Source organism: Chryseobacterium sp. KMC2 (assembly GCF_016756935.1).
Taxonomy (GTDB): Bacteria; Bacteroidota; Bacteroidia; order Flavobacteriales; family Weeksellaceae; genus Chryseobacterium; species Chryseobacterium rhizosphaerae.
In genome coordinates this window covers 1-57,671 of record NZ_JAESIT010000014.1, presented here as the reverse complement: position 1 = coordinate 57,671, position 57,671 = coordinate 1, and the positions used below count along the sequence as shown (strand labels likewise).

General features: G+C 37.2%; 49 protein-coding genes (1 of these 49 running past the window's edge). 38 read left to right on the top strand and 11 right to left on the bottom strand.

Annotation, left to right across the window (positions count from 1 at the left end):
• The 10 genes from JML65_RS16425 to JML65_RS16380 all read left to right on the top strand — a co-directional run.
• On the top strand, positions 1-62 hold the end of the coding sequence (locus tag JML65_RS16425; RefSeq protein WP_202271452.1) for a hypothetical protein. Its footprint begins 583 nt before the window's first position; 62 of the gene's 645 nt are visible here — the last part of the coding sequence; the start codon falls outside the window, past its left edge; it ends in the stop codon at positions 60-62.
• Positions 63-769: 707 nt separating this feature from the next.
• Positions 770-1,189, top strand: a complete 420-nt coding sequence (locus JML65_RS16420; protein WP_202271451.1) for a hypothetical protein — start codon at positions 770-772, stop codon at positions 1,187-1,189.
• A 307-nt stretch (positions 1,190-1,496) separates the two neighbouring features.
• Positions 1,497-2,120 carry a hypothetical protein gene (locus JML65_RS16415; RefSeq protein ID WP_202271450.1) on the top strand — a complete coding sequence of 208 codons (624 nt, stop codon included), beginning with the start codon at positions 1,497-1,499 and terminating at the stop codon, positions 2,118-2,120.
• An 89-nt stretch (positions 2,121-2,209) separates the two neighbouring features.
• Complete coding sequence (locus JML65_RS16410; protein WP_202271449.1) at positions 2,210-3,181, top strand: hypothetical protein; 972 nt, start codon at positions 2,210-2,212, stop codon at positions 3,179-3,181.
• Positions 3,182-3,531: 350 nt separating this feature from the next.
• Positions 3,532-4,161, top strand: coding sequence for a hypothetical protein (locus JML65_RS16405; RefSeq protein WP_202271448.1), 630 nt, complete (start codon positions 3,532-3,534; stop codon positions 4,159-4,161).
• Positions 4,162-4,267: 106 nt separating this feature from the next.
• Positions 4,268-4,435 (top strand): hypothetical protein, encoded by a 168-nt coding sequence (locus JML65_RS16400; RefSeq protein WP_202271447.1) that lies wholly within the window; start codon positions 4,268-4,270, stop codon positions 4,433-4,435.
• A gap of 97 nt (positions 4,436-4,532) precedes the next feature.
• The gene (locus JML65_RS16395) at positions 4,533-5,333 is read left to right on the top strand and encodes a trypsin-like peptidase domain-containing protein (protein WP_202271446.1); all 801 of its coding nucleotides are present in this window, start codon (positions 4,533-4,535) and stop codon (positions 5,331-5,333) included.
• Between the two features lie 69 nt (positions 5,334-5,402).
• Positions 5,403-6,203 carry a hypothetical protein gene (locus JML65_RS16390; RefSeq protein WP_202271445.1) on the top strand — a complete coding sequence of 267 codons (801 nt, stop codon included), beginning with the start codon at positions 5,403-5,405 and terminating at the stop codon, positions 6,201-6,203.
• A gap of 336 nt (positions 6,204-6,539) precedes the next feature.
• Positions 6,540-8,900, top strand: coding sequence for a TonB-dependent receptor (locus tag JML65_RS16385; RefSeq protein ID WP_202271444.1), 2,361 nt, complete (start codon positions 6,540-6,542; stop codon positions 8,898-8,900).
• A 6-nt stretch (positions 8,901-8,906) separates the two neighbouring features.
• Positions 8,907-10,109: a hypothetical protein gene (locus tag JML65_RS16380; RefSeq protein ID WP_202271443.1), complete on the top strand. Its 1,203-nt coding sequence runs from the start codon at positions 8,907-8,909 to the stop codon at positions 10,107-10,109.
• Positions 10,110-10,309: 200 nt separating this feature from the next.
• Here the strand turns inward: JML65_RS16380 and JML65_RS16375 are convergent, their stop codons facing one another.
• The 6 genes from JML65_RS16375 to gcvH all read right to left on the bottom strand — a co-directional run bounded on the left by JML65_RS16375 (position 10,310) and on the right by gcvH (position 16,550).
• Positions 10,310-12,433 carry an outer membrane beta-barrel family protein gene (locus tag JML65_RS16375; RefSeq protein WP_202271442.1) on the bottom strand — a complete coding sequence of 708 codons (2,124 nt, stop codon included), beginning with the start codon at positions 12,431-12,433 and terminating at the stop codon, positions 10,310-10,312.
• A 10-nt stretch (positions 12,434-12,443) separates the two neighbouring features.
• On the bottom strand, positions 12,444-13,652 hold the full coding sequence (locus JML65_RS16370) for a PepSY-associated TM helix domain-containing protein (RefSeq protein WP_202271441.1): 1,209 nt from the start codon (positions 13,650-13,652) through the stop codon (positions 12,444-12,446).
• A gap of 491 nt (positions 13,653-14,143) precedes the next feature.
• Complete coding sequence (locus JML65_RS16365; protein WP_047492933.1) at positions 14,144-14,869, bottom strand: YoaK family protein; 726 nt, start codon at positions 14,867-14,869, stop codon at positions 14,144-14,146.
• A 282-nt stretch (positions 14,870-15,151) separates the two neighbouring features.
• Complete coding sequence (locus JML65_RS16360) at positions 15,152-15,748, bottom strand: class I SAM-dependent methyltransferase (RefSeq protein ID WP_047492931.1); 597 nt, start codon at positions 15,746-15,748, stop codon at positions 15,152-15,154.
• Positions 15,745-16,116, bottom strand: coding sequence for a glycine cleavage system protein H (locus tag JML65_RS16355; RefSeq protein ID WP_115919052.1), 372 nt, complete (start codon positions 16,114-16,116; stop codon positions 15,745-15,747). Before JML65_RS16355 ends, JML65_RS16360 begins: the two co-directional genes overlap by 4 nt.
• Before the next feature lie 53 nt (positions 16,117-16,169).
• Positions 16,170-16,550 (bottom strand): glycine cleavage system protein GcvH, encoded by a 381-nt coding sequence (gcvH, locus tag JML65_RS16350; RefSeq protein ID WP_084084355.1) that lies wholly within the window; start codon positions 16,548-16,550, stop codon positions 16,170-16,172.
• 231 nt (positions 16,551-16,781) lie between these two features.
• Between gcvH and JML65_RS16345 the strand changes: the two genes are divergently transcribed.
• Positions 16,782-17,465 (top strand): Crp/Fnr family transcriptional regulator, encoded by a 684-nt coding sequence (locus JML65_RS16345; protein ID WP_115919050.1) that lies wholly within the window; start codon positions 16,782-16,784, stop codon positions 17,463-17,465.
• A gap of 581 nt (positions 17,466-18,046) precedes the next feature.
• On the top strand, positions 18,047-19,531 hold the full coding sequence (locus JML65_RS16340) for a DUF11 domain-containing protein (protein WP_202271440.1): 1,485 nt from the start codon (positions 18,047-18,049) through the stop codon (positions 19,529-19,531).
• A gap of 135 nt (positions 19,532-19,666) precedes the next feature.
• On the opposite strand, the gene JML65_RS16335 is transcribed toward JML65_RS16340, so the two are convergent.
• Positions 19,667-20,797, bottom strand: a complete 1,131-nt coding sequence (locus JML65_RS16335) for a hypothetical protein (RefSeq protein ID WP_202271439.1) — start codon at positions 20,795-20,797, stop codon at positions 19,667-19,669.
• Positions 20,794-22,434 (bottom strand): helix-turn-helix domain-containing protein, encoded by a 1,641-nt coding sequence (locus JML65_RS16330; protein ID WP_202271438.1) that lies wholly within the window; start codon positions 22,432-22,434, stop codon positions 20,794-20,796. Before JML65_RS16330 ends, JML65_RS16335 begins: the two co-directional genes overlap by 4 nt.
• Positions 22,435-22,815: 381 nt before the next feature.
• Here JML65_RS16330 and JML65_RS16325 point away from each other — a divergent pair, with 381 nt between their 5' ends.
• From JML65_RS16325 to JML65_RS16310, 4 genes are all read left to right on the top strand, one after another.
• On the top strand, positions 22,816-25,101 hold the full coding sequence (locus JML65_RS16325) for a fibronectin type III domain-containing protein (RefSeq protein ID WP_202271437.1): 2,286 nt from the start codon (positions 22,816-22,818) through the stop codon (positions 25,099-25,101).
• 378 nt (positions 25,102-25,479) lie between these two features.
• Positions 25,480-27,828, top strand: a complete 2,349-nt coding sequence (locus JML65_RS16320) for a T9SS type B sorting domain-containing protein (protein WP_202271436.1) — start codon at positions 25,480-25,482, stop codon at positions 27,826-27,828.
• Between the two features lie 101 nt (positions 27,829-27,929).
• A complete protein-coding gene (locus JML65_RS16315) occupies positions 27,930-31,013 on the top strand; it encodes a T9SS type B sorting domain-containing protein (RefSeq protein ID WP_202271435.1) in 3,084 nt (1,027 codons plus the stop codon).
• Positions 31,014-31,427: 414 nt separating this feature from the next.
• Positions 31,428-31,799, top strand: a complete 372-nt coding sequence (locus JML65_RS16310) for a DoxX family protein (RefSeq protein ID WP_115919048.1) — start codon at positions 31,428-31,430, stop codon at positions 31,797-31,799.
• Between the two features lie 102 nt (positions 31,800-31,901).
• Here JML65_RS16310 and JML65_RS16305 read toward each other — a convergent pair whose 3' ends face one another.
• Both JML65_RS16305 and JML65_RS16300 read right to left on the bottom strand, forming a co-directional pair.
• Positions 31,902-32,267 carry a winged helix-turn-helix transcriptional regulator gene (locus JML65_RS16305; protein ID WP_115919046.1) on the bottom strand — a complete coding sequence of 122 codons (366 nt, stop codon included), beginning with the start codon at positions 32,265-32,267 and terminating at the stop codon, positions 31,902-31,904.
• 260 nt (positions 32,268-32,527) lie between these two features.
• A complete protein-coding gene (locus JML65_RS16300; RefSeq protein ID WP_084084337.1) occupies positions 32,528-33,211 on the bottom strand; it encodes a hypothetical protein in 684 nt (227 codons plus the stop codon).
• Positions 33,212-33,598: 387 nt separating this feature from the next.
• On the opposite strand from JML65_RS16300, the gene JML65_RS16295 reads away from it, so the two are divergent.
• Positions 33,599-33,967 carry a hypothetical protein gene (locus tag JML65_RS16295; protein WP_202271434.1) on the top strand — a complete coding sequence of 123 codons (369 nt, stop codon included), beginning with the start codon at positions 33,599-33,601 and terminating at the stop codon, positions 33,965-33,967.
• A 36-nt stretch (positions 33,968-34,003) separates the two neighbouring features.
• Here the strand turns inward: JML65_RS16295 and JML65_RS16290 are convergent, their stop codons facing one another.
• A complete protein-coding gene (locus tag JML65_RS16290; protein ID WP_237390914.1) occupies positions 34,004-34,705 on the bottom strand; it encodes a hypothetical protein in 702 nt (233 codons plus the stop codon).
• Positions 34,706-34,801: 96 nt separating this feature from the next.
• On the opposite strand from JML65_RS16290, the gene JML65_RS16285 reads away from it, so the two are divergent.
• The 21 genes from JML65_RS16285 to JML65_RS23885 form a co-directional block, all read left to right on the top strand.
• Positions 34,802-35,374, top strand: a complete 573-nt coding sequence (locus JML65_RS16285) for a C40 family peptidase (protein WP_202271433.1) — start codon at positions 34,802-34,804, stop codon at positions 35,372-35,374.
• A gap of 16 nt (positions 35,375-35,390) precedes the next feature.
• Entirely contained in the window at positions 35,391-35,717 is a 327-nt protein-coding gene (locus JML65_RS16280; protein ID WP_202271432.1) for a LytR/AlgR family response regulator transcription factor, read from the top strand.
• 108 nt (positions 35,718-35,825) lie between these two features.
• Positions 35,826-36,221, top strand: a complete 396-nt coding sequence (locus tag JML65_RS16275) for a DUF2255 family protein (protein WP_202271431.1) — start codon at positions 35,826-35,828, stop codon at positions 36,219-36,221.
• Between the two features lie 94 nt (positions 36,222-36,315).
• Positions 36,316-36,924 (top strand): methyltransferase family protein, encoded by a 609-nt coding sequence (locus JML65_RS16270; RefSeq protein WP_202271430.1) that lies wholly within the window; start codon positions 36,316-36,318, stop codon positions 36,922-36,924.
• An 85-nt stretch (positions 36,925-37,009) separates the two neighbouring features.
• Positions 37,010-37,822: a 2,3,4,5-tetrahydropyridine-2,6-dicarboxylate N-succinyltransferase gene (locus JML65_RS16265; RefSeq protein WP_047492905.1), complete on the top strand. Its 813-nt coding sequence runs from the start codon at positions 37,010-37,012 to the stop codon at positions 37,820-37,822.
• A 24-nt stretch (positions 37,823-37,846) separates the two neighbouring features.
• On the top strand, positions 37,847-39,010 hold the full coding sequence (locus tag JML65_RS16260) for a glycosyltransferase family 87 protein (protein ID WP_047492900.1): 1,164 nt from the start codon (positions 37,847-37,849) through the stop codon (positions 39,008-39,010).
• 3 nt (positions 39,011-39,013) lie between these two features.
• Positions 39,014-39,943, top strand: coding sequence for a glycosyltransferase family 2 protein (locus JML65_RS16255; protein WP_202271429.1), 930 nt, complete (start codon positions 39,014-39,016; stop codon positions 39,941-39,943).
• Position 39,944: 1 nt separating this feature from the next.
• The gene (locus JML65_RS16250; RefSeq protein ID WP_202271428.1) at positions 39,945-40,721 is read left to right on the top strand and encodes a polysaccharide deacetylase family protein; all 777 of its coding nucleotides are present in this window, start codon (positions 39,945-39,947) and stop codon (positions 40,719-40,721) included.
• Between the two features lie 88 nt (positions 40,722-40,809).
• A complete protein-coding gene (locus tag JML65_RS16245) occupies positions 40,810-41,907 on the top strand; it encodes a glycosyltransferase family 4 protein (protein ID WP_202271427.1) in 1,098 nt (365 codons plus the stop codon).
• A 248-nt stretch (positions 41,908-42,155) separates the two neighbouring features.
• Positions 42,156-43,013 carry an ATP phosphoribosyltransferase gene (hisG, locus tag JML65_RS16240; RefSeq protein ID WP_202271426.1) on the top strand — a complete coding sequence of 286 codons (858 nt, stop codon included), beginning with the start codon at positions 42,156-42,158 and terminating at the stop codon, positions 43,011-43,013.
• 11 nt (positions 43,014-43,024) lie between these two features.
• On the top strand, positions 43,025-44,302 hold the full coding sequence (gene hisD, locus JML65_RS16235) for a histidinol dehydrogenase (RefSeq protein ID WP_202271425.1): 1,278 nt from the start codon (positions 43,025-43,027) through the stop codon (positions 44,300-44,302).
• 1 nt (position 44,303) lies between these two features.
• Entirely contained in the window at positions 44,304-45,335 is a 1,032-nt protein-coding gene (gene hisC, locus JML65_RS16230; RefSeq protein ID WP_202271424.1) for a histidinol-phosphate transaminase, read from the top strand.
• A complete protein-coding gene (hisB, locus tag JML65_RS16225) occupies positions 45,332-46,426 on the top strand; it encodes a bifunctional histidinol-phosphatase/imidazoleglycerol-phosphate dehydratase HisB (protein ID WP_202271423.1) in 1,095 nt (364 codons plus the stop codon). Before hisC ends, hisB begins: the two co-directional genes overlap by 4 nt.
• A gap of 2 nt (positions 46,427-46,428) precedes the next feature.
• Positions 46,429-47,007 (top strand): imidazole glycerol phosphate synthase subunit HisH, encoded by a 579-nt coding sequence (gene hisH, locus JML65_RS16220; protein WP_202271422.1) that lies wholly within the window; start codon positions 46,429-46,431, stop codon positions 47,005-47,007.
• A 1-nt stretch (position 47,008) separates the two neighbouring features.
• The gene (hisA, locus tag JML65_RS16215) at positions 47,009-47,731 is read left to right on the top strand and encodes a 1-(5-phosphoribosyl)-5-[(5-phosphoribosylamino)methylideneamino]imidazole-4-carboxamide isomerase (RefSeq protein WP_202271421.1); all 723 of its coding nucleotides are present in this window, start codon (positions 47,009-47,011) and stop codon (positions 47,729-47,731) included.
• Positions 47,724-48,476, top strand: a complete 753-nt coding sequence (gene hisF / locus JML65_RS16210; protein WP_202271420.1) for an imidazole glycerol phosphate synthase subunit HisF — start codon at positions 47,724-47,726, stop codon at positions 48,474-48,476. The genes hisA and hisF overlap by 8 nt, the downstream gene beginning before the upstream one ends.
• A complete protein-coding gene (hisIE, locus tag JML65_RS16205; protein WP_202271419.1) occupies positions 48,473-49,060 on the top strand; it encodes a bifunctional phosphoribosyl-AMP cyclohydrolase/phosphoribosyl-ATP diphosphatase HisIE in 588 nt (195 codons plus the stop codon). The genes hisF and hisIE overlap by 4 nt, the downstream gene beginning before the upstream one ends.
• A 220-nt stretch (positions 49,061-49,280) precedes the next feature.
• The gene (locus JML65_RS16200) at positions 49,281-50,927 is read left to right on the top strand and encodes a T9SS type A sorting domain-containing protein (protein WP_202271418.1); all 1,647 of its coding nucleotides are present in this window, start codon (positions 49,281-49,283) and stop codon (positions 50,925-50,927) included.
• Positions 50,928-50,931: 4 nt separating this feature from the next.
• Positions 50,932-53,784, top strand: a complete 2,853-nt coding sequence (locus JML65_RS16195; RefSeq protein WP_202271417.1) for a hypothetical protein — start codon at positions 50,932-50,934, stop codon at positions 53,782-53,784.
• A 7-nt stretch (positions 53,785-53,791) separates the two neighbouring features.
• The gene (locus JML65_RS16190; RefSeq protein ID WP_237390913.1) at positions 53,792-57,430 is read left to right on the top strand and encodes a DUF6443 domain-containing protein; all 3,639 of its coding nucleotides are present in this window, start codon (positions 53,792-53,794) and stop codon (positions 57,428-57,430) included.
• Between the two features lie 9 nt (positions 57,431-57,439).
• A partial coding sequence (locus JML65_RS23885) for a hypothetical protein (protein WP_237390912.1) occupies positions 57,440-57,671 on the top strand: 232 nt, incomplete at its 3' end.

Below are 57,671 nucleotides of genomic sequence, written 5' to 3'. Positions count from 1 at the left end.
GTGCGTTATCAAAGCTGGCTAAAAGTTCAATGAGTGGCAAATATGCTGATATAGACTACTAGATCTTTGGATATTATATTTTTTTGATATACCCTCTTGCGTTTTAATAAGGTTATGGAGAATATATTACTATGAATTTATATGAAGACTATAAAAGCCTGACGCAATCCTTTATGGGGAAAATAGTTTTTCAAAAAATTCCTTTATTTAGGAACTTGTAGACCTTGAAATAATTGTAAGCCAAAGATAAATGTATCAATACAGAATTTTATATTTATAAGCAAATGCTACAGATGTACATAATGTTTTTTTAAGTATTCGGGGTCAATGTCTTTTACATAACTGTGCTAGCATTAATAATAAAGTCCTTCCCAAAAAAGTTACAAACTTTTTTGGGAAGGACTTTATTATGATCATATAGGTTTCTACGTCAATTTTTCCAGATCAAAACTGCATATCCTAAATAGTACTTGTTCATTAATTCAAGGAACGCTAAACAGTAGAAACAAGAAAACAATGATTTTACCCAAGTCAAGTTATAATTGCCGAGGCAAATATTTTTCTAGGGAAGTTTAGAGACAAAAGGCTTATGTCTATTTTGACTTAGATTATGGTACACAAACAGAAGTCGTAGATAAAATAGGGTAAGAAGAGCTAAAACGAATTGAAGGATTAATTTTAGCAGAAGTAAAGTAACTGCGGATCCGAAAAATTGCTATCTTGCTCATTGAGAATCAGATAAATCTGGGCACGGCAAGGAAATAACAATATGGAAGTAAAAAATCGGAAATTAGCTGCAAAATTAGAGGATTTAATAGAAGAGTCAGAAAGATATTATGAAGAGTCAGATTATGAGGGATTTGTTGAAGTCTCCTTAAAAGCCTGGAATGTATTGCCAATACCTAGAGAAATCTATGATGAAAGTTATCACATTGCAGAAGGTTTAGCGGAGGGATACCTGTTAATCGGTAATCATGAAGAAGCCATCAAATGGGCAGAAATTATGGGGAATTGCGATATGGAAAGAGCAGATGATGGTGCGCGTGAATTTGTTTTGGGTAAGATGTTGTTTGAAAGTGGAGATATGGAAAATTCTAGAGAAAAATTTGTATTGGCTATGACAAAATCTGAAGGAAGGGTATTTGTTAATGAACCGAAAAAATATATAGAATTTTTAAAGAAAACGTAACTATTCATATCTTTAGGTAAAGAATCATATATGAGGAGAGCTGAACGAAGAACTGGCGGAAGATGCCAGTAGATGTATCAGTTTCTGGGAAATTATAAGGTTTTATAAGAAACTTTTGATACTGCGCTAAATTATACTGAGAGACACCGAGTGCTTGTCTGGGGAAAGATTATTTGAAATTGAAGAGCAAGAAAAGCAGAAGGTAACCTACTAAGTGCCCATGTATTAAAGGAAAAAGAGTTTTTTAAAGGCGAAGAAGAAAAATACTATAGCTTGTTCAAGCATATTATAGAAGGTATAGAAAAGCATGAAAACAACCTCCAAAAGGATACATTCCATCAAAATGAATAAATGGCCTATTTTATCTGGCACGGTTGTGTTATTTCTATTTGCTACAGCATGGAGCTGCAACTATAAAATTAAAAATAAAGAACCCAAAGAATCTTCTGACATTAATACTGAAGTGCAAAAGGAAGTAAGAATAGCAGCCTACCGGACTTTAAACGCATGGCTTGATCAAGGGATCGAAGGTATTCAGTTTTTACAAAGCAGTGAATGGAAAATTGGAGACCGAATTTTTCTTAATAGTAGCAATAATAAAGGTTTTCTGTTACTACTCAACCAAGATAAAGTACCACAGGCCGAGCTGGATTATGTTCAGGTTTTGTACGCTGTTAAAGAGGGAGAAAAATGGGATATTTATCTTGCGTCCTTACCCAATATTATCATCCCCAGAAAAAAAGAAAACGGAATGTATATTCGGAATTCATTTGGTCAATTAGCCGCTGTAGGAGAGCGGGAAATTCACCGCTATCTAAGAAAAGGCGATGAAACTAATAATGATAAAGGCATTAACAACGAATTCAATGAGGATCTAAAGAAAAATAACAGGCTTTTTCTATCAAAAAGAATCAAAAAACCTAGTAGTTGAGTGTCTAATATAATGGATCAGTACTTTATTACTGCAATTACAATTGCCAAGGGCGAAATGGGGAACTAATAATATCAAATGGATGAATAATGGGAAAGTTAATTATAACAAGTTTATTTTTATTGTCAAACCTGAGTGGTTGTCAGCAAAAGCAGACAATTGCTTCAACAATGGAAAATCAAGATCAGCTTATAGATCAGAAAATGCTCGATATTTATAAGCAGGTAAAAGTATATGATTATAGTCCATTATATCAGGTGGAATTCAGCCAGGATGCATGTGGGTATGAAATTTTAATCAACGATATACCCTTACATCGCTATCTATTTTTAGGCAGTGCCAATATGCAGCGAATTCCAATCAATGATCATATATTGAGAAGTGGACAGCAGGAAATTACGATTCGTTTGTTTCCTCCTCAACTTAGCGATGAAAGCTGGTCACCAACATTTGTTGAAGCTTCTAAGTTTAAGATTAAGGTATTGCGTAGCAAAGCTGATGGACCTTTGAACGACTATAAACAGATTTTTGAATTTAGTACCTCCACCAAACGAGGAACAGAAAACTTTCTGGCCACGGGACAAAAAGTCTTTGAATTTAAGGGAACTTTTGTTGCTGATGTCCCATACGAATTAGAAGGATGGCACAATTCCAAAGACCTTAGTCGAGAAAATAAGGATGAATTGCTCAAAGAGGCTATTTCTGCCTACAACAGGTTCAGAAATATATTGATAAAAAAAGATGTGACCGGCTATGCTTCGTTAATGTATGATAAAGAAGTAGAATTGGCAAAGGCTTACTATTGGCACACTTCCATCGATTCTAAAGAACGGTGGAATGAAATGAGTGGTACAGTTCGCGAAAAGAGAGAAATTTTACCTTTAAAAAATTTTAAAATGGTGCTCTATGCTGGTGGAAAAGTGTTGGCATTGCAGCCGACAAGTTTATTGTATAAAGACTACCTATCTGCTATTCATACTCAGACAGATAGTGAAGATATTCAAGTTTCATTCCTACTCCATAAAAAGGCAGGCAGTAATAAATTAACTGCAATCCGATAATAATTGGTGAAATTGGCTGGAGAAGGGGAACTATTGTTTTAACAAAAAGTTTATATCTACTGTTCATTTAAACGGTCTGATATTGCTTTGATTATTAATTATTTGTCAAAATGATGTTTGAAAGTGGTTTGGAAGGATTGGTTCGAATTCCTCTCTTTCCGCAAATGCGTTTAGAAAACGATAAATAAAGATTTTACAAAAATTGTGGCAAACAGAGCTTCAACCACAAAAAAAACTGATAAATACACAAAAAAATGAGAAGGTTCGAATCCCGTATTCTCCACTATAAATAAAAAAGAGTTGTAACTAAAGATATTACAGCTCTTTTTTATTTATTATATTTACTAAGTATGGATAAAGAAACTGTCAGGTATATTATAAAATATTTTAGCAATCTCATGGCTGACGATGAAAAGTTAGCATTAAAATACCATATGTATACCTATAAAACCTCTGATCATCCCAAACTGAGAAGTATGATGATAGAAAAAGCTTGGTTGCCTTCTGAGTCTGAACTCCCTCTTTTTCTCAAAACCAGCTATGAGGAGTTTGAGTTAAATGTAGTACAACGAATAATGACTGAAGCCTCAGCAAAAATATTTTTTAATACATGTCCAACATGTAATAAACTGGCACGTACCCCTTACGCAAAACAATGCAGACATTGTGGGTATGATTGGCACAACCTTACCGCTGCTCAATTTAAAATGACCAGTTCTTTCCAACTTACAGGAAGATCGTTTTTCTTGCTTGGCCAAATTGTAAAAGGAGAGATTAAAAAAGGACAACGGATAGATTTAAGAATACTAGGAGTTAATAAAAAACCTGTCATCGAAGCCATTGAGTTTGCCCGTAAAAGTAAAGACGGACAGGTATGGGAAGAAATAGGGCTTGGAACAGACGACTTGACAGAGGACGAAAAACAGTATTTAAAAAATACAGGATCTTTTTCAATGCCAATTGATATCCTTTGTGAATAACCCTTTTGTGTACTGCTAAAATGGGGCGGATTGAACTGTATATTTTAATCGAATATTACATCAATATGAGGTAATTAAAAGGGAGAATGTGATATCACAATAATAGATGAAAGAATTCTACAAACAGCTCAACAAAGAAGCGAAGTTATTTGAAATGCTCATATCTGTTAACGGAAACCAGCCATTATTTAGCCAAAAGGCAACAATGGAGAAAGCAGGAATAAAGGACGTGGATAAGATGCAAGAGGAAATAAAGAAAGAAATACCATTATAATCAAAGGCGCCAGATCAATAAACAAGCATGGGATTTCAAAAAGATTTAATTTGCTAGGCAGTTATTGCTTTTTATATATTTGTTAAAAAACTTATCCATGAGACAAATGACAGAAGCTAATCTGGCATATCCAGTATTGGTGCAAATTGAAGGATCATCCGGGACTGGATTCTTCTTAGAGAAAAATAATAAAACATATTTTGTAACTGCCAAGCACGTTCTATGTAATAACAATAGTTTTAAGGGAAACGTTGCAAATCTTACATTTCAAGCAAGGAATAGTGATCCTTCTATTTATTTTCCAATGAAATTATCACTTGATCTACAGTTGCTTTTGGCAGATCAGCATGCAGCAATTAATCCAACACGGGATATTGTTGTAATATTAATTATAGGAAACAATGCAAATGAGGGAGAATTTGTCCACCCTGTCCGAGGAATAAACATATCTGGAGACTCACAAGGAGGTTTTACAAGAATACCGGAAATTTCTATCAAACAATTAAGCGAAGTAATAATAGCCAATGATATTTTTATTTTTGGATATCCTGTATCAATTGGATTGCAAAATAGTCCACAATTTAACTACGAACTCCCATTGACTAGGAAGGGAGTTGTTAGCCAAGTACACGCGCCTAATAAGACTATTATATTAGACTGCCAGGTTCATCCAGGTAACAGCGGTGGTCCTGTAATACAAGTTACAAATACAGGTACACATTTTCAATATGATGTAATAGGTGTACTAATTCAATATGTTCCTTATGTGACAGAAATTAATTTGGGTGGCGCAATTTATTCCTATAGCGGTAGGAGTGTAAATGATTTTAAAAATTCAGGATATTCCATTGCTGCATCAATGGATTTAGTCCTGGAGACAATTGATATGCTTAAGTAAATGCAACTTTAAATTATGGCCTTCTCTTTGAGATGGCTTTTTGTTATATTTGTGGAAATGCTAAAAGTAATGGAAATATCATATGGAGAAATTATTGGTTGGGCAGGAGGTTTATCGGTTATTATTTCAGGGGTAGGCACATGGATAAGTCAGCTTATACTAAGTAAAAGAACTGAAAAATGGAGATCAAGCACTGAGATAAAATTGAAAGTGCTGGAAAGTCAACTTTCAGAAAAAACGTCAATGTTAAATAATTTAATTGACATTCAGAAATCCAATTACAATTTTAGTCAAGAAAGAAGAATTGTAGCAATAGAAACTGTGTGGAAATTATATAACGAGTTTATGTTCAATCTTCCTGAATCAATTAGGACTGTTAATAATATAAGACCTGAGGCTTATAGTGAATACTTAAATAAAACAGAGTTTAAACCTGATGAGGACATTAAAAAAGACATGTTAGATATTGAAGAAAATGAGACTTTTGCAGTACTTTTCAGCGATATGAGGGAAACCCTGACTTACAATAGGCCGTTCTTAGGTGAAGATTTATTTTACCTAATAAATACTAATTTCATGTTTGTAATAAAGATAATTTGGAATATTATTAAAGGTATTGAAGATAATAAACTTGAACATTGGCAAACGGATGGCTATCTACTTAAATTAATTGCGAAAGTAATTCCAAAGGAAGAATATGATTTTATTATAAAATATAAAAGACGTTCTTATAATTATACCTTGGATCTTTTCCAAAAATTAATAATTGAAAGCATGAATTCACTACTCTCCGGCAAACTTGCCTCAGAACATACAATAAAACATTATAAGGATATAAGGGTGCTTTTGTCAGAATTTGACAAAAATTAACATGTTAACAAAGTAGGACGCAATCAGGTAATGCCATTTCAAAAAACCAGCATTAATCTAAGAGTAAGAAAATAATTTATCCTTGTTTTATTATCAAAATTCTATAAAAAATGGGTCAATTGATAGAATTCGGTTTTGTTATGGAGATGACTTATTTCATATGGACAACACTCCATACTCTTGTTTCTTAATGGTTGTGTTTGAATCTAAGCTATTTACAGTTTTTGCTTAATATTGTTTGTTAATGCTAATTAGAATAATTAAAAATAAATAAGTCTTTTCCTTTGGGAATCCATAGGGAACCTTTAATTTTGCTGTTTATAATAATTATAAATAATGAAATTATATCAGCGTATTTTTATCTTTCTCATTTTTATTCTTTCAATTTCTCTTATTCGGGCACAGGATACTGGTTTTTCGGTTCAGGGAGTTGTACAGGATCATACAAAACAGGGGCTAAGCGGTGTGAACATTTTTGTTGAAAACACAAAAATTAAAACACAAACCGATCAAAACGGAAATTTCAGGATTAGCTACAAAAAAGGAGAAGCTGTATTGATCTTCAGTCTGGATGGGTACAAAAAGCTCAGAAGGAAAATGAACTTCAGCGGCGAAATATCTCCGGTCAGTATTCAGCTGGTTGCGGACCAGGCGGCTGTAGAAGAGGTCATAGTACACGGAAAAGGTAAAGTGAAAGCACTGCAGGACGGTGCTTTTACTGTGAATGCTATAGATGTGGCTAAATTGGCCAATACCACAGCCGATCTTAATCAGGTTCTGAACAGAACCACAGGGATTAAAGTTCGCCAGCAGGGTGGTATAGGTTCCGACTATAACTTCTCTATCAACGGAATGTCTGGTAAAGCCGTGAAGTTCTTTATAGATGGTGTTCCTTTGGAAATGCTTGGAAAAGGGGTAGACCTGAGTACACTGCCTGTCAACATGGCAGATCGTGTAGAGATATATAAAGGTGTGGTTCCTATTCATCTGAGTACTGATGCAATGGGGGGAGCGGTTAATATTATTACTCCCGGAAGCAGCAGGAATTATCTGGATGCCGGTATAAGTGTAGGATCTTTTAATACACAGCGTATCAATCTGAACGGACAGTTTAAAGATGATAAAACGGGGATTATCCTGCGCATCAACAGTTTTTATAACCACTCGGATAACAACTATCTGATGAAGGATATGAAAATCTGGAATGCTGCCAAAAATGAATATGAGTTTAGAAATCTAAAACGTTTCAACGACAGATATCAATCTGTTTTTGGGATGGCTGAAGTGGGAGTTGAAAACAAAAGCTGGGCAGATTCTTTCTTTGTAGGAATGTCACAATCACTTTTCGATAAACAGATACAGACGGGCTCTAACCAGGAAGTAGTATATGGTGGGGTAAAGCAAAATGGAGAAGCTTATAATTACTTTATGAAGTATAAGAAAGCCAACCTCTTCAATGACCGTCTGGATGTGAATGTGTATGCCGGTTTTTCTAAAAGTGTCCAGAAAGCAACCGATACCCTTATGCGTAAATATAGCTGGGATGGTAGTTTCGAGCCTTCTGCTACCAGTGAAAAAGGGGGAAGAAGTATAATAATGCAGCATGAAGACCGCCTTTATTCACAGGTAGGCGCTACTTACAGAATAACTGAGCATCATAAGCTTATCTTCAATTATGTACTCGATTATCTTAAGAATACCACATTCAATCAGCTTGAAGAACGGAAAGAAGATGTACCTCCGGCGAAGATGACCAAGCAGATTTTGTCTATGGCTTATCAACAGGATTTTTTTAATAAGCACTGGACGAATATTTTCTTTGGTAAATATTACAGTGTAGGACTGCAGAAAATGGTTTTCGATCCGGTAACCAGAACTGATTATCCGGCAAAAGATAATTTTAGCAACTGGGGATACGGTTTTGCAACCACTGTAAGAATTACGAGAGAACTGGGGATAAAAGGATCATTTGAACGTTCTTACCGTTTGGTAGAGCCACAGGAAATCTTCGGAGATGGGGTTGCTGTAACCAGTAACATGAATCTGAAGCCTGAAACCAGTAATAATGTAAACGTTGGTTTGTATTATAATCATCATTGGGGGCAACATGCTTTCCGTATAGAAGGTGCCGGATACATACGGGATACAAAGGATTTTATCTACACGGTTCCTAATTTGTACAACAGTACTTTCAAATATGAAAACCTTTCCAATATCTTTACCCGAGGACTGGAAGGAGAGGTGAGTTACCAATACAAAAGACTCCTGAATGTGCTGATGAACGTGAGCTATAATAAAGCTTATGACAATACAAAATTTGCCAACAACAGTGAAGATGTAGTTTCAGCAACTTACAAAAAAGATGTTCCCAACCAGCCTTGGTTATTTGGAAATATGAATGTAAGCATTGGTAAGGACGACTGGCTGCAGAAAGACAGCCGTGTAGAGCTTTACTACGGACTACAGATGACCGAGTGGTTTTACAAAAACTGGAAATCCTATGGGAATCCACAAAATATTCCGGTGATTCCCAGACAAACTTTGCACAATATAGGGATCAGCTACTCCATGAAGAACGGAAGGTATAATTTGGCCTTCGATGTAACCAACCTCAGTGATGCGCTGGCTTATGACAACTTCAAACTTCAGAAGCAGGGACGTGCTTTCTACATAAAATTCAGATATCTACTTAAGTAAAAAACGATGACACAATATTTTAAAAACAGTATATTTTTACTGCTCGCATGTTTATCCATCATTAGTTGTGAACGCGAACCAGGCTCCGGAGGCTCCGAAAGTGGTGAAAAAGATTATCAATATTTTCTGCTTTCCGCATTAGGAAGCTGGCCCAATACCGTACATTATATGACGGCTACCAACGACCTTACCAAAGGCGAAATGGATATTACCAAAGAAGGAGACGAGATCAACTCCAAAGGAACCTATTCTTATATTGTTAAAAACGGGTTTATCTATAACTATAAAACAGATCAGGGAATCTTCAAAAAATTTAAATATACTCAGGATCGGCTGACGACTGTAAAAGAAGTTCCTTTTACCTATATCAGTGATATATCCAGCTATGTATGGATAGATGCTAATACGTTGGTTATTGTAGGAGAAACAGGCGATGGTCAGCATATACGTTATACTGTTTTCAATACTTCAGACCTTAGTATTATCCGTCAGGGGGAGATTGAAGGATTTCAGCCTTTCCCAACAGCTTATAATTTTTATTCGCTGGGTGCTATGACCTATATGGATGGACATATCTATTTACAGTATAGCTTCCGCAATGGTAAATGGATCACTCCGGATTATTATAATTTTGCGGTAATCGATTATAAAAACTTCAAAGTAATCAATTCGGTAACTGACAGCCGAAGCTCTGGTGTGGCTAATGGATCGCCTTATTTCAAAACTACTTTTACCAAGGATAATGAAGCCTTTTACTATACCTGCTTTCCACGTGTAGGAGCCGGATCAAATAAAATTTACCTTTTCAGGGCTCTTAAAGGGGCAACTTCGCCAGATCCAGGGTATCAGATTAATCTTACCGATCTGGTAGGAGGTAAATCTCTGGAAACAGTGATCGAGTATATGGGGGATAATAAGATGGTGGTTCTCTACCGTGATCCGACATTAGGGAATGCCTATAATGGCCGCTATGCTATTATAGATATCGAAACCAAACAAGTAGTGCGGGTATTGGATGAACTGCCGGGAGATGAACCTTATGAACAGGGGATGTTTGTTCGGAATAAAAAGTTATACATTGCTGTCAATGCCAATAAAGGAGGGAACTATGTATGGATCTATGATCTGCAAACTGACAAAATAAGTAAGGGAATGAAGCTTCCGGATAAGATTTCTGGATTTGCCCGTTTCGATAAGTTTTATGACTGATCATAGCCTATCAATTTCGTTGAAAATATAGCCTATTAATTTGATTAAAAAGCTGTTCTCAAAATTATTGAGAACAGCTTTTTTTGTTTCTGCTTAAACCACCACAGCTCGGTTAGAATAACGACAAGTAATGTAAACTTTTTGATACTACTAAGAGCCAAGCCTTGTCAAGGTTACTAACCTTGACAAGGCTTTATGTTCTAAAGCTTGTAATTGAATGAGAGTGTTACCACTCGGCTGTCCAGATTGTATTTCTGTCGGATAGTAGAGCTGAAGTTATCTCCTGTTACACGGTAATTATTGGTTTTTAATAAGTCTGTCACTGCTAGTTTTAATGTTGCTTTATCCTTCCATAATGTTTTTGAAACTCCCAATGTCAGGTCAAAGTAAGCATCGCGGATAAACAAACCAATATTTGATTTCGAGAAATATTGGGCGTTAGCCTCTGCTTTTATACCTTTTGCAATGCTGAAACTGTTTTGTGCATTGAGCGTAAAGGCAAGTTGTGAACTGTTTACCGCGTAATTCTGGTAATTGCCTTTGTACTCAGTATTGAATACATTAAGCATGGAGGTAAGCGACCAAAAGTTGAAAAGTTTTGTCGTAGCCGTTAAATTGGCACCATAGACATAAGACTTGTTCAGATTGTCCTGAGTTTTCACCAGGATTCCTGTATCCGGCTGGTAGTTGTATACTTCCGTCATTACGTCGTTTGTGACACTGAAGTAAGCTGATGCTATAATGTATTTCCCCCAGGTATACCCCAATTCTGTGGCGTGTGTAAATTCAGGATTTAAATTTGGATTTCCTTGCCAATAGTTGAACGGATCATCATAAAAACGGAACGGATTGAGGTCAAAGTGGCTCGGCCTGTTAATCCTTTTACTGTACGAAGCATAGAATCCATGCTGATCATTGACCTGGTATTTGATGGATGCACTTGGGAACAGGTTCGTATAATTTCTTTTTCGCTGTTCCTGGGATGTTTTCTGGTTGATATCCGTGTCGGTCATTTCCGTTCTCAATCCCAGTTGGAAAGTCCATTTGGTCAGATTGAATTTATAATTGGCATACAATGCGTGGATCTGTTCTTTGTAAACATATTCGTTACTTGCCTGATTATCATGTATCCATTCTTCACCCTGCTGTATAAAATACTCCGAGGGGTTATTATTAGACTTTATAGTAGATTTCAGTCCTGTTTCCAGACTGTGTCTTTCACTAAAAGGGAGGGTAAAGTCTACCTTAGCATTGAAGACTTTCAGGCGGGAAGCGATATTGCCTCTTCTGTTGTTAAACTGCTCTGTTCCCTCATTTACCAATGCATCTGAAAACTGATTCTGGAGGGAAGTGAAACGCGAAGTTTCGTATTCCAGATCTACATCTACCTTATACTCTTTATCATTGAAAATGTGTGTTCCCTTTAGATTATAGGTGTAATCGTACCAGTTTTCTTTGCTTTTATTATCTGAGACTACCTGAGCAAACAGATGGTCTGCAGGTTGAAATATACTGTTTTCACCTTTCGAAAAATCTTCATATCGTCCTATTTTAGCATCGAATAAAGCACCGATACTTGTTTTGTCACTGAAAGCATAATCCGCTCCGAATTTAAAGTTATTGGAGGTTAAAGGCTCATTCGTTATAGAATGCTGATCTGTTTTCCGCGTCATTTGCTGAGGTTGTTTCTCATCGTAGAAAACCTGGCTAAAGTCCCGTCTTTCTTCCTCCCCACGGAAAGTATAACTATAGTCCCCATGCAGAGAGAGTTTCTTATGGGTATAATTGAGGCTCAACCCGGTATTAAGTCTGTTTTTTCGGCCTCTTCCGCCGTTCAGATAATAGGTGCCGCTAATTCCTTCCAGGGAGCTCTTTTTCAGGACAATATTAATGATACCTGCATTTCCAGCAGCATCATATTTGGAAGAAGGGTTGGCAATAATTTCAATATTTTTCACTAAAGTAGAATTGGTAGAGCGCAGCAGGTTAGCAAGCTCCTTAGTCGACAGGGAGCTCAGTTTACCATTAATCATGACACTGACTCCTCTCTTACCGCGTAACGATAATTCGCCTTCCTGCGAAACCACTACACCTGGTGTTTTACCCAACAATTCCAATACAGTAGTTCCATCGGATAGGACACTGTTTTCTACATTAAAAATCATCTTATCGGCTTTCTGCTGAAAGACTGCTTTGTTTCCTTTGATAACGATACCGCTAATTTCTGAAGTTTTTTCTGTCTGCAAAGAGTCGTTTTGGCTTTCCGTTTGTCCGTAGGCATTCAGGCTCGCCATTAAAGGTAGCCATATATAGTGTTTCTTCATGATAATGGATTTAGGTTGTTGTTTTCTTTTTATTTCTTCGGCCCCACCAGATCATAAATCCGGTTACCGGCAATGAGGCGCAGAATAGACTCATGATAAAAGCCAGTATTTTGCCGGGCATTCCGAAGAAGGCTCCCACATGCAAGTCATAGGTAGCATCTGTAGCCCTTTCAGCCATAGGTTTGTCTTCGTGAGGACGGCTAAAGAGAATCTTCCCCGAATGTTCATCGAAGATCATCATGGAAGATTCGGCATAGGTGAATTCTTTTTCCTTGATCCAGATGCTTAGGTTATCGTGTTGGTGATCTGCCTCAGCATGATCTTCCAGATCAATTCCAAAGGAATAGGCTTTCGGGTAATGGGTTTTTACCTGTTCTATGATGCGGTCTATCGTTGTTGTAGTTTCCACAGATTCCGGAGCGGTAGTTTTGTACTGGCTGTAATCCGGAGTTGCAGAGGAAAAGCCGTTCAGTAATGCATATAACCACAGTTGGGTAATACGGAACGAATACATAATCCCGGTAATGGCTACAACAATGGCCAGAAAGGAAGAATAAAAGCCAAGGATGTTGTGTACATCATAGTTTTTGCGTCGCCAGCCTTTTACCTTTTCCCAACGGAACCATAGGCGCTGTTTGCTCATCTTTTTATTCTTCGGCCACCACAGGATAATCCCGGTAATCAGCATGATCACAAAGATAATCGTGGAGACCCCCACAATAGTACCTCCAACTTTATTGCTCAGCAAGAGTGAACGGTGCAGGATCATGCAGATAAAGAAAGGATTGTTTTTTACATCGTATATCTCAAGGACTTTTCCGGTATATTGGTTTACATAAACGTTTTTATAGATAATAAAAGTATTGAAGTGGTTCCAGCCATCCCGGTTAACTTTAAGAAGACTGAATTGGTAGGAGCGGGCAGGGTCTATAGGAATGGTAACCTCCTCTGTTTTTACGATCTCATTTTTCAACTGGGTATTGACCAGGTCTTTTAGCTCTCGGATAGGGATAGGCTTCTTATGCTGAATATCTTTTTCCCCATGGAAGGTATGTTCCTTACGCAATGCAGCCGTAATATCTTCATTGAAAACAAAAAAAGCCCCTGACAGAGAAACAATCAGTACAATAATGCCGGAAAGCAGGCCAAGCCACAGATGAGCTTTCAGAATATATTTTTTGAAGGTTCCCTTTGACTTCTTTTTACCGGTCTGCTGCATTTCTATTGTTATTTAGTCTTATTAAAAATAAATGAACTGCAAATATAGCTTTATTTGTATAATTCCAAACATTGGGAAAGCGTTATTTCACCTGAAAAACCTGATTTTTATTAGGATTTAAGAGGTTTGATCATACAACAGGGGCGATTAATTTCTAAAAGGAGAGATTAAAGGACGACAATGTGTGTATCTACGTAAGTGCGAAAAAGAAGTTTTTTGTAATTCATAGATATATTGTATTCCCTACTACAGAAGTCTATAACTTTTAAATTATTTATTTAGAAGTTAGGGCTTTTGCCTGTTAATAGATTGATAAAAACTGAAGCAGCTGCTACTCAATTTTAAGGACTGTGAACATTTTGTAACAGCTGCCCAGTCATTACATACATTACATTTGATACACAAACTTAACAAAGACTTAGAGAGTTGGGAGTATACAAATCATTCAGGAACTTGCTGGTTTTGTTACCACCGGAAGTTTATCATACGACTTATCTTAATTTTCTTTTCAGATAATAATAACGGTATAAAATACTGTCACTCCAGACTATAAAAAGAAGAAATCCGGAGGTAAATAATAAAGTCTTTATATAGAATACTTTGTATAATAGTCCGCCTATAATACATCCACAGAAAAAGCATAGGATAATGGCAAGTTTCAAAAAAATGCTTTTTTTAATCTGCCGATGTCTTATACCTACGTTCTTAAAAAACAGTTGTGATAGGTCAATTCCCAGATCAGTAAATAAACCTGTAAGATGAGTTGTTCGCACTACCGACAGAGATACTCTGGTAACCAAAGAGTTTTGGATTCCCATTGCAAAAAGAAGTATGTAAGCAATACTATCCTGTGAACTGATAAGCTTCATTTCTTTAAAACCCGATAATCCTACAAAGGTGAGAAGTCCGGTTTCTATGAGAATAGGAACCAGATGCGGGCGCTTTTTATTATGAGCTGATAAAAATTCAACAATAAAGCTGGAGATAAAAGAGCCCATTAGGAAAAAGAATATAAAAAGCAGATATATAAAAGCCGGGAGGTGTTTTTTAAATAATATTTCCTCGGAAAAAAAAGCAAAGTGTCCCGTTATATTGGTAGTGAGGATCTTTACAGATAATACCCCTACAATATTTACTGTACCCGCTACAAAAGAAAGAGCTGATGCAAGTTTTAAATTATGGAAATAGGTTCTTCTTTTCCCTTTATGCCGAAACATCTGTTCTGTATTATTTAAAAATAAAAGCCTTCAATTTTGGAAAGAAGCATCATTATATTTAAGCTCATTTCTCTAAGAAAAAAGTATTACTACAAAAAAGATTGTAGTAATACTCCCAAAAAAATATATAATATCCAGACCGCATATCATGGGCAATACTGCCTTAATTGCTGATTTGTCAGTTGTGTAATCAGAAGGTCTATAGAATCTTAGTGATCTATCTGCTTTCTGAATTGGGGTAACCTGCTGTCATTAGACAGGCACCATTCATTTCGGAATTGATTATACTGTTTTCTTCCAGAAGTTCAGTAATCCATTACAGTCGGTACCAACGATGTCAAAACTGCTAGGAATCTCATCCCATTTACTCCAATACGTAACCAGGCGGGTTCCTACAGGAGTTTTATCAAGTTGTTCTTTTACATAGTCGGAATAAGCATAATATAGATCTTTCTCCGGCATTACCGTATTGTCGATTAAACATGTGGTATCTATGTTTTCATAAAAAGAATTAAAAAAGTAGAAGGCATCATAATCCAAAAAGGAAATTTCATTGATATTGGCATGGATAAACTCTACGTTATTGATTTTGTTACGGGAAGCTATTTTTTTTGAGATCTTAGTGAGGGAAGCTCTTTGTTCGACACCGAAAAACATCCCTTTGGTAGAGGCTGCTCCCACCAGGCAAAACTTTCCGACACCGGCACCAATATCCAAGATTTTAGTATCAGGCTTCTGAGCGAGATATTCGGCGGCCAGTCTGGCAACAGCAATGGGGGTCCAATGACGGCTTGCCAGCTCTTTTATATGACTAGGGTAAAGTTCATTAAAAGTGCTGTCTTTAACATCAAGATTTAATTTGAGATCATTAAAAATCATTTGATAAGTTGAATATATTCTTTATTAGTCAAAAACTCACTGGTGCAAATATCGGCTGAAATACTTAAAAACCAATAGCTATAAGGAGCTATATTGATATGTGAAGGATTTTCGTTCAGCATGATATTGACATCTGTAATGGTAAATTCATTGGGTAAAATAAGGGGGAACGTTTTGTGAGTTCCATAAACAAAGCCCCATGTTTTTTTTTCTTCTATGGTATTTTCCTCCAGATTGAATTCAATGAGATTGATCTCACCTATTTCCTTCTGGGCAAAATCGGTAATGCCTATGCAAAAATCATACAATCCTATTTTTCTAAGCCATAAGTGATTTTCAGTATAATAAAGATTTTTAGGAATAAGCATAGGAATCAAATCTATTTTTTATGAATGCTATTTCTTTGTGATCAGGTTTTCCATTATTGACCAATCAAGGAGGCATAGGACTTGGCTCTCAGTAATCCCTCTGTATCAAAAATATTTTCGATTCTGATTTTGATCATCCAGCCTTCTCCGTAGGGATCCGTATTCACAAGTTCCGGGTTAGCTTCCAGTTTGGGATTAATCTCCAGTATTTCTCCGGGAACAGGCAGGAAAAGGTCTGATACGGTTTTTACGGCTTCCACACTTCCAAATACCTCATGCTGTTTTAAATTTTCCCCCAGGGTCTCGATTTCAATATAAACAATATCACCTAATTCATGTTGCGCAAAATCGGTAATTCCAATATAGGCTGTATTATTTTCTAATCTTACCCATTCATGGTCCTCCGTATACAAGAGGTTTTCAGGAATCTTCATTTTTTTATAATTCTTTATTTAATTGATGTATTCAGCAGGACTGGCCCTCTGTCTAAATTTCATAGCCTGCAAAAGACTTTATTTGTGTTCTTAGTAGGATATGTTAAAGTCAATTTAATTGCTTGTGTAAAAGTAGATCGTTTAGCTGAGACTTACGATGATCTAGATCGTTATAAAATTTGATTTAAGTCAAATTGTATAGCTGAAAATTGCGTAATTTTGTTGTAACCTATGATTTCAAAATTTATCTTTAATAATCAATACCTTTTTGACGAACTGCCGGACAGTGATAAAGAACTGCTTCAGGGCGTGATGCAGAATAGGAATTATCGCAAAAATGATGCGATATTTACTGATGGAACTATACCCAGTGGTATTTTTTATTTAAAAGCAGGAAAAGTAAAAAAGTATAAAGTAGATAATGAGGGGAGGGAGCAGATCATTTATATTTACAATTCAGGGGAGTTTTTCGGGTATTCAGCTATTTTGAGCAATGAATGCTATGGAGATACCACACAGGCTCTTGAGAATTCGATCATCTCATTTATTTCAAAAGAAGACTTTCTCAAGTTACTTGATACTTCCGTAGTATTTTCAAGATTGCTTTTAAGAAGCCTAAGCCATGAGTTTAGTGTGATGGCAAACTTGATGACGGTATTGTCACAACGCACAGTCAGAGAAAGGGTAGCCCTCAGCCTCCTTATTCTGCATAATAAATATACAGGGAGCGGAACAGAGGACCCTGTATTCATTACCCTGTCCCGTGCAGACTTAGCCAATATGGCTGGTACGGCAAATGAAACATTGGCCCGCATACTTCATGATTTTAAAAAAGATCAGCTTATCTTAATGGAAGGCCGGAAAATACAGGTACTCAATTTTAAAATGCTGACACAGATAGCCAATTTCATGTAAATGATTCCAAAAATTAATTACAGGCTTTGATTTTGTCTTACCTAATGTAGATAAAACTGAAACAGCTGCCAAGAGTGGCGCATAATAAAATTTTCCTTGACAGTTGCTCAGCTTTTAAGAAAACTCAATTAACAAATGTAATTAAGATTAGCTTGGTTAGAGATTCATATATTATCTAGTCGCTTGCCTGTTTTATTAGAGAATCAGCTTATTAAAACTGATGAAAAGCCAATTTAATCCGGGATTCTAAAACCAAGAAGCAAAAGAAGTCCAGCTGCACAATCCCTTCATTTCTCCTTTTGCTCTTGAACCCTAGTTTGTAATAATGTATAAATAGTATAGAAAAACTACAGGATAAAGGTAAGCGACTACTGGCTGCTGGAGTAGATATATTTTATTGCTTTGCTTGCCATTTTTATAAAGCCTGAAATTTTTTATGTGATTTTGTTTTAGAATTTAGTAGAAGAAGATATTGTAAATATTGGATTATAAATGATTTATATAACAGGATGAATAATTTGGCGTATGTATTATCATGTGACGTATGATATTTTTGCATCCTTTATAGTAAAGCACTTTTTATGAAAATTTATACTTTTAAAAGCATGCTAATGCTTAGTCTTGGAACTTTCTTTATTTCACTTCAAGCCCAGACATCCCCCAATTTAGAATTTGCTGTCCATTCCGGTGTTCAGAATCCTCAAGGTAATGGCCCGGTGTATACTGCTTCGGTGAATTTTGTTAAAAATGTGGATAATCCTTCAGGTACTTCTTATGCTATATATCACCCTGATCTTAAGGTCGATTTCGCTTTATCAAATCAGCAGTATAGCTCAGCGGTAATAATGGGGTACAATATCAACAATACCAGTATTCCTGTTTTTCCCAAGATCAATTATATTGGCAGTCCGAATAATAGTGATTTTACTGCTTCGGGGGCACCTACGGGAAAGGGGATCAATGTAAAAACTAATAATGGGGTCTCTCTTTTTTACAATACTTCTGTTTTAGGAGGAAAATCAACTCTTGGAGTATATCAAATGGCTGATCTTACTATTAATTTTAACCGCCCGGTTGATAATCCTGTTCTGCATATCGGAGCTATGGGCGCATTTCAGGATCAGATGGGAATGGCGGGTGGTTTTGATTTTGTAGACGCTAATGTACCTGTCTCATTCACACGGCTATCAGGCAACAACGCTAATTTTTCCGTGACAGCAATAAGTATGAAAAATTCATCAGCTCATCCAAATGATGTTGGATATGAGTCTGCTTCCGGCTCTGTTCTTATAAAGGGCAAAGGAATTACTTATATAAAATTGAGAATGTCAGTAAGAGGAGATGGGGGTGAAGCTTCATGGAAGGTGGGATCCGGAGATTTGATTACCATGGGAATTTCTGTTTTGGAAAGTGATCTTGCCATTATCAATGCCATAGATAACAGTTCCCCCCACATTAATGATATAGTAACATTGACCATAAAGGCTAAAAATAACGGAGTATCAAACAACACAGGAGTTGTTGTCAGCAGCCTGCTTCCTGATGGATATTTAGTAATAAACGCTTCTGCAGGCTCAGGAAGTTATGATACAAATACCGGGCTTTGGAATATAGGCGTTCTCAATGATAATGAAGAAAAAGTTCTTGTTATCCATGCTAAGGTTAAAAATGTAGGGTCTTATACGGTAAACTCTTCTATTTCAGGAGAACTCCGAGATCCTCAGGAAGGTAATAATACCGCATCAATTACTCCCATGATATCTGGAAAAGGAGTTTGTTATAATGATCCCAATATAAACAGTGTGGGTACAGATTCCAAATTTGGAATAACGCTGTTAAAGAGAGCAGGAATAACAGGGGATAACTGGCCTATGATCAGGAAGTCAGCTCATATGGTTCTTGAGTCTGATACCAAAGGTTTTGTGATTACACGTATGGCAAAATCAGATTTAAATAAAATCGTTGTACCCGTTGAAGGGATGATGGTATATGACACAACAGATAAATGCCTGAAAATATACTCAGATGACCTATGGAGTTGTTTCTCGACACCAACTTGTCCGTGATAATACTTATAAATTCTATATTTTTTAGAGCATGAAATACAGGAGTAGAGTAGATATAAGGGTTGAAAGAATACAATGCGCGACAGGTATTTTTAAAATATGAATTTTGCAGTTAGGTCATGTTCATCAATAGATTTAAGATCTGAGAAGCTTTTGGATTTCTTTCTGGTAGTTTGTATTGCGTTTTCTTATTTTCAAAGACATTAGAGTAAGCAGGGTGAGAACAATTAACCCTGCTATCACTGAAGTGGCAATCAGATAATTGTAGTGAGAGATTATTTCCCGGTTTTTTTTCTGTGTTTCTATGATATGGGCATCAATGGCATGGTCAATAGAACTGAGTTCACGCTGTTCTCTTTTATAACGGGTTTCAATATACTTTCTGCTGAATTGCTGATACTGATCCTGTTCTCCCATAGCCAGATAATTATCGGCCATATCTTTATAAATACCTTCATTGAGGGTAAGGTCTCCTGATTCTTTTCCCAGCTCCTGTGCCTTGATCAGCAGTTCCAGTGCAGCTTGGTTCTGGTGTTTTTGCTTATGTACTTCGGCCATACCTTTTAAGGCAAAAGCTTCCAGACTTTTAGCTTTAATCAGACCGGCAAAATCCATTGATTTTATGAATGCCTGTTCTGCTTTTTCGCGCTGGTTGAGACTGAGATAACAGTATCCGATATTATAATACATAATACTCTGATTAAAGTAAGTCGTCTTTTTTTGTTTTACCTTTTCAAAATTTTTTACAGCAATTATAAACTCTTGAAGTGCAATTTCAGGATTGGATTGGCTTTTATAAATCATTCCCCGTAAAGCATAGCTTCTGGCCGTTTCAAAATATTTAAAAGAAAGGCCTTCAGGAAATTGAGCCAGATATTCGTCTGCTTCATCCAAAGTCTCAAGGCTTTTACTGTAGAGTTCCATCTGCTGGAATTGAATGGCCGCCAAAATAAAGAAGCTGGTTTGTACCTTAAGATCGCTGGTCTTCCGTACCAGTTCCCTTGCCTTTAGAATATGCCGCAGCGATTCATCAAAATTTCTTTTGGCTATTTCTGCAGTAGACAGAAGCAGATAGATTTTGATGGATTTATTGATGTCCTTTTCTTTTTGAAGTAGCTTTTTTCCTATACCGATTGCATTATCTGGATTATTGTAAATCTCCTGATTGGCTTTTTTGAGCAGGGAATCATCAGAAATCTTCTGTCCAAAGGCAGGAACCTGGCAGAGCAGTATGATAAGCAGCAGAATTCGGGTACTTAATTTCATGATCTTTTATTTTTAATGATTTCCTGGATATAGGTATTGGGAGACATTCCTGTTACAGATTTAAAAACATTGGTAAATGCACCATGTGAAGAGAATCCTGAATGTTCTGCAAGGTAACTTACCTTGTAATTCAGATAGGCAGGATCAGTCTTTAGGAGATGGGCAACGTGATTAATTCGCAGTTCATTAATATAGGCATTGAAATTTTTCTCTTTATGGGTGTTAATGACCTCTGAAAGGTACTTTGTATTGATCCCAGTCTGGGCAGAAAGAACTGAAATTGACATGTTTCTGTTCAGGTAACTATCTGTCTCTTCCCATTCTTTCAATTTTTGAAGAATTTCATCTTCCTTTTCTTTAGAAATCTTTGAAGAATCTTTTTCCTGATTTTTATTTACCTTTTGAATTTCGGTTTTTGGAGCCTGTATTGCATTTTCTCTTTCTTTGAGATTCTCGAAAAATCCAAGTTGCTTTTTCAGATCTTTATTTTTGCCTGATTCATATACAAAGTAAACTGCGGTCGCTAAAATAAGAAACAGAATAAGGGTGACTGTAAGTCTGAGCTGGCTGAGTTTTCTTTGCCTCTGAAACTCAATGTTCTTACGATGATAGGTTTCAACCAACTTTACAATAGACTGAATTCCTTCTTTCTTGCTGGAATCTATCTTCGTTTTCTGATCTGTATACAGGTTATTGTAATAATGGTATTTTTCATCATTATTGAGGGCCAGATAATTTTTGGAATACAGTTCATAAAAAATGACTTTAATATCATGGTAAGGGAGTTTTTCAATTTTTGAAAACCCTTGATCAAGGTATTTCACAGCTGTAGCATACTCTTCTTTTATGAAAAAATAGCGAGACATGCTTTCATGGGCAAATGCAGCAAGGAAAGCATTATCTCCATGGTTTTCTATATCCTGTATGACGGTATCCAACAGTTTTTTTGATTCTTCCAGTTTGTTCAGCTTCATCAGAAAAGTAGCGCGAAAGATGATGTTTTCCTGTCCTAAAATCCGTTTTTCCTCATTATGGCCATCGAAATGCAAATACTGGTCGCTTTTATCAAGATACTGCAGAGCTACTTCATAATTCCGGGTAACTCCAGCATTGATAGCCTGTAGCTGAAAAAGCTTTGCAAGAGTCATTCTTTCCTTCAGATGACTGCTTTTTAAAAGCTCACGATCGGCAAGTATCCGGGCAATGATTTTTTTTGATTGATCATATAACCCTAAATTCTGATACTGATCAGCCAGGTTATAATCCCCGAACAGCTGAATGAAATGAGAGGCTTTTTCTTTTTGGCCACCCTCTTCTTTTTGGTTGGATATATTAACTGCCTGAACATAATTTCCCTGAAGGGCGTAAGCCTGAGAAATGATCTTCCTGAGGATTATTTTATGTTCCGGATTTTTATCACTAATCAAAAGACTTTGTGAATAGCTGATGCACTCATCCGGATTTTGATATAATTTCTGAAAAGCTTTATCTGTTGAAATACTAAAATCAGGACCGGACTGTCCGGGTATAAAAATTGAAAACAACAATATGAAAAATAATATCCAGGTATTACTTTTCAGTATTTTTTGTGGCAGATCGTTTCTGTTGTATTGATTTTCCTTTGGTATCCCCGGCATCTGCCTGTTTTAAATGTCATTTTTTAATCGCTTGATTGTTAACTGTATACATTTTTAATTCTTGTAAAATGTATGAATTATGCAAGCTAATTTCTTTATCCGGGGCAAATATAACGCTAATATTGTTTAAACCTTTAAGTTGATTAAAAATATTAGACTTATTTGAAGATTTTAGTGAAATTATGATACTTATTAAGTGTTATAGCTAAAAAAAATAATGATGCTTCTACAATGTTTTGATAAATACATAAACTATAGAATGTAAAGGATTCGGGTTCTCTATGGAGGCACAACCGGGATACAATGATATAGGTAAGATCATATGGATGATCATGAAATTCTTCAACAATCGATACTATTCTTAACTCTAAAAAATAAAAAATGAAAAAGCATTACCTATTATGGATGATTTTACTTATTCCGTTTTTACAATTGAATGGGCAGACGTACTGTGTGCCGGTTGCAGGAACATCCTCCACCTATTATTTGAAAAATGCCATTTTTTCGGATCAGGGAGCTTTGTATTATGATGCCGCTGCCTATCAGGCTTATGTAGACAATTCTGCAGGCAATACCGTAACCTCATATCCGGGAGGTACCGTGAAAGTACATCTGGAATTAGCAGGAGGAGGAACCAAATCTTTGGTCTGGGTAGACTGGAATGCCAACGGGGACTTTAATGATTTCTATGAAAACCCAATAGGAACGTCTCCTTATTCGGTTGTAGATGACCAATTCTTTATTCCCCCGTCACAGGCGCCGGGAATTTACAGAATACGGGTACAGACCGGAACAAATCTTACGACCTCACCAAACCCTTGCGGGCCTAATTCCGGTAATAATGGTAACTTTGTAGACTTCAGTTTAAAAATTGAAGCTGCTGCCCCTACATGCTTCGTTCCTTCCACTCTTATTTCAGGTAATACCACCACCAATACAGCTGCTGTTTCCTGGATGTCTCCTTCTACAGCACCGGGAAATGGTTATGAATATTATTACACCTCTTCTCCATTGGTTCCGGATGCTTCTACGGCAGCATCAGGAACAAGTACATCAACTTCGGCTTCTATCAGTGGATTAGCTCCGTTTACGACCTATTATTACTATGTAAGATCGGTTTGCAGCACATCCAATAAAAGTGCATGGTCTTTAAGAGGAACATTTAAAACAAAGTGCAATCCTATGACCTATATGTTTGAAGATTTTGAAAATGCTACAACAGGAACGTTTTATAATTTGGATTGTTGGGATAAAATTATATTAGGAAATGGCTATCAGGCTGTTACTTCAGGAAGTGGAGTTGGTAATTCAAAAGGGATGTATCAGAGTGCTAACGGTGCAGCCAATATTGTGATTGCTGTGCTTCCTGCTTTCAGCAATGTGAATGCCGGAACTCATTGGCTAAGATTTAAGGGCAGATATGCCGGATCCACACAAGGTCCTTTGGATATAGGCTATGTAACCAATGATACAGATGCATCTTCGTTTGTGAATATCCAATCTGTAAATATGGTCAGCAGTGTATTTGATGGCTATGAATATTCGGTAGTTATTCCCAATACAGTTCCTGCTAATGCCAGATTAGCAATAAGACATGGGGGAACACCCTCAAACAGTTATTATCTGGATAATATCTACTGGGAGCCTAAACCTAGCTGTATGGCCCCGTCCAATGTTGTTTTATCCGGTGCTACAAGTGCATCTGTCAGTATTGCTTGGACAGCTTCAGCATCTGCTCCCGCGTCAGGATATGATGTGTATTACAGCACAAGTAATACGCCTCCGACTTCTTCTACCATACCTAATCTAACAGCAGTAACAGCAAATCCTTATATAGTATCAGGACTTAACGCTGCAACAACCTATTATTTCTGGGTTAGAGCAAGATGCAGTGCAACAGATCAAAGTGCATGGACAAATATAGCTTCCGTATTGACACTTTGTGCTCCTCAAACATCACTTTTTGAAAATTTTGATTCTTATAATTCCGGATATATTACAAATGCGCCTTGTTGGGGAAGATTGGTAACGGGATCGGGAAATGTAAATATAAACGGAACAGGAGCCTATTCAGGAACGAAACATATTATACAAAGGCCTATCACAGGATCTTCCATGGCTATTTTACCTGAACTGAGCAATATAAGTGGAGGAACCCATTCATTAAGATTCAGAGCATACTGCAGTACCAATGCGGGGATAATGCATATCGGTTATGTCACCGATCCAACGAATATCGCTTCATTTGTATTGATCCAGGATGTAAATATTACCAATACATCTTACGCAGAAGGAAACGAGTACAGTATAGCGGTTCCCAATACGGTTCCTGCTACTGCTAGACTTGCTATATTGACTGATGGTGCCAATCTTAATTATTATTATGATGATATATCCTGGGCTCCTACTGCGCCTTTGGGAGTGAATGAAATAGCAGCAAAACATGATATCATTATATATCCTAATCCATTTACAGACCGTATTAGCATCTCTGGAGAAATACCATTAGAGTCTGTTTTGGTATTTGATGCTTCTGGGAAGATGGTAAAAGAAATAAAATCTTCAGAAAGAACCGTTTCATTACATGAGCTTCAGTCAGGCATGTATATGATCCGATTAATCATGAAAAATGGTATTTCCAAAACTATAAAAGCAGTTAAAAAGTAAATATGTTGTCTGCCATTCATCAAGCGGTGGAACTTTTTTCACCGCTTATGAGGCAGCTTTATTCATGATCTTCTGTGACAGTATTATAAATTTTATTTCTCTCTTTGTATCGTTCAAATACATTATACTTCTATAACCAGAGGGATATTGACCCTTATTGCCTGAGAACTTCTGTTTTCTCTGATCAAGAGACAGATATGATAAGAGTATTTACTCCCAAACCATAAGCGGATCTCTGCGATAATAAACGTCGAAACCATTCCATCCCTTTTATGGCAGGCTTTCATCTTGATTATCAGTGTTTACTCTTAATGCTGAAAACATTCGGAAAGATGATTAAGAGCGAAACCCATCCTTTCTTATAAAACAAAAATATTTATGATCCCTAAAGAAATATTCCATTATATAAAGCAATGGCTACACCTTTCAAAGAAGCTCTTGTTTAGCTTTTTATTACTCCTCTTTGCCAGCAATGATCTTTTTTCGCAAAGGGATACCGAACATTGGTTTGCTCCGATGAAACAAAGTTATTTTACGGATACCAACAAGCAGGCCTTATTTTTATCAACGGATTCTATCGTTCCGTTTCCAGTAAATATCTATAATAACAATACACTTTTAGGAACAGTGACAATCAGTAAAGGAAGTCCTGTTTCCTATGATGTTTCTAAGGATTTAATGATGACAAGTGCCCAGTCGGGAGCGTTTAGTGTCACTACCAGAGGACTTTATGTAAAAGGAGATAAGCCCTTTTTTTGTACATTCAGGTTCTCCGTTGATAAGCATGGTGAAATTTTGACCTCTAAAGGTAAGGCCGGAATTGGAACCCGGTTTTATACAGCATACGCTCCATTATCGGTTACCAATCCTAGCTTTAACTTTACCTGTGGTGTATTGGCTACAGAAGATCATACAAGTGTAACGGTATCAGGCTACAGTCCGACAGTTCAGTTTTCCAATGGAACCACGGGATCAGGTAATTCCACCATAACTTTTACATTACATAAGGGACAGTCCTATATTATAGAAGGAAATGGAAGCATAGCGTCTAATTTAAGTGGTTTTATCGGAGCCAAAATAGTTGCTGATAAACCGATTTCCGTCACTAATGGAAATTTTAACGGGCAACATACATTGATTGGCAATGGAGCAGGAGGGCTTGATATTTACATGGATCAATCTATACCTGTAGAACGATTAGGTGAAGAATATATACTGATGAAAGGAATGGCTCCTCTTTCTTATGAGCTGGAAGGGGCTGTGGTTGTCGCTACAGAAAATAATACCCAAGTCTATGTAAATGATGAAACGACTCCGATTGCGACACTGGATGAAGGGCAGTTTTACCGCATTGGATCTACATCATTTATCAGTCAGAATTTTAGCGGTCATTATAATATGCGGATCAGAAGTACCCGGAAAATTTATGTCTATCAGCTCATGTCGGGAGGTGGTTCAGGAACGTATTATAACACAGGAGGAGCCAATTATATTCCACCAATTAACTGTTTTCTTCCTAAAAAAATTGATGAAATAGGGCTCATTAATACCTTGCCTTATTTCACGGCTATTGATCCCAAAGTCAGGCTCAATATCATCACCGAATCCGGAGCAACGGTATCTGTGAACGGAACAACATTGTCAGGAATTCAGGGGCCTTATCCTGTAACAGGAAATCCAAATTGGTCTACTTATTCCCTGGAGAATGTCACGGGGAATATTACTGTACAATCTACAAAAGCCATTACTGCTGGTATTGCCGCAGGCCATGAAGCTGTAGGTTATGGTGGATATTTCGCGGGATTTTCTTCTATTCCTGTTATTGCCAAAAAAAACGGGAATTGCATTCCGGGAATGGTTCTGGAAGTGGATGATAGCTATATTTCTTACCAATGGAATTTCAATGGAACCCCTATTCCGGGAGCAACATCCAATACCTACACTCCAACCCAAGCAGGAAATTATACGGTAACCGTTTCGGTGGGAGGAAGCTGCCCTCCGGTAACAACTCCTGTATTTGAAGTGATAATGCCTCCTCATCAGCCTTCTTTGCTTGCCGACAAGGTAATTTGTTTTGATGAAACGACAATACTGGATGCCGGACCGGGATTTCAGTCATATGAGTGGAGTACAGGAGCTACCACCCAATCTATTTCCAATGTGGGTGTCGGAAATTATTGGGTTATTCTGCAATATAACGGCTGTTTCAGCAGACATGAGGTGTCTGTAACCTCAGCTCCGAAACCGGTGATCAAGAATATTGATATTGATAATAAAAGAGCTACTCTCACGGTAATTGGAGGAACACCTCCTTATAGGTACTCCACAGATAATATCAACTGGCAGAACTCCAATGTATTTACCAATATTCCTAATGGGCAGCAGAAGTTTTATGTTAAAGATGTTTACAACTGTAACCCCATAGAGGTAGAAATGACCGTGGTCAATATCATTAATGCTATTACTCCGAATGGAGACAACATTAATGATACGGTTTCCTACTCAGAACTTCGCTACAAGAAAGATCTTTCTTTTACCGTGTTTGACCGCTATGGAAATAATGTCTTTAAAGGTACAGCCTTCAACAACTATACTTGGGATGGACTGTTCAGTAATAAGAAAATAGCCTCCGGAACATATTGGTATGTCATCTCGTGGAAAGAACCCAATTTGCCCAATACAGTTATTAAATATACCGGCTGGATCTTGGTGAAAAACTGGGAATAGCCTCTGAAAAAATATAACTAGTAATACCTGCAATATTAACAACAAAAGGCTTATTAAACGGCCGTTATGTTTTGCTTAATTTAAAAATCTCCTTATAATTTATGAAAAGGATCTTATTTATTTTTATGTTGCTTTTATCTCTGTCCATTCAGGCACAGAGAGATACGGATCATTGGTTTGCCCCTATGGCGGGAAGTCTTGCGAACGGCAGTCCCAGACAGGCTTTATATCTATCCACGGATAGTACTGTTCCCTTTCCCGTTACCATTTACAATAATAATGCGGCCATAGGAACCGTTACCATCAGTAAAGGAAGCCCTCAGACATTTGACGTTCCTATCAATCTCATGTTAGGTCAAAATCCGGCTGATGCCATGAGTGTAAAAACCAGAGGCCTATACCTCCATGGTGATCTTCCGTTTTTTGCAACCTATAGGTTTTCAGAAGTCAATCATGGTGAAATTCTGACCTCTAAAGGTAAAGCCGGAATCGGGACTACATTTTATGCAGTGTATGCTCCGCTGATGAATAACACCAATACATTGAATTTTACGTGTGGTATTCTGGCAACTGAAGATAATACGCAGGTTAAAGTTTCAGGATACGATATGACCACATGGTTTATCAATAATTTTAATGGGCTTACACAGCCTACCATTAGCATTACCTTAAATAAAGGCCAGTCATATATATTTTCGGGTGTTGCTACCAGACCGGGAAATAAAGACGGATTTATAGGGGCCAAAATAGAAGCTACAAAACCTGTTTCTGTTACTAATGGAAATTTTCGTGGCCAGTTCGGGCTTGCTCCGCCTTATAATGGGGAAGATATCATTATGGATCAGTCGGTTCCAGTTGAACGTCTGGGAAATGAATTTGTCCTGATCAAGGGAATGGGAAATCTTACTCCGGAAATTGAAGGGGCTATTATTGTAGCCCCTGAAAACGATACCAAGATCTGGCTGAATGATAATCCAGCACCTGTGGCTACATTAAATGAAGGAGAATATTACCGTGTAAAGGCCTCCAATTATGTGGTAAACGGCCCTTCTCATCTTAATATGTATATCAAAACAAGTAAAAATGTCTATACCTATCAGCTTTTATCCGGTACGGCAGATAATGATGCTACGGAAGGATTTAATTATATCCCACCTTTAAATTGTTTTCTGCCTAAAATCATCGATGAAATAGGAAAAATAGATGAGTTCCCTTACTCAACTGTTTTTAATCCTCCGCTTTTTGTAAAACTTAATATTCTTACCCAGACAGGAGCCAGTGTAACGGTGAATGGTGTTGCACCAACTGCTGCACAAGGACCTTTCCCTGTTACAGGAACTTCAAACTGGGTTTCATATACAATTCCCAATATCACGGGAAATGTTACCGTAAATTCCACAAATGCAGTGACAGCAGGAATTGCAGGAGGAAGTGGGAATTTAGGCTATGGAGGATATTTTGCAGGATTCAGCTCTGTTCCGGTCATCAGTAAATCTGTAGGAGAGTGTGCTCCGGGAATTGTTTTACAGGTTGAAAGCGGGTTCAACCATTATCAGTGGAATATGAACGGGAACCCTATTCCGGGAGCCAACTCCCATACTTTTTCTCCTACACAGGGTGGAAATTATACAGTATCTATCACTAAGGAAAACTGTGTATACACCACATATCCCTACAAAGTCTATTCTTGTCTGGTAAATACTGTAAAGTCACTAAACGCCTGTGGCGCCGGAATGCCTACGCTGATTACCCCGACATTCAGTAATTCGACACAGATTCCTGTTCCGGGAAGTGTACAGATTATAATACCTCCGGCCAACGGTACGTTAACAATAGCTCCTGCTACAGGTTTATTGACCTATACAGCCAATGCAGGGACAACAACTGATACGTTTACCTATAAATTTTGTGGAAACGATCCTGAATTTACAGATTGTGAGCAGGTAAAAGTGAATGTTACCGTACAGCCTTTGGTCCTTACAGATGCTATAGTAAGTGCCTGCAATATTAATGGATCAGGTATTTTTGATCTTACCACGGCCAATGTGGGAGGTCCCGCTACAGCCATTAAAAAATATTATCCGACACTGGCAGATTTAAATGCAGGAACCAATGAGATTATTCCTGCAAATGCATACCCATCGGGAGTACCGGCTACCGTTTATGTAAAAGTAACCACATTAGAAGGGTGCACGGCTGATGCGAAAATTACACTCCAGTATTATCGTGGTCCCGATGTGATAGATGCAGTGCTTTCCGGGTGTTTCATTTCCAATTATCCGGGGCAGGGGACGTTTAACCTGACAACGGCCATAGTCACTTCTACCAATCCCGTCACAAAAAAATATTACCCAACACTTAACGATGCACTTAACGGAACCAGCGAAATTACAGCGCCAATGGTCTATGTTTCCCCGAATACAACGGTCTATGTAAAGATCACTACTGGTAACGGGTGTTCTGATTATGCCAAAATAACCCTGAATGTCATTCCACCCAAACCTTCTCTGCTTTTAGTGGATCAGTATATTTGTCCGCTTGCAGTTACCAAATTGGATGCAGGTCCTGGCTATACTTCATATTTGTGGAGTACGGGAGCTACCACACAGGCTATTCAGAATGTACCAGTAGGTGACTATTGGGTGATCCTGACGGCAGATGGCTGCCAGACCAAACAGACTGTGAGTGTCTTTGCATTTCCGAGTCCAAGGATCAAGCGGATTGAGGTGAAAAATAATACGGCGACCATTACGGTAGAGGGAGGAGAATCTCCTTATCAGTATTCCAGAGATGGAATGATATGGCAGAATTCCAATGTATTTACGGATCTTCCACGAGGACGCAATACATTTTATGTAAAAGATTCAAACAACTGTGATCCGGTTCAGGTACAGATTACGGTACCTAATCTTGTCAATGCCATCACCCCAAACAGTGATGGAATCAATGATGATCTGGATTATGGTGAACTGGCATATCTGAAAGATTTGAAATTCAATATATTCAACAGATACGGACAGCTTTTATTCTCCTCAGATAAAAACACCAGCCTGAAATGGAATGGTACCATTGGCGGAACTCCGGTAAGCAGCGGAACGTACTGGTACGAAATAACATGGACTGAACCGGATACCAGGACTCCTATCACTTATTCGGGATGGATTCTTGTAAAAAACAGAAACTAGGAATTTTTATGAATAAAGGGGGTATTATTATAAGTCTGTTTACACTTAGTCACAAAAGATTTTTAAACACTTAAGCTATTTAAATTATATACTTTGAGTACACTGAAGTTTTGTTGAGGTTTTCATCTTATGTGAACTTAATTGTGCGGTATTCTTTTAAACTTTCTAAAGTGTATTAAAGTGTCTAAAAAATAAAAACTTTTATATAGTAATGATGCAGTAGATTGATGTAGAGAAACATTTTTGTTTAGGCAGTGCAAATCTTGATTTGTACTGCCTTTTACATTAATGACAGAAAGTATCATCCGGGCATTTGTGATTGCAGATCTGCTTTTCTCAAAATTTCCCTTTCCCTACAATTTAGTAAGTAAATAGGAAAAATATTTCTTTTTATGAAATTTGTAAAAAAAAGAAATGGAAATTATTAAAACCGTTATTTATTGGGTAGGCTATGCCTATTATCTGTATGTTTTTGGGTATGCTTCTTTGTATAAAGTCTTTCAGAAGACCTCCATGATGCAAAGTATGAAGTCTTTAGGGTTCAATACCCCTTCGACCATTCTTATAGGAGCGTTGGAATTATTAGGAGTAGTGTTGTTGGTGGTAGGCCTGTTTAAACCTCAGTTTAGAAATATAGCAGCGCTGTATTTATTTCCCTTTGCAATAGGAGCTTTCACAGCTCACATGGCTCACAATGAATACAATCATTATTATAATTCTTTACTGATGTGTATTATTTCAGTTGTCTTGCTGGTACTCGATAAGAACTTTAAAATTATGGTCTGAGTAGTAATAAAAAGATCATCTCAAAATTAAGATAGCCTTTTTGTTTGAGCCACGAATGTGCGAATGTCTTATCCGTGTATTCGTGGTTTATAATTCACAGGCTTATTCATCCTGTTTTTCGATGACCTGATCTCCCCAGCGGTCCATCAAGTCAAGGATTTCTTTCAAAGACTTTCCTTTTTCTGTCAGAATGTATTCTACCTTAGGAGGGAAACCTTCATATTCAATCTTTTCTATCAGCGCATCATTTTCAAGCTCTTTTAACTTCGCACTGAGTACCCGCTCGGAAATACCAATAAGCTTTTCTTTAAGTTCAGAATACCGAAGCTTTGGGTAGTTCAGCAGATAGGTAAGGATATTAATTTTCCATCTTCCCCCTATCATGGCTAAAGTAACAGACAGTCCACAATTACTTTTCCAATACATTTCATTGTGATTATTTGTTGAATTTTCTTTTCTGGTGGTCATGGGGATAGCTGCTGGTTTATATTTAAAATCCGGTCAAGTAGAGTGGAGTATACCTGTATTATTAAGCAAATGTACAAAAGGAGATTGAAGTTTGATTATAATTGATGGACAACAAAAACGGTTTATCAATGAATTACACTGCTGAACATAAAACATCTAACGGCCTTCATAACCACTTTGACTGCTTCTTTACCCTGTTTTTTCTAAAAAAAGAGCCCCAATAAAATATTGCGGCTCCTCATTGAAATCAATTATATATATTATAGACTTTTTGAACGGGCTACCGAAATAAGGTAGACAAGGTGTGCAAACATGCTTCGTTTTACAGATTCTATTTTGATATCCCCGGTAGTCTGATTAATGGTAGTTACCAGGTCGGTATTACATTGTCCGGAGAATGATCCGCTTCCCAGATAATTGGCCATGTTGGCGCTAGGATAGGAGATTCTTGGATAATCAGGAGGGATCTGATTGGCTACAGGTGCTGTGCCGGCAAACCCTTTATTGTCGATAAATCGGGCCGACCAGGTTCCTAAGAACTGTCCATTTCCTGTATTAATACCCTGTCCAACTACGATTTGGGTATCCACAGCATTGGTAAAACCAGCACATGAACTGTAGTGATTGACAATAACAGTACATGAAGAGGCATTATCTGAAGGCTGGAAGCACTTTCCTTCATAAATAGTTGACCGCTGTTCAGTAGGGGATGTAGAAGTGTTGAGTATAGCTTTGGGAGAAAAAATTTCTTCAGGGGACATTAGGATTAGAACACCCTGTGCATCTGCCGAAACAATTTTTTTATCAGGATTTGCCAACCCTCTTACTCTTACCTGTCCATTTACATCTAATGTCTGAGTAGGAGTTGTTGTGTTAATTCCCACCTGAGCACTTAAACTTCCATAAAAAGCAAGTGCGGTCAAAAAAATAGTTTTTGTTTTCATGTTATTAAATTAATCTATCTAATTTTTCACTAAGATAGGAAATATATATAATTTAAAATATTAATTATGTAAAAATATATAATACAGTAAGTTAATAACTGGATAATATTTAATTAAGAATAAATTAAACTTACGAGCAAAAGATTAGCTCAAAAATTTTGATCCCTGATATTGTTTGAAAAATATTTGTATTTTAGCCAAAATATGTTGTTTTTTAATAAACATATTGCCTGCTGATTAAAATTCAGACAATTTGAATAAAAAATTAGTAGATTTGCACGAACAAAAAATAATAAATATTAAACACTATTCTTTGTCACAGGATGTTTTCTGAACAAAACGGAAACAGAGAATAACAGGATTTTAGGTTATAAAACTACTGAAACTATGAAGAAATTTTTTTTACTTTTATTAACGGCGTTTTTATTTATCGGTTGTAGCTCTGATGATGACACTATTTATGATTATATAGGAACATGGTCAGGAACTTATGAAGGGAGTGACAAGGGAGTCTGGAATATTGTGGTAGATAATGCCGGAAAAGTGACAGGTACCATGCATTCTGATGTAAATAACGAAAATTATAATATTTCCGGTAATCTAAGTACTTCAGGAGATTTAACTGCAGTAGTAGGGCTTCCGTCAAAAGGAGATTTCAGAGGAACCTTAAATACGGATAAAAAAGGAAATGGAAATTGGTCCAACTCACTTCCCACCCCTGCAAAATCAGGAAGCTGGAAAGGAGAAAAAAAATAAAATAGAAAGTCTGCAGAGCCCTGCAGACTTTTTTATTTACACAAATCCCATATGAGTAATCATGTGGGATTCTTTTTTCAAGGCTACAAAATAGATCAGAAAATCATCCTCTGCAAATTGCTTTTTAAAACTGATCTTTTTCTTATTTTCCAGTATCATATGTTCTTCAGCATATTCAGCAGTGTAATGCTCGAAATCCAGCCTGATCGTTACAATATCAGCCCTATAAGATGGTAAGCTTTCATCCAGGAAAAGAGTCTGATCCCGGATTTCAGCTTTTGAGGATAAATTTTTTGTGTTACCCAACGGAAATCCTCTGAGAAGAGCTTTTCCTTCTTCTGTTTTTAATCCTTCCTTTACAGTTCTTTTACCTCTTTCCGATATGGTGTCAAGGTCTTTAATTTCGGTCATCCGCTTCGCAAACTTCTGGTAGAGGAGGGGATCTCCTGCTTCTTTTATATAGTCGGCCAAACTGGCCCGTATGATTTTTCCGACTTTTGAACAGTGCCCAAATTCTGAACTGTTCTGTCTTACTTTTTCATAAGAAGGGCTCTTTTTAAAAGCCGTTTTATTGAACCCACTTTTCTTCCGAACCACATTTTTGCCGTTCAGATTATAAAAAACCAGGTCACCCACAGCTCCTTTGATCTTGATGAGACTTTCATACGTTGCCATATTGCTATTGCCAAAATTGAATCCAAATATAGGAATAAATAATGGAGATTTAAATTTTAACATATATTTATCATATAGTTGTAGTATAGTTATACCGTAATTAAATTATAAAATGTATATTTGTATATAATTAGTTAATTAAGTAAAAACCAGAGGAGTATGGGACCGGAATTATTTGTAAAAAAACTAAGAATAAAGCAGCTGGCTGTTCTAATGATAGCTTCTGCTATTGTCGTTTCCTGTGGATCATCAAAAAGTGCTTCTGCCCATAAAAAATCAGGATCTAAAACGGTGGCAAAATCTGAAAACCTTAGAAGACTTGATTCTAAATTTGATGGAAAAGTCCCAAGATCGGCGAATGATATCCTGAAAGATGCTGAGAAATATATTGGAACTCCCTATAAATTTGGAGGGAATACTTCTTCCGGATTCGACTGTTCCGGGTTTACGGTAAAAGTATTTGAAGAAAATGCTTTCACCCTTCCAAGAAGATCGTCAGACCAGGCCGATGCCGGGAAAAATATAGATATTACCGATGTTAAACCCGGAGATCTGTTATTTTTTTCAACAGCGGGAGGAAGCAGGGTTTCCCATGTAGGAATTGTTCATGATATTGGACCCGATGGGGAAGTGAAGTTTATCCATGCTTCTACCTCAAAAGGAGTGATTATTTCATCCCTGAACGAAAAATACTGGAATAAAGCCTATCTTCATGCCCAAAGAGTTTTGTAACTCATTATAATTTGTAATGGAGAACAGGACATTTGCTTTTGTTAAAACAGATAAAAAACTGATAAAGCTTTTCTTTAAAGATATTACCATCATTAAAGGATTGGGAAACTATGTTGAAGTCCATACCCTTAACCATAAAAGATATATTTATTACAAAAGCCTTAAGGAACTGATTGACAACTTACCCGATGGGTTTATGAGGGTACACAATTCATATATCGTCAATATCATTAATATAGAATCCTTTGAAGACAATCAGCTGACATGTGGAACATTGAAAATTGCTGTTGCTAAAAGCTATAAAGAATGCCTTACTACTGCTCTCAATACAATGATGCTTTAGATCATCTGGATCATAAAAATGTATAAAGACATACTATTTTTAACCAGTTGAATAATAAAGTTTGTATTCTTTTCCTGTTATTCTAGTTTTACAAAAAAAACGTTGAGTATGAATAACAGCAAAGCACTGGAGTACATAAAAACAAATTCTATTATCGGAATAAAAGCCGGAAACCAAAGACCTGATTTTTTAGAAATCTGGATGGTGGTCGTCTGGGATAGGATATTTGCCAGATCCTGGGGACTGGCCGAACGAAGCTGGTACCATTCTTTTGTAAAAGATCCTATGGGACAGATCCAATGTGGTGATACCATCTACACTATAAAGGCAATAATTCCCAATGACATCAATGAACTTACCAACGAAATTAATCAGGCTTACCTGACAAAATACAATACAGGGCAAAATATCCGATACTCAAAAGGAATCATTCGTCAGAAACATATTGATCACACCATGGAATTGATTATTTGTGACGTATTCATCATTAGAAATGAAATCTAATGCCTCTGATAAAAAATCATATTGTCGATGGAATTAAATGATTGCAATAGCATTGCATCCCCAATCTGATGAAATTTGTAGAAAACTATAGATTATGACAGACTTCATGAGATTTTTTATTCCTCTGTATTTTATCGTGTTTTTTACCGTTTCGTTTTTGGGAATCAGTTTTACAGTAGCCCGAAAAATTGGTAAAAACCCGAATGTCCTTCCAAAAGATGACTCAGCCTATGGGCTAATTGGTTTTTATTTTAAAATCACTATAATAACGCTGTTCATCTATACTGTGCTTTTTCTGTTGTTTCCCCAGACTGTTTTTTCAACTTTCAGAATCAATATTATGGATCTTGATAGCATAAGGTATGCTGGGATAACCTTAATGATAACCGCTTTTATTTGGGTGGTTACTGCCCAGGTTCAGATGAAAAACTCATGGCGTATCGGCATCGACTGTAAGACAAAAACGGAACTGATCACCCATGGATTATTCAGATTTTCAAGAAATCCTATATTTCTGGGGATGATGGTAAGTCTTATAGGATTTTTTCTTGCTTTCCCTACGGTCATTGCTTTTATCTTTTCACTGATGGGGTGTATTTTGATGCAGATTCAGATCAGGCTTGAAGAAGAGTATTTGCAAAAACAACACGGACAGGCTTATCTAACTTATAAAAAGAGGGTTGGACGGATGCTGAGCCTTTAGCAAAAGCATAAAGTTAACAGGTATTTTGCTGAACTTTTTTGTATCTTTGGCCGTATAATTTTTCAAACTAATTTAAATAAGAAACATGTCGTTACAACAAACAATTGAAAACATTTGGGATAACAGAGATTTATTACAAAATGAAGACAGCCAGAAAGCGATAAGAGAGGTGATTTCTTTACTTGATTCAGGAGAACTTCGTGTAGCTGAACCTACAGAAAATGGATGGCAGGTAAACGAATGGGTGAAGAAAGCAGTAGTAATGTATTTCCCAATCCAGAAAATGGAAACTATTGAAGTAGGACCATTTGAATTTCATGACAAAATTCCTTTAAAGAAAAATTATGCAGAAAAAGGAGTAAGAGTTGTACCTCATGCTATTGCAAGAGAAGGATCTTTTGTAGCTTCAGGAGTAATTTTGATGCCTTCTTATGTAAATATTGGGGCGTATGTAGATTCAGGAACTATGGTAGATACCTGGGCTACAGTAGGAAGCTGTGCACAAATCGGTAAAAACGTACACTTAAGTGGTGGAGTTGGTATCGGTGGGGTATTAGAGCCGTTACAGGCTGCTCCGGTAATTATTGAAGATGATTGTTTCATCGGTTCAAGATGTATAGTTGTAGAAGGAGTTCATGTGGAAAAAGAAGCCGTACTGGGAGCGAATGTTGTATTGACAGCATCTACAAAAATTATTGATGTGACAGGAAGTGAGCCTATTGAAATAAAAGGAAGAGTGCCTGCACGTTCAGTAGTTATTCCTGGAAGTTATACAAAGCAATATCCTGCCGGAGAATATCAGGTTCCATGTGCTCTTATTATCGGACAGAGAAAAGAATCTACAGATAAGAAGACTTCACTTAATGATGCTTTGAGGGAAAATAATGTAGCTGTATAGTTTACAACCATAAAAAATGCCACATTGAAGGAAAAAATTTCATCATTTATACTAAACCCTAAATATATATTTGGGGTTTATATTATTACCGCCATTGCTACAGCCTTGTCAAAATATTCGAGGGGAGAGCGTGCCTACAATAATTACCTGATTTTTAAGAACGTTTTTTTTAACACGCTTAAAGAAAGAAACCTTTATCTTTCTTATCCAGAATACCTGGATGTTAATCATTATGGAGTATTCTTTAGTGTGATTATTGCTCCCTTTGCAATGCTTCCGGATTGGGCAGGTCTAATCCTTTGGAATGTAGCCAATGTGTTGGTTTTCCTACTGGCAGCGAAAAAATTACCGTTCTCAGAAAGAAATAAATCCTTTTTCTTATGGCTTTGTTTACAGGAGTTTATCACCTCCAGCCTTCACCAACAGTTTAATGTGGCACTGGCAGGATTGATTATTCTTTCTGCAGCTCATATTTACAGAAAAGAAGAAGTACAGTCTGCTTTATCAATCTGCATAGGTTTTTTTGTGAAGATCTATGGAATTGTAGGGCTTTCCTCATTCTTCTTCATAAAAGATAAAAAGAAATTCATACTTTCCTTTATTGTTATTTCCTTAGCATTTCTGGCTATTCCGATGTTATATTCATCTGTTCATTTCGGTCTGCAGTCTTATGTAGACTGGTTTGTAGAATTGAAACATAAAAATATGGAGAACCAGCAGCTTGGAAACTTTCAGGATATTTCCCTGATGGGATTTGTGAGAAGAGTACTTGGGGATGCTACAATTCCCAATACGATATTTCTGGCTATCGGAGTTCCGCTTTTCTTTTTACCTTACCTGAGAATCAGCCAGTATAAATATCTGGGTTTTAAACTGTCCATTTTAGCCTCTTCATTATTGTTTGTGGTGTTGTTCAGTTCAAGTTCTGAGCCACCTACCTATATTATTGCTGTGGCGGGTGCTGTTATTTGGTTTTTGATTCAGGAAAAGAAAAGTCCGGTAGTGATTGCCATGTTGGTTTTTCTGATTCTGTTTACGTGTTTTTCAACTTCAGATTTATTTCCAAAAACAGTAAAAGAGAACTTTATTCTGAAGTATGCCATTAAAGCTGTTCCATGTGTGGTGATATGGCTAAGGCTTACCTGGGAGCTGATGACTAAAAAATATACAGATAAATTATCATACTAACTCATGAAGAAAATCTCAATTGTCATTCCTGCTCATAATGAAGAAGGTAATGTTGCATTAGTCCATGAAAGAATCAGGGATGTTTTTTCCGGGTTGGAAAACTATCATTATGAAGTTATTTTTGTTAATGACGGAAGCAGAGACAATACCCAGCAGCGATTGGAAGAACTGTCTCAGGAGTTTGAAGAAGTAAAATATATTGAATTTTCGAGAAATTTCGGCCATCAGCCCGCTGTAAAGGCCGGGATGGATAATGCCAATGGCAATGCCGTCATTTCGATGGATGGTGATCTTCAGCATCCTCCAGAACTGATTCCTGAAATGATCAAAAAATGGGAAGAAGGCTATGATATTGTATTTACTGTCAGAACTTATCCCAAAGAAATATCTTTTTTTAAAAGAAAAACATCAGATTTTTTCTATAAAATATTATCCGGTTTATCCGATGTTAATTTAACAAAAGGAGGCGGTTCAGATTTCAGATTAATGGATGCCAATGCTGTTGAAGTAATGCGTACCTTTACCGAAGACGATTTATTCCTCAGAGGTCTCACCAGCTGGATGGGATTCAAACAGGCCGGAATTGATTTTAAGGCTGATACAAGATTATCCGGGGAAAGCAGCTATAATTTTAAAAAAATGCTCACTTTTGCCTTTACGGGAATTACAGCTTTTAGTGTAAAACCGTTGTATCTGGCCGCTTATTTAGGATTTTTATTTTCAGCACTTTCCATTGTGGGATACGGCACTTATGTCATCCATTCATTTGTTGCAAAAACCGAAATTTCAGGTTGGGCATCTCTGATTATGACTATTGTCTTTTTTGGAGGACTGCAATTGATCATTATGGGAATTATGGGAATTTATTTAGGTAAAATATTTAAGCAGGTGAAAGACAGACCTAATTATATTATTAAAAACAAAAATTTTTAAAATGGTATTATTGAGTTTTGATATCGAAGAATTTGATATGCCATTAGAGTATAAGGGTGAAATTCCCTTTGAAAAGCAAATTTCAATTTCGCAGACAGGACTGGAAAGGATATTGGATATCCTTAAAAAACATCAGGCAAAAGCTACCTTCTTTTCTACGGTAGTTTTTGCTGAAAATAGTAAACACCTTATTGAAAGGTTATTAAAAGAAGGCCATGAGCTGGCTTCCCACACATGGTTTCATTCGGAATTTGAAGAAAAACACCTGAAAGAATCAAGGGAAAAATTACAGGAATTATTCTCAACAGAAGTAACGGGATTAAGAATGCCAAGGATGATGCCCGTGGATGAAAAAGCGGTTGAAAAAGCCGGATATTCTTATAATTCATCTGTTAATCCCACTTTTCTTCCGGGAAGATATAACAATTTAAAGGTATCAAGGACCTATTTCAAAGAGGGGAATGTAACTCAAATTCCAGCTTCAGTATCACCCAATTTCAGAATTCCTTTATTCTGGTTGAGTTTTCATAATTTTCCTTTATCATTCTATAAAAAACTGGCTTCAGATACCCTGAAAAAGGATAAATATCTGAATGTTTATTTTCATCCGTGGGAATTTGCAGAAATTAAAGAGGAGGCATTCAAGCTTCCCGGATTTACGGTGAAAAATTCAGGAAAAGATATGGTAGAGAGGTTTGATTCATTCGTGGGCTGGCTTAAAGAAAAAGGCCATCAGTTTGGTACCTTTCAGGAGTTTCAAAAACAGATACAACGATGATATTAGCATCAGCGAAGTTTCATCATAAACAAACCCAGACGAAAGTAACAATTGCCTGTGGTTTTATAAATAAAATAAACAGATCCCTATGAAAATTGCCTTTGACGCAAAACGTTTTTTTCACAATACGTCCGGTTTGGGTAATTATTCCAGAGACCTTGTAAGAATACTTTCTCAATATTATCCTGATAATCAGTATATGTTGTTTAATGAAAACACCTCTGAGCGGGGAAAAGATATTCTGGACCGTCCGGATGTCCTGTTTGTTGAAACCTCAAAAGGAAGTCTTTCAAGGCAGCTGAAAATGGGAAAAGATGCCCAGAAACAGGGTGCTGATATTTTCCATGGTCTATCCGGTGAACTGCCGTTGAAATGGGATAAAACACCTATCAAAAAAGTGGTTACGATCCATGATCTGATCTTTATGAGATATCCTCAGTATTATTCTTTTTTTGACAGGAAAATTCATTTCTGGAAATTTAAAAAAGCAGCTGACACAGCCGATAAAATTATTGCCATTTCGGAACAGACCAAAAGAGATATTATCCACTATTTAAAAGTTCCGGAAACTAAAATTGAAGTGATTTACCAGGGCTGTCATAAAGCTTTTAAAGAACAGCAGTCTGAGGAATTTATGCAGTCTGTAAAAGAAAAATGTAAGCTTCCTGAAAGATTTATTCTGAATGTGGGAACGATAGAGGAGCGAAAAAACCTTCTGAATATTGTAAAAGGAATCCACGGAACAGATATTCCTCTGGTAGTAGTGGGAAGAAAGACAAAATATTATCAAAAGATAGAACGCTTCCTGAAAAAGAACAATATGGTAAAGCAAGTCCTGTTTTTGGAAGGGGTTTCCATGGACGAACTGGCTGCGATCTATAAACTGGCTGATATTTTTGTGTACCCAAGTTTCTTTGAAGGCTTTGGAATCCCGGTGATAGAAGCACTTTTCTCAAAAACAGTGACGGTGACCAGCAATACGAGCTGCCTACCTGAAGCGGGAGGAAGTGATTCCGTCTATATTGATCCCAATAATGCTCTCGACATTGGAGCTAAAATAAAATTTTTATGGGAAAATGAATCTGAAAGGAAACGTCGTGTAGAAAGGAGTTTCGAGTTTGTTCAGAAGTTTAATGACCAACCTATTGCAGAGGAGCTGATGAATTTTTATCAAAAAATTATCTGAAAAAACTTTGCATTTTAAAAATAAACCCTACATTTGTACCACAATTCAATACAATGAAACCCATTTTTTTAGCATTACATCATTATTATCATCATCTCTGTTAGGCGGAATTGATTGATATATGTGCATGCTAAAATCAAAAATAATAAAAACCGTCTGAGTAAATAGGCGGTTTTTTTGTTTCCTGAATTCACCTCAGAAATTTTCAATCAATCAGTTTTTATTTACTCGGACTCAAAAAAGACGAAATGAGTAAAATAAAAATTGCAATCCAGAAAAGCGGTCGGCTCTACGAAGAATCTTTACAGCTTCTCAAAGACTGTGGAATATTTGTCAACAACGGTAAAGACCAGCTTAAAGTTTCGGTAGATAATTTTCCGATGGAAATCATGTACCTGCGAAACTCAGACATTCCTCAGTATCTTGAAGATGGGGTGGTGGATATCGCTATTGTAGGCGAAAATCTTTTGATAGAAAAAGCAAAAGATATCCGGATCATTCAGCAGCTTGGTTTTTCCAAGTGCAGGGTTTCCCTTGCTGTTCCCAAAGAGGTGGAAACGGATGAACTGTCTTATTTTCAAGGGCGAAAAATCGCAACTTCCTATCCCAATACCCTAAAGACTTTCTTAGAAAAAAAAGGAATTACTTCAGATATACACATCATCTCAGGTTCTGTAGAAATTGCACCTAATATTGGTCTGGCAGATGGGATCTGCGATATCGTAAGTTCTGGAAGTACTTTGTTTAAGAATGGACTAAGAGAAACTGTCAGCCTTCTTAAATCGGAAGCTGTGCTTGCCCAAACCCCTAAACTGTCTCAGGATAAAGAAGTTATTCTCGAAAAGCTTTTATTCAGAATCAAGGCTGTTTTAAAGGCGAAAAAATCAAAGTATATCCTGATGAATGTTCCTAATGAAAAAATAGCGAAGGTAGAAGATGTTCTTCCTGTCCTTAAAAGCCCTACGGTAATCCCTCTGGCAGAAGAAGGGTGGAGCAGTATTCATTCTGTGATTGATGAAGAAAGATTCTGGGACGTGATTGACGAACTGAAAGAAAACGGAGCCCAGGACATACTCATTATTCCAATTGATAAAATGGTCATTTAAAACACATACCTATGAAAATATACAGATATCCGAATAAGAATATATGGGCAGATTTAGTACAGAGGCCCGTTTTAGAAAGAGCAGAAATCTCAGGACTTGTTGCTGAAATATTTGAAGAAGTAGAAAGAAATGGAGATTCAGCACTTCTTGCATTTAACAGGAAATTTGATCAGGCAGAAACTGATGGTGTCATCGTTTTGGAATCAGAAATTGAAGAAGCCGAAAAGCTGGTTAGCAGTGAGTTAAAGAAAGCTATTCAGCAGGCAAAAGACAATATCTTTCAGTTCCACGAATCACAGAAGCAGAAAGTTCAGAAAATTGAAACAACGAAAGGAGTCATTTGTTGGAGAGAAAATCGTGCTGTTGAAAAGGTAGGGATTTACATCCCGGGAGGAACAGCTCCTTTATTCTCGACGGTTTTAATGCTTGCCATACCGGCTAATCTTGCCGGATGTAAGGAAGTTATTCTCTGTACCCCACCGGATAAAAACGGAAATGTCAATCCTGCGATTCTTTATACAGCAAAACTATGTGGAATATCCAAAGTTTTTAAAACCGGAGGAGCTCAGGCTATTGCTGCCATGACTCTGGGAACAGAAAGTATTCCCAAGGTATACAAAATTTTCGGACCGGGAAATCAGTTTGTGGTTGCTGCCAAAGAATATGCCCAACGATATGGAGTCGCCATTGATATGCCTGCAGGACCAAGCGAAGTTCTTGTGATTGCGGATGAGCAAGCTGTGCCGGATTTCTGTGCTGCAGACCTGCTTTCACAGGCTGAGCACGGCAGTGACAGTCAGGTGATTTTCGTGGCTACCGACCTTAAAGTTTTCAATGAGACAATGAATGCTATTGATCAGCAAATCAAAAAATTGCCAAGAAATGAAATGGCAGGAAAAGCACTGGAAAATAGCTGCTTTATCCTGGTAAATTCCTTAGAAGAAGCTCTTGAGTTCAGCAACCTGTATGCACCGGAACACCTTATTTTGGCAATGAAGGATTTTAAAAAATACATTCCAATGGTCCAGAATGCAGGATCGGTTTTCTTAGGAAATTACTCCTGTGAGAGTGCAGGAGATTATGCCAGCGGAACCAATCACACGCTCCCTACAAATGCTTATGCAAGAAATTATAGCGGGGTTTCCCTGGATAGTTTTGTCAAGAAAATAACCTTCCAGCATCTCTCTGAAGAAGGACTTCAGAATTTAGGAAAAACAATAGAGCTCATGGCAGAAGCGGAAGGACTCTTTGCCCACAAAAATGCAGTATCAATAAGATTAAAACGATAAAATGAAAAATATGAATATCAATACTTTAGTACGGGATAATATTTTAAAACTACAGCCTTACATCAGCTTCAGGGATCATAATGAATTTAGCAGTCCTGTGCTGCTGGATGCCAATGAAAGCCCGTTCGGAGAATTTAACCGTTACCCGGATTCTACCCAGAAAAAACTTAAAAATAAACTGGCGGGTCTTAAAAAAGTATCTCCTTCACAGATTGCTGTTGGAAATGGAAGTGATGAACTTATTGATCTGATTATTAAGGTTTTTTGTGAGCCTAAAAAAGATTCGATACTTATGATGAATCCTTCTTTTGCCATGTATGGGTTCTATGCAGCGATCAATGAAAATAAAGTATTGAAGTTGGATCTGGATGAAAATTTTGAAATTGTCAAAGATGATTTTTTAAAAATTATACAGGAACAGCCCATCAAAATATTCTTTCTGTGCTCACCCAATAATCCAACAGGAAACAACATAGAAGATATTGAATTTTATATTCAGAATTTTGAAGGAATTGTAGTGGTTGATGAAGCCTATATTGAGTTTTCTGAAAACAAATCAAGCCTGGAACTTCTAGATCAGTATCCTAATCTGATTGTTTTACAGACTTTTTCCAAAGCCTGGGGGACTGCAGGTGCAAGAGTAGGAATGGCTTATGCTTCTGAAGAAATTATACGCCTCATTAATACGGTAAAAGCACCTTATAACGTTAATTCTTTAAGTCAGCAGCTGATTCTGGAAACGATTGATAATGAAGAGAGACTTAAAGAAAACGTCAATAGCATCTTAAAAGAAAGACTATGGCTGAAAGAACAGTTTAAAGAGGTAGATTGTATTTCAAAAGTTTTTCCTACCGATGCCAATTTCTTTTTGATCGAACTGAAAAATGTGGAAGGCGTTTATGACAGGATGCTGGAAAATGAAATTCTGACAAGCAAAAGAGATCCCGCAATTCCCGGATGTATCAGGATTAATATCGGAAACCGTAAAGAAAATGAAATGTTGATTACCGTTTTAAAAAATATTCAATTATGAAAAAAGTGCTTTTTATAGACCGTGACGGAACCCTGATTATTGAACCTCCTATAGATTTTCAGGTGGATTCCCTGGAGAAACTTGAATTTTATCCGGGAGTATTTCAGAACCTTTCCAAAATAGCTAATGAATTGGATTATGAACTGGTAATGGTAACTAATCAGGATGGGTTGGGAACAGATAGTTTTCCTTTCGAAGATTTTATAAAACCTCACGATAAAATGTTGAAAGCTTTCGAAAATGAAGGCATATTTTTCAGTGATATTGTAATAGATAAAAGCTTTGAATATGAGAATCTGCCTACCCGAAAACCGGGTGTTGGAATGCTTGGAAAATATATCTACGGGAATTATGACCTGGAAAATTCATATGTAATTGGTGATAGAGGTAGTGATGTGCAACTAGCTGTAAATTTGGGATGTAAAGCAATTTATATTAATAATGACTTTAATAATGAATCTGCGCTTAGTACGACCCGGTGGGCAGAGATCTATCAGTTTTTAAAGCAGGGAATGAGAAGCGCCAAAGTATCCAGAAAGACGAATGAAACAGAGATTGAAATTGAGATCAATTTGGATGGAAGCGGGAATTCTGAAATTTCTACAGGATTACACTTTTTTGATCACATGCTGGAGCAGATTGCCAGACACGGAAATATGGATCTTGTCATACAAGTAAAAGGAGATCTTAAAGTGGATGAACACCACACCATAGAAGATACAGGAATTGTATTGGGAGAAGCCGTTGTAAAAGCCTTAGGTAAGAAAAAAGGAATTGAAAGATATGGATTTTTACTGCCTATGGATGATTGCCTGGCACAAGTGGCTATTGATTTCGGAGGAAGATCCTGGCTGGTATGGGATGCCGAATTTAAAAGGGAAAAAATTGGCGACGTACCAACAGAAATGTTCTCACACTTCTTTAAATCTTTTACGGATGCTTCAAAATCCAATCTGAATATCAAAGCGGAAGGAACCAATGAACACCACAAAATAGAATCTATTTTCAAAGCATTTGCAAAGGCCGTTAAAATGGCAGTAAACCAATCTGATATTAACTATAATTTACCTTCTACAAAAGGAAGTTTATAATCATGATAGCTATAATAAAATATAACGGAGGGAATGTAAGTTCAGTTCAAAATGCACTGAACAGGCTGAAGGTAGATTCTGTAATTACAGATGATCTTGAGCAGATTATAAAAGCGGATAAAGTTATTTTTCCAGGGGTAGGTGAAGCCTCTTCTACCATGAAGCTGCTGAAAGAGAAAAGGCTGGATGTACTTATTCCAAGCCTTAAGCAGCCTGTCCTGGGGATTTGTCTGGGAATGCAGCTGATGTGTGGGGATAACGAAGAAGGAGATATCCGCGGAATGGGAATTTTTAATGTGAAGGTAAAACGGTTCCCACCCACAGATTTAGTTCCTCATATGGGCTGGAATACGGTTTCAGACCAGGAATCATCTCTTTTTTTAGGAATTGAAAAGAATAATGATGTTTATTTTGTCCACAGCTTTTATTGTGAACTGTCTGATTTTACAACTTCTGTGTGTGATTATATCCTGCCGTTCAGTTCATCGTTGCAAAAGGATAATTTTTATGCCGTACAGTTTCACCCGGAGAAATCCGGAGGAATCGGAAGTCAAATATTAACCAACTTTATTAAACTATAACATGAAAATTATTCCAGCCATTGATATTATCGACGGAAAATGTGTGCGCCTGTCAAAAGGAGATTACACCACAAAAAAGATATATAACGAAAACCCTGTAGAAGTTGCCAAAGAGTTTGAAAATTTTGGAATCCGGTATCTTCATTTGGTAGATCTTGACGGAGCAAAATCAAAACACATTGTTAACCGGAAAGTCCTGGAAGATATTGCCGGAGCAACATCTCTTCATATTGATTTTGGAGGTGGGCTAAAAACACAGGAGGATATTGAAACTGCATTCAGTTCCGGAGCACAGCAGATTACATTGGGAAGTATTGCCGTTCAGGATCCTGAATTCTGTTTTGGAATGATTGAAAAATATGGTACTGAGAAAATCATCCTGGGGGCAGACTGTGACAACAGGAAAATTAAAACCTCCGGCTGGCAGGAAGAAAGTGATAAAGATATTATTGATTTTATGCTTCAATATCAGAAAAAAGGAATTCAGCATGTTATATGTACTGATATTGCCAAGGACGGCATGCTGGAAGGACCTTCTACAGGACTGTATATTGAGATTTTATACAAAACGGGAATACAGCTTACGGCAAGCGGTGGCATTTCAGGCATCAAAGACGTCTATAAAATGAAAGATATCGGATGTTCCGGGACTATTATCGGAAAAGCCATTTACGAGGGGAAAATAAGCTTACAACAACTTCAGAACTTTATTGAAAATGCTTAAAAAAAGAATTATTCCATGTTTGGATATTAAAGAAGGCTCCACAGTAAAAGGGGTGAACTTTGAAGGACTTCGCAATGCCGGAGATCCTGTGGAGCTGGCTGTAAAATACGAACAGGAGGGAGCTGATGAGCTTGTTTTTCTGGATATTACGGCCACTATTGAAGAAAGAAAAACCTTTGTTGAATTGGTGAGAAAGATAGGTAACGAACTGAGCATACCTTTTACCGTAGGCGGTGGAATTTCCTCTGTTGAGGATGTCAGAAAGCTTCTGGAGGCAGGTGCGGATAAAATCAGCATCAATTCTTCCGCAGTCAAAAACCCACAGCTCATTTCTACACTGGCAAAGGAATTTGGCAGTCAATGTGTAGTGGTCGCAATTGATACCCGTCTGGCAGGGAATATTGATTGGGTGCATATAAAAGGAGGACGCGAAAAAACAGAATGGATGACGTTGGAATGGGCCAGAGAAGCAGAATCTTTGGGAGCAGGGGAAATTCTTTTAACTTCTATGGATGGCGACGGAACAAAAAACGGTTTTGATCTCCGGATTACAAAACTGGTTTCTGAAAATGTGGGTATTCCGGTCATTGCCTCGGGAGGAGCTGGAAATGCTGTTGATTTTCTTAAAGTCTTTAATGAAACAAAAGCTACAGGAGCATTGGCAGCCAGTGTTTTTCATTTTAATGAAATCGGAATTATGGACTTGAAAGAATTATTAAAATCTAAAAAAATTTACGTAAGATGAAAATTAACTTTGATAAAAGCAATGGGCTTATTCCTGTCATTATTCAGGACAATAGAACCCTTCAGGTGGTGATGCTGGGATATATGAATGAAGAAGCTTTTGAAAAAACAAAAAAGGAAGGGGTAGTCACCTTTTTCAGCCGCTCCAAAAACAGACTCTGGACAAAAGGGGAAGAGTCCGGCAATTTTTTAACGGTAAAAGATATCAAGATAGACTGTGATCAGGATACTGTTTTAATAAAAGTGATTCCACGGAATGGGGTCTGCCATACAGGAAGCTTCAGTTGTTTTGGAAATAAGGATTCCAAGGGATTTCTGTATGAGCTGGAAGAAAAAATATCCCAAAGGATTGACAACCGGGTAGAAGAATCATATACGTATTCTCTGTACCAGCGGGGGATTAATAAAGTAGCTCAAAAAGTAGGAGAGGAAGCGGTAGAGCTGGTAATTGAGGCTAAAGATAATAATGAGCAACTCTTTAAAAATGAAGCTGCCGACTTACTGTATCACTTCTTAATTTTACTGAAAACAAAAGGCTATACTTTGGAAGAAATAGAAGAGATCCTCCAAAGCAGAAACCGATAAAACCTTTGAATTTTTCAAAGGTTTTTTTATGGAATTGAATTGTTTCTTAGAACAGTCTATGGATGATTTTAATCACTCAAACATCTAAACTAAGGTATTGGTGAAAATTTTACTCCGTAAGCAATTAATTATTGATATATTTTCACTATATAGTGATGTAATATTGCTTTGTATTGTTTAAAAATATTAGTTTTCCGAAAGATATATCAACAATACAAATATGAAAAAACTCTACATGAGTGCATTTACTGTATGCACTATCCTGGGTCTATCTGCTCAGGAAGTCATCTGGCAGAAAGACATCAAATCTTCCACCCAGGATTTTCTCAATCAGGTGATCACAACCATTGACCAACAATATCTTATCACAGGAAGCAGCATTCAGGCTAAAAGTCAGTCACTAGCTGCCAATAGCCAAAAGCTCAATAACGGTTACGATTTTCATTTGGTAAAACTCAACCAGCAGGGCGAACAGGTTTGGGAGAAATATTTTGCCGGGCAAAACCACGACTATTTATCAGGAACTGTGACCACTCAGGATGGAGGATTTCTGGTTTCAGGAACCTCTTATTCCGGGAAAGGACTGGATAAAAAAGATGATTCCAAAGGGGGATCAGATATCTGGCTGATCAGGCTGAATGAATTTGGGGATGAACTGTGGCAGAAAACTTTGGGAACTTCCTCAGATGAAGAAGCCAAAGCAGTGATTCAAACTACAGATTTAGGTTTTTTTGTGGCCGGAAATATTCAAAACTCATCCAAAGGTTACGGATCAAAAGATGTCTGGATCACCAGACTGGATAAAGACGGAAAAGAATTGTCTGAGCTTATTTTGGGAGGAAGAGGCTTGGATGAAGTAGAAAAAATGATACCCACGAAAGACGGCGGAGCATTGTTAGGAATCTATTCAAGGAGTTCTGAGGTTCGGGGTTCGGGTTCTGGAGTTGGGAATCCCGAGACTAAACCCTCGACTGAAAGACCCGCTTCCTCAATAGCCATTAGCCAAATGCCAAAAGCCAGCAGCAATTTTGGCGAAGGTGACTACTGGATCATAAAGCTGGATAAAACTGGAAAAGTAGAATGGGAAAAGAACTTTGGCGGGAAAGGCGATGATCATATCAGAACCCTGGCTCTAACTTCAAACGGTTTTATCATCGGTGGAGAATCCAGATCCGAGAGATCCGGAAACAAATCAGTAGGTATTGAAGAAGGCACAGACCTTTGGCTGATCTCGCTGAATGAAAGAGGAGATGAACAATGGCAGAAATCCTACAATTTCAAGAACAGGGATATTTTAATGGGGATGAATGTGATACAGAGCCAAGAGCCAAGATCCAGGAACCAGGATGCCACAAAAGGAATATTGCTGGGAGGGTATACCCAGGCGGAAGGAAGAATAGGGAAGGATGATGAGACTTTCTGGATGCTATATCTGGATGGCAACGGCAATGAACAATGGAGAAAACATGTGAGTGGAGACTCGAGAAAAAGAGAGGAGAGACTTTCGGATTTGAGACTTAACAGAGACGGCTCTATTATTCTGGCAGGAACCAGTGCTGAGGAATTAGGAAAAGAGAACTGGAAGATCGTAAAGCTGGGAGACAAACAGGTGGATCAGTTAATAGAAAAGCATGATATCAAGATCTATCCAAACCCTGTTTCAGATTATGCTTATGTGGAAATCGGCTTTAATTTCAAAGAAGCAGATATTATGCTGTATGATATGAGCGGAAGACAGCTTCAGAGTATAAAAACTAAAAATAATGTTACCAAGATCAATACACAGGCTCTTGTACAAGGCGCTTACCTGGTGACCATCAAAACGGATACTAATAAAACGACGAATGCTAAACTGATTAAAAAATAACACCATGATAAAGAAAATAGATATACATAGTCTTATACTGCTATTCCTACTCCTATTTGGAATACAGCAAATGTATGCCCAAAACAGTATTAGTGAACCCATAAAAAGTTCGATTGCTTCACCATCAAACTTCTCATTATCCAGCTATTCCAATGTTCCGGTTAATGAAGCTACAGGACTCCCTGATATAAATATTTCACTTTTAAGCGTTCCGATTGATAACGCTATAAACTATCCGATCAGCTTAAACTATAATGTCAAAAATCATGAAAATGAAGATCGAATCAGTGATATTGGATTTGGATGGTCATTGCTGGGAACAAGTGTTATTTATAAAAAAATAATTGGTACTCTGGACGAATGTTATGACCATCAATCTACATCCCCGAATCTTGGCATTCAATCTGATGATATTTATTATTACAATTTACCTGGTTTATCAGGAAAGTTTATATTCGAAAGAGATTTTAATGCCAATACCATTAATCTGGTTAACCTAAGCCCTAATAATGCCAAAATAGAATATATGAGGGAAGGTAATACAGGAATCATATTCAGAGCAGATACCTTTACCCTAACCGCTGATAATGGTTATAAATATTATTTTCAGCAGTACGACCATAATCAATTTGATTGTTCCAGCAGCATCCCCGTCTTTAAATCTTCCTATTATCTTACAAAAATTGTGAACCCAATAGGAGCAGAGATTGTAACAGTAGACTATGAGAAGAAAACAAAGACCTCATCTATACCCACTGGACAGGTTATATATCAATACTGTAAAATAAAGTCTATAAAAACGCCCAAGGGAGAAGTTTCGTTTGATTTCGTCTATGATGAAAGCCTTGAAAAGACGGTGAATGACCCTTACACCTTACAAAAGATTACACTAAAAAATCCGGCAGGTGAAATCTTGTACAGCTATGTAATAGATAATAGCATTCTCACCCATCCTTATGATGATCCATTAAAAAGAAAACGGATCTTAAACTTTGTACGAAAAAATGATAAAAATGGTACAAAGATCGAGCAGACTTCTTTTACTTATAAAAATTTTGCAGATGCATTGGGACGTACTAAGGATGGTATTTTAGAAAAAATAATAAGCCCTACGGGAGGAGTTGTTCAATATAATTATGAAAATAATGAAAAGTTTTTTGATTATAATGACCCTAGCTATCTGAATTATTTGGAAATATATGGTTATGATCCTGTTGTTCAAACTAAAGAAACCCTATATAATTCATCATTCAATACTGAAACGGCAAAGATTTACAATTTTACAATCCCCGGAGATGTGAATATTGCTAAAAAATTTGAAATGATGATTGCTATACAAGACTATAGTTATCCGGATCCGGAAGACCCTTTCTTTCCCAACGGTCCAAAGCCCAGCACCAAAAATCCTAGCTTAGCATTTACTCTCAAAAAAGGAACAGAGCAAGTCAGAAGTAAGGTATATAAAACAGGGGGAGGGGACACATTTGAATTTTTTAATACAGCAGGGAACTATACCCTTGAAATTGTATCAGCAGATCAGGCAAAAGGCAGTGGTTTTTTTTCAATCATAGGAAGGAAATTTTTACCGGGCCCTTTTAGAAATTCAGTTCCGGCAGAGGGAAACAGAATTAAAAATATCCAATATTATAAAGATATATCAGCAACATCGTCAGAAAGAGCTATCAATTACGGTTATGATTCCTTTACCTTAAATGACAGCAGCAGTGGATATCTGGTTAATAGTGAAAGAGAGGATAGCGCAGAACGTTATTCTTCTTATATTCTCTATAAGAATGTTAAAGTCTGGGAAAATGGTAAAGGCTACACAAAAAAGACTTTTACAATACCTGATGACTATCCAAAAGTGCAAAATGGAGGAACACAATTAGAGCCTACTTATTTTTGGCCTTACTATAATGTAACAAAAGCAGGCTTGCCTCATAAAGAAGATATTTATGATGAGCAGAATACTTTATTGGCATCCAATGAACTTAATTATGAATTAGACTATTATTCTGACAAAGAATATAATTTGAACTTTTACGCCGGAAAGTATTCTAGCAAACCCTCTTTTATTAAAAAAGTAGCTCAGAAAGAAAAATTATATTATCCCGGTGGAAAAGTATTGGAGAGTGAATCGGAAACCCAGATTAATACCCAGAATTTTAAGCCGTCCTATATAAAGTCGGTTGCCAATGGAGAAACCACTGAAAAATTTTTGAGTTATCCCATGAACCTGTCCGGTTACACTCATCTGCAAAATGCATTTATGACAGGACTCCCTGTAGAAACTCAGGAAAAGGAAAATGGAAAACTCGTATCCAGGTCAACAACATTATTTAATAATAATTCTTTATTACCAACCTCTGTTGTTACAAGCAATATAGCAGACGGAAGCACCAGAGAAAGCTTAAAAATGGATGTATATGATGATAAAGGAAACCTTCTTCAGGTTTCCAATTCAGCAGGATATACTACTGCCATGATCTATGGGTACAACCAGACCTCTTTAATTGCAAAAGTTGAAGGAGCTACCTATAATCAGGTCGCTTCTCTGGCAGCAGATATTATTCAGGCGTCTAACAATGATAACCTGAATGCTGCCCATGAACCTGCATTGATTACCGCATTGGACAATTTCAGGAATAATCCTGCCCTGGCTGGTTATCAGATAACTACCTATACCTATGACCCTGTTGTGGGGATCACAAGTACAACCCCACCGTCAGGATTAAGAGAAATCTATCAGTATGATAATGTGGGAAGGCTGAAAGCTGTAAAAAGAATGGAAAAAGATTCCGGCGGGTCTGTCACTTTTACCACTTTAAAAGAATATCAGTACAACAATAAACCATAATCTAATCATGAAAAAGATATTAAATATATTAAGTTTGTTGTTTGTGTCTCTATGTTTTTCACAAACCAACCTTACCTCATCAGAAAATTATATTTACAGCAAAAGCTGTCTTACCAAGGACTGTTCCAAAGCTTCAGAAACGGTACAGTATTTTGACAGCTGGGGAAAACCCATTCAGGTTATTGATATAAAAGCAACTCCACAGGGGAAAGATATGGTAAGCCATATTGAATACGATCCGTTGGGAAGACAGGTGAAAAACTATCTTCCGGTACCACAGGCAGGGACCCAGAACGGAAGTATCTATACCTCTCCGTTGGCTAATGCTAACGCTGTATATGGCTCGGAGAAAATCTATTCCGAAAAGATACTGGAAAATTCTCCATTAGAAAGAGTATTGCAACAAATAGAGGTGGGAAATCAATGGACTGGTAAACCCGTGAATTTTAATTACGATGCCAATACCGACGGTGAAATAACCCGGTATACCGTTTCAACTAGCTGGCTGGAAGGAAGAACAAAATATGAGGTCACCAAGTCAGGGACCTTCAGTGGCAATACATTGGCTAAGAATACTATTACCAATGAAGATGGAAACATAAGCACAGCATTCAAAAACAAAAAAGGACAGACTATCCTTATCAGAAAAAAAGTTGATGGGCAGAATGCAGATACCTATTATCTCTATAATGAATTTAACCAGCTGGCTTATGTAATTCCTCCACTGGCTTCCCAAGCCGGCTCAGTGGATCAGACTACATTGGATAACCTTTGTTACCAGTATCATTATGATGGCTGGAACAGGCTGGTAGAGAAGAAGATTCCGGGGAAAGGCTGGGAATATTTTGTATATGACAGGCAGGAAAGGCTGGTAGCTACTCAGGATGCCAATTTAAAGGCAAAAGGACAATGGCTATACACCAAGTATGATCAGTTTTCAAGAGTGATTATGACCGGAATATGCCAGGCTATGGGGAGTACGCGTTTAGAAGAACAGAATTATGTCAATACAAAAGGAAGCAATAGTGAAACCAGAAGTTCTGGTGTATCTATGAACTATAGCGGAATGGATATCTATTATTCCGTTACCCAGGGTTATCCCCAATATGATAAAGTTTATAATTTCCTAAGCCTTAATTATTATGACACCTATCCTGTGGGAACACCAGCTATTCCTCCACAGGTACTTGGAGAAAATACCCTGCAGGATAATGTCCAAAACTCTATCATAAGTACAAAAGGATTAGCTACCGCAAGCTATGTGAAAAATACCGAAGCCAGTGATATAGGATGGACAAAGAAGTATATCTACTATGACACCAAAGGAAGAGTGGTGAGTGCACATTCCATCAACCATCTTGGTGGCTATACCAGGACCGAGTCTGAACTGGACTTTATTGGAATGGTAAAGCAGTCCAAGGTATATCATAAGAGAATTTCATCCGATACAGAAAAGGTCATTATACAAACTTATGAATATGATAACGGGAACCGTCTGAAAAAACAATGGCATCAGGTCAATGGAAACCCTCAGGAATTATTAAAAGAGAATACCTATAATGAACTTTCCCAGCTTACTAATAAAAAAGTAGGAAACAATCTCCAGAGTATATATTATGCCTACAATATCAGAGGCTGGATGACCAAAGTCAACGATCCATCCAATTTAGATGGAAAGCTCTTTGGGTATGAAATGAAATATACCAATCCCGTTAATACCAACATCACACCGGGAATATTTAGTGGGAATATTGCGGAAATTGATTGGAATAATGCTTCAGAAAATATATTGAAACGGTATAATTATACATATGATGGTCTTGACAGACTTAAAAATGGGGTGTATTCAGAACCCAATTCTTCAGTACCGTTCAATAATTATTTCAATGAAAGTCCTACCTATGACCTGAATGGAAATATCAAGACCTTGCAAAGGAATGCCTTTCCTGTTATTGGAGTTACTGCAACACAGGCAGATAACCTGGAGTATCAGTATACCGGGAACAGGCTGGACAAAGTGATAGAAAAATCTCTCAACAATACAGGCTACGAGGGAGGCAATAACCTGATCGATTATGATCAGAACGGGAATATGACCAGTATGAAGGATAAAGGAATCCAGAATATGACCTACAATTTTCTGGATCTTCCGGGCAGTCTTTTTATTACTCAGACTAGTGGTTTTGGTGCTGCTAACGTCAGTTTAGATTACCTTTACTCTGCCGATGGTACCAAGCTTAGAAAAACCTACAGTAGCGGAGGAGGAAAGCTGACATCTTCTGTGATCAGGCTAACAGACTATCTGGATGGTTTCCAGTATACCTATACCGAAAAAAGCTTGGCGTGTATTACCTGCAGGACGGAGGTGGCCTATGAAGAGCAGGCCTACAAAAGCATTGCACTTGAGGGAGGAATAGGATGGATACTGGATTTTGTACCCACCTCCGAAGGCTATTACAGTTTCAGGGAAAACCGTTATATTTACCTGTACAATGACCACCTTGGGAATGCAAGGGTAAGTTTTGTAAGAAACAGCGCAGGAGCTCCTGAAATTATTGATACCAACAACTATTACCCTTTTGGGCTCAACCATATCGGAGGATCGTTCTCTTCTAAATTAGGCAGTCCTTATTCCTATAAATACAATGGGAAAGAGCTTCAGGAAACAGGAATGTATGACTATGGATGGAGACAATATATGCCGGATCTGGGAAGATGGAACGGCATGGATAAGCTTGAAGAGAAATATTATAGCACCAGCCCAAATGCTTATGTAATGAACAATCCGGTGATGAGCTTTGACCCTGACGGAAGGGAAATAAAATTTTTTGGGGGAGGCATTGATCCCAGCACTACCATTTATGGAGGGGATTATTCCGGAATTTCATCATTTTCACCATTTGGAGGATATAGCGGGATGAGTGGAGGTCTTGCTTTTGGGAAAACACAGGCCTATGGAGATTTAATGAATGCGCTTCAAAACGGGGGAGACTTTTCTTTGAAAACGCATAATGGATATATGAGCTGGTGGACGGGAGGTGCTGCAGGAAATGCCAATACTTCACAGGAGATGATAGCGCATATGCTGAATTTGAATTCTTATGAATATGATTCTGAAATGCATAAAACCTCACAAACTCTTAGGACATGGTCTGGATATGCTTTTTCAGCCAATAAGTTTGTATTTCAACCTGCTGCCGACAGAGCTGTTTTATATGGAGCTGGGGAAGCTTACTCTACCACCAATTTGGTCTTTGAAAAAGCATTACCAAAGATATTAGGCTCAAGAAGAATATACGTGCCATTGATGGAAGTAAGTGTTAAAAATGCACAAAGGCTTGCTGTAGGAACCAGAATTGCAGGAACAGCATTAGGTATAGCAGGAATAGCTTTAGCAGGAAATGATATTAAAAATAATGGAGTAACAACATCTAATTCATTAGATCTTGTAATGTCTGTATTGGCTGTTTCACCTACAGGTTGGGGACAAGCAATAGCAGGGACTTATTTTATTGCTAACGGAATTACAACATTAGTAACAGGAAAAGATATAGGACAACATATTGAAGGTGCTGTTAATACCTATTATAATAATGGCGTAAGAGCAGAAGAACAAAAAAAATATAACGCAGCCATGGGCTATTAAAAATTATATATGATACTTATTGATTACTTATATTACCAAATAGTTAATTTCTATAAACATTTCAATAAAGATGGAGCTGAAAAAGGATATGGAATTGTAATGACTTGTGGATTACCATTCTTAAATTTGGTATTTATATTAATGATTTTAGATCATTTTTATGGTACAAATAGTTTACCATCAAATAAATATTTTGTATTAATATATTCTTTACCTTTTATTTTACTTATAGGATTAAGAT

Excerpts from the sequence above, each read along its gene's own strand:
- JML65_RS16420 (WP_202271451.1), top strand. The coding sequence starts at position 770 with ATGGAAGTAAAAAATCGGAAATTAGCTGCAAAATTAGAGGATTTAATA.
- JML65_RS16415 (WP_202271450.1), top strand. The coding sequence starts at position 1,497 with ATGAAAACAACCTCCAAAAGGATACATTCCATCAAAATGAATAAATGG.
- JML65_RS16410 (WP_202271449.1), top strand. The coding sequence starts at position 2,210 with ATGGGAAAGTTAATTATAACAAGTTTATTTTTATTGTCAAACCTGAGT.
- JML65_RS16405 (WP_202271448.1), top strand. The coding sequence starts at position 3,532 with ATGGATAAAGAAACTGTCAGGTATATTATAAAATATTTTAGCAATCTC.
- JML65_RS16400 (WP_202271447.1), top strand. The coding sequence starts at position 4,268 with ATGAAAGAATTCTACAAACAGCTCAACAAAGAAGCGAAGTTATTTGAA.
- JML65_RS16395 (WP_202271446.1), top strand. The coding sequence starts at position 4,533 with ATGAGACAAATGACAGAAGCTAATCTGGCATATCCAGTATTGGTGCAA.
- JML65_RS16390 (WP_202271445.1), top strand. The coding sequence starts at position 5,403 with ATGGAAATATCATATGGAGAAATTATTGGTTGGGCAGGAGGTTTATCG.
- JML65_RS16385 (WP_202271444.1), top strand. The coding sequence starts at position 6,540 with ATGAAATTATATCAGCGTATTTTTATCTTTCTCATTTTTATTCTTTCA.
- JML65_RS16380 (WP_202271443.1), top strand. The coding sequence starts at position 8,907 with ATGACACAATATTTTAAAAACAGTATATTTTTACTGCTCGCATGTTTA.
- JML65_RS16375 (WP_202271442.1), bottom strand. The coding sequence starts at position 12,433 with ATGAAGAAACACTATATATGGCTACCTTTAATGGCGAGCCTGAATGCC.
- JML65_RS16370 (WP_202271441.1), bottom strand. The coding sequence starts at position 13,652 with ATGCAGCAGACCGGTAAAAAGAAGTCAAAGGGAACCTTCAAAAAATAT.
- JML65_RS16365 (WP_047492933.1), bottom strand. The coding sequence starts at position 14,869 with ATGTTTCGGCATAAAGGGAAAAGAAGAACCTATTTCCATAATTTAAAA.
- JML65_RS16360 (WP_047492931.1), bottom strand. The coding sequence starts at position 15,748 with ATGATTTTTAATGATCTCAAATTAAATCTTGATGTTAAAGACAGCACT.
- JML65_RS16355 (WP_115919052.1), bottom strand. The coding sequence starts at position 16,116 with ATGCTTATTCCTAAAAATCTTTATTATACTGAAAATCACTTATGGCTT.
- gcvH (WP_084084355.1), bottom strand. The coding sequence starts at position 16,550 with ATGAAGATTCCTGAAAACCTCTTGTATACGGAGGACCATGAATGGGTA.
- JML65_RS16345 (WP_115919050.1), top strand. The coding sequence starts at position 16,782 with ATGATTTCAAAATTTATCTTTAATAATCAATACCTTTTTGACGAACTG.
- JML65_RS16340 (WP_202271440.1), top strand. The coding sequence starts at position 18,047 with ATGAAAATTTATACTTTTAAAAGCATGCTAATGCTTAGTCTTGGAACT.
- JML65_RS16335 (WP_202271439.1), bottom strand. The coding sequence starts at position 20,797 with ATGAAATTAAGTACCCGAATTCTGCTGCTTATCATACTGCTCTGCCAG.
- JML65_RS16330 (WP_202271438.1), bottom strand. The coding sequence starts at position 22,434 with ATGCCGGGGATACCAAAGGAAAATCAATACAACAGAAACGATCTGCCA.
- JML65_RS16325 (WP_202271437.1), top strand. The coding sequence starts at position 22,816 with ATGAAAAAGCATTACCTATTATGGATGATTTTACTTATTCCGTTTTTA.
- JML65_RS16320 (WP_202271436.1), top strand. The coding sequence starts at position 25,480 with ATGATCCCTAAAGAAATATTCCATTATATAAAGCAATGGCTACACCTT.
- JML65_RS16315 (WP_202271435.1), top strand. The coding sequence starts at position 27,930 with ATGAAAAGGATCTTATTTATTTTTATGTTGCTTTTATCTCTGTCCATT.
- JML65_RS16310 (WP_115919048.1), top strand. The coding sequence starts at position 31,428 with ATGGAAATTATTAAAACCGTTATTTATTGGGTAGGCTATGCCTATTAT.
- JML65_RS16305 (WP_115919046.1), bottom strand. The coding sequence starts at position 32,267 with ATGACCACCAGAAAAGAAAATTCAACAAATAATCACAATGAAATGTAT.
- JML65_RS16300 (WP_084084337.1), bottom strand. The coding sequence starts at position 33,211 with ATGAAAACAAAAACTATTTTTTTGACCGCACTTGCTTTTTATGGAAGT.
- JML65_RS16295 (WP_202271434.1), top strand. The coding sequence starts at position 33,599 with ATGAAGAAATTTTTTTTACTTTTATTAACGGCGTTTTTATTTATCGGT.
- JML65_RS16290 (WP_237390914.1), bottom strand. The coding sequence starts at position 34,705 with ATGTTAAAATTTAAATCTCCATTATTTATTCCTATATTTGGATTCAAT.
- JML65_RS16285 (WP_202271433.1), top strand. The coding sequence starts at position 34,802 with ATGGGACCGGAATTATTTGTAAAAAAACTAAGAATAAAGCAGCTGGCT.
- JML65_RS16280 (WP_202271432.1), top strand. The coding sequence starts at position 35,391 with ATGGAGAACAGGACATTTGCTTTTGTTAAAACAGATAAAAAACTGATA.
- JML65_RS16275 (WP_202271431.1), top strand. The coding sequence starts at position 35,826 with ATGAATAACAGCAAAGCACTGGAGTACATAAAAACAAATTCTATTATC.
- JML65_RS16270 (WP_202271430.1), top strand. The coding sequence starts at position 36,316 with ATGACAGACTTCATGAGATTTTTTATTCCTCTGTATTTTATCGTGTTT.
- JML65_RS16265 (WP_047492905.1), top strand. The coding sequence starts at position 37,010 with ATGTCGTTACAACAAACAATTGAAAACATTTGGGATAACAGAGATTTA.
- JML65_RS16255 (WP_202271429.1), top strand. The coding sequence starts at position 39,014 with ATGAAGAAAATCTCAATTGTCATTCCTGCTCATAATGAAGAAGGTAAT.
- JML65_RS16250 (WP_202271428.1), top strand. The coding sequence starts at position 39,945 with ATGGTATTATTGAGTTTTGATATCGAAGAATTTGATATGCCATTAGAG.
- JML65_RS16245 (WP_202271427.1), top strand. The coding sequence starts at position 40,810 with ATGAAAATTGCCTTTGACGCAAAACGTTTTTTTCACAATACGTCCGGT.
- hisG (WP_202271426.1), top strand. The coding sequence starts at position 42,156 with ATGAGTAAAATAAAAATTGCAATCCAGAAAAGCGGTCGGCTCTACGAA.
- hisD (WP_202271425.1), top strand. The coding sequence starts at position 43,025 with ATGAAAATATACAGATATCCGAATAAGAATATATGGGCAGATTTAGTA.
- hisC (WP_202271424.1), top strand. The coding sequence starts at position 44,304 with ATGAAAAATATGAATATCAATACTTTAGTACGGGATAATATTTTAAAA.
- hisB (WP_202271423.1), top strand. The coding sequence starts at position 45,332 with ATGAAAAAAGTGCTTTTTATAGACCGTGACGGAACCCTGATTATTGAA.
- hisH (WP_202271422.1), top strand. The coding sequence starts at position 46,429 with ATGATAGCTATAATAAAATATAACGGAGGGAATGTAAGTTCAGTTCAA.
- hisA (WP_202271421.1), top strand. The coding sequence starts at position 47,009 with ATGAAAATTATTCCAGCCATTGATATTATCGACGGAAAATGTGTGCGC.
- hisF (WP_202271420.1), top strand. The coding sequence starts at position 47,724 with ATGCTTAAAAAAAGAATTATTCCATGTTTGGATATTAAAGAAGGCTCC.
- hisIE (WP_202271419.1), top strand. The coding sequence starts at position 48,473 with ATGAAAATTAACTTTGATAAAAGCAATGGGCTTATTCCTGTCATTATT.
- JML65_RS16200 (WP_202271418.1), top strand. The coding sequence starts at position 49,281 with ATGAAAAAACTCTACATGAGTGCATTTACTGTATGCACTATCCTGGGT.
- JML65_RS16195 (WP_202271417.1), top strand. The coding sequence starts at position 50,932 with ATGATAAAGAAAATAGATATACATAGTCTTATACTGCTATTCCTACTC.
- JML65_RS16190 (WP_237390913.1), top strand. The coding sequence starts at position 53,792 with ATGAAAAAGATATTAAATATATTAAGTTTGTTGTTTGTGTCTCTATGT.